The sequence below is a fragment of the Nostoc sp. ChiQUE01b genome, from assembly GCF_034531255.1.
Classification (GTDB): domain Bacteria; phylum Cyanobacteriota; class Cyanobacteriia; order Cyanobacteriales; family Nostocaceae; genus Nostoc.
The window spans coordinates 57,672-99,957 of the sequence record NZ_JAVRBM010000026.1 but is presented as its reverse complement, the minus strand read 5'-3'; the positions used below and the strand labels follow the sequence as shown (position 1 = coordinate 99,957).

The window sequence follows — 42,286 nt, the reverse complement described above, 5'->3', positions numbered from 1 at the left end:
GTTGACCTTCTGAGGGTGAAAGTTGACCTTCTGAAGCTGAACGTTGACCTTCTGAAGCTGAACGTTGACCTTCCGAAGCTGAACGTTGACCTTCCGAAGCTGAAAGTTGAGGTTTTAACTCTCCCCACTCCCCATTCCCCATTCCCCATTCCCCACTTCCTCCCAAAACCCTCCCCAACTCTTCCGCCCAGTTAGTATAAACCCGCATTACCACCGGCATATAATCTTGAACACCGATCGCTTTATTCTTTAAAGCTGGCACTAATCCCGCATTCACCAGGGAACTTTTGCCTACACCCGATTGCCCATGAATGACTATCAACTTATAATCAGGACGACCCATGCGTTCAATTAAACGTTCTATATCCAACAAGCGACCAGATGCAGCAATTTCTGGGGCAATATTTCCTTGGGGAGAGTTTGAGCGCAATGTCTCTACAAATGGCTGCTTTGTAGCTTCTAACCTACCCGCACCAATAAAAGCCCGCAAACCAAATTGCTGTTCAATGGAACGCTGTTGCTGTTTAGTTTTGTATGCTTTGAGATATTCTTTCCGCTCAAAATAAAGCTGCTGCAAAAACCTGAGAATATCCAAGTAAAGCCTGATATCTTCTAGGGGATTACCCACATCCCTAGCAGTTTCTAAACTGAGAGTTGCCTGTTGAATTTGACCTAAGTGGTATTGAGAACGACCTAAAATAAATTGATATAAGCTCAAGTCTTTTGATTTTAAAACCCTTTCGGGAATATCAGATAAAATCCCTGATATATTAGCTGATTCCAAATTGGGAATCGCAGTAAAAACTTCTAATGCTTGCTTAACTAACTGATTTGCTTTCACCCAGTTATTTTGAGCCAAAGCTACCTCAGCTAAAAAACCGTAATCTTTGGCTAATTCCCTTGGCTGTTTGTTATTTTGATGGATTACTAAAGCTTGTTTTGAAAGACTCTGCAATATTTCCCACTTTTTCAAGTCTCGTAAGATATTACCGAACTTAACTACTGCATTAGTAATTAAGTCTGGACTTGGAAACTGGTTAATAAAATTTATATACTCTTGAAGATAATGCCAAGTTGTCTGCCAATCTTGACAATTGATATCTTGATGCTTCAAAGCTTTGAGATAATAACAAAAGCTAATTTCCTCAATGACTTTTGCCTGTTTTTCTAAATTATGATTTTGCTGCCAGAGCTGATAAGCTTTGTGATAATGCTGTAGAGCCGAATCTTTTTGATTATTTATCTGTTTAATTAAACCTAATAAAGATTCTAAGTTAGCTTGAATATCTAAATTATAAATATCTGGCTTTTTAATTAAATCTCTTTGTGCTGCTTCTAACTCCTTTTCCAGCTTCAGATATACATTGACACTAAATTTTAAGTTATTACTAAACCATTGATTAGCTGTTTGGATAATAAAATCTACTAATTCTTGTGTTGATATATCAAAATTTCTCGTAGTTGCCCAACTTTCCAAATCTGGCGCCAGCTGTATTAGTTGCTTGTAGATTTCATCGTCAATCCACAACACTAAGGGAAAAGCAAAATTCTTGCGAAACTCTTCCCGCACCTGATTTGCAGAAGTTAACATCACAGACAAATTCTGCACTGATTCCAAACCCACAACCATCACACAGGCTGGTATTTCTTCGCCGAATTCTTCCTGAATCGCAGTATAAAGAGTCCTGTTCGATTGCTGCACCGCCAAGACACGAATTTCGACTTGACAAATTTCCTGCAATCTGGAGATTAAGCGATCGCGCAAACTAGCATAATTACACCGGGCCAAAATCAGCTTAAACTGTCCCACAGAGGACTCAATCGCCCAAGCTAATTGTTGCAGTCCCTTTTCATTTTCAGGTTGCTGTAAATCTGTCATACCAATTTGGAATTTTGGATTTTGGATTAAAAGAGCTAGGGTGAATAGCAGATGTCGGGTGTGTACCGCGAAGCATAGCACCCGAAACCGCGAATGGTGCTTTACGGAACCCGTAACACACCCTACCGTTAAGAAACGTTCAACTCTCTTGCTTCAGCCAAAACTGGATTAACATCAAACCAAGACTCGCCACCATCCCGATATTCAAAGACAAACCGACTGCGAATCAGTTTTTGATATCCGTGGTCATCACTCACCTTTTTCCTTTCCTTGACATGACGTAACAATTGCCACTCATCCTCAGAAATCGGTAACATGATTTCATTCCGCCGAGAACGAATCACTTGCTCTAAGGTTTCACGAGTTAGGGGAAGACTCATCTCTTCCATAATCCAGGTATTCAGCAGCCTCAGCACGTCGCGCACATGACCACCGCTCATTTGACATAACCGCTCTAGGCTCGCAGCATTATCAAAAATCTCGGTAACTTTACTTAAACGCTCCTCTGGTGTCATGTCAGGAAAAGCTCTTGCTAGTACCATCTGCTGCATGAGTGCCATTCCCTCTACATGAACACTGCCATCAGTCTTTTGTACAGGTACCATTGGTAACACCTTGGGATCTTCTGGGAAACGCTGAGTCAGCATTCCATAATCATTGGAAAACTTCAAAGCCAAGGGCATGGTGTAAAGTAGATGACAATTAAGCCTTGTCAAAAACTCACCTTGATCGACAAATAAATATTCCTGCTGCGGACGACCCCAAGGTTTGGCACGATTATCTATGCGGTCAAGATTATCGACAATTACCACCAGACCATTTTTACCCTGCTGTTTGAGTTTTGCGATCGCAGGTTCCAATAATTCTTGATTAATCGCTTCCAGCAGCTTAGTTTTTTGCGGTGCTAAATACTGATTGAGTTTTTCGCGCAGCGTTGGGTCATTTTTCATCTTCGCAGTGATTTCCCCAATGCCCACAGACAGAGAAAATTTTTCTTTATCTGTGGATAAACCGACATCCCCAACCATCGGAAGCTTAACTTTTCCCGCCGTCACCTCAGAGTTTAAGACCTTCCAAGCACCTTGCAGCAACTCATTAAACTTGTTGGGCGACTCTAGAGTAATTTTATCCAGACTTTGACTCACACGACGAGCGATCGCTAGCAGTACATCAGCAATATCGACATCAGTCATTTCCAAGTCATCACTGGACTCAAAATAGACGACATGAAAACCTAACTTTTCCAATTCTGCCTGTAACCGTAATAGTTCTGTCGATTTCCCACAACCAATATGCCCAGTAAATAAAGTGCAAGTGGGTTCATTCGGCTTAAAAAAAGTAATTTTCTGCTTCAGCTTGCCAAGAATATCACCACCTCGTACTGAGGAAAAATCTATATAATACTTACCATCAGAGCTATTGCTGACAAACAGAGTTCTGCTGGGATCGCTAGCTTGATAAAATTCCCGTAAATCTATGGACATAACCTGGTAGTGCAATAATCTGGTATTGTCTTAACATATCGCTGTGGAAAAGGATAAAGTTATTTACATTTTTGCATCTCAATATTTCGGAGAATTTTCGCTTTTGCTACCTCAAAGGCGATCAAATTACATCATGAATTCTCCGCGTGCCTCTGCGCTTACCTCTGCGTGCCTCTGCGTTTAAACTTGACCCCTCAATTCGCCACGATTTTCCCCAAAGCTGTAAGTAATATTAAGCGATCTCCAAAAACCCAGACTATTTTTTGATACTATTGAAGACCGGACTCCTTAAATATTGATTGACGTATGAGCAAAGGTACCCTGTTTGATAAAGTTTGGGACTTACACACCGTTGGTACACTTCCCTCAGGCCTGACGCAACTATTTATCGGGCTTCACCTAATTCATGAAGTCACTAGTCCCCAAGCCTTTGCTATGTTACGCGAAAGAGGTCTAAAAGTACTCTTTCCACAGCGTACCGTCGCTACAGTCGATCATATTGTGCCGACAGAAAACCAGGCGCGTCCCTTTGCCGATAGCTTGGCAGAGGAAATGATTCAGGCGCTCGAAAATAACTGTCAAGAAAATAACATAACTTTTTACAATATTGGCTCTGGTAGTCAGGGTATAGTTCACGTCATCGCTCCCGAACTTGGGCTGACCCAGCCAGGAATGACGATCGCTTGTGGAGATAGCCACACTTCCAGTCATGGAGCATTTGGTGCGATCGCATTTGGTATCGGTACTAGCCAAGTCCGGGATATTCTCGCTTCCCAAACTCTCGCTCTCTCCAAACTGAAAGTCCGCAAAATCGCAGTTTACGGCACTCTCAACCCAGGCGTTTACGCCAAAGATGTCATTTTGCATATCATCCGCACCCTTGGTGTGAAAGGTGGCGTGGGCTATGCTTACGAATTTGCAGGTCCGACATTCGAGCAAATGAACATGGAAGAGAGGATGACTGTCTGCAATATGGCGATCGAAGGCGGTGCGCGTTGCGGCTACGTCAATCCCGATCAAGTCACCTACGATTACCTCAAAGGCAGAGATTTTGCTCCCAAAGATGTAGATTGGGAGCAAGCAGTGGCTTGGTGGGAATCCATCAAGAGCGATGCTGATGCCCAGTACGATGATATAGTGCTATTCGACGCTGCCGAAATTCCTCCTACCGTCACTTGGGGGATTACTCCCGGTCAAGGTATCGGTGTCAACCAATCAGTGCCTCAACCGGAAGAACTGCTGGAAGAAGACCGATTTATTGCCGAAGAAGCTTACCGCTACATGGATTTATATCCTGGTCAACCGATCAAAGGCACTAAAATAGATGTCTGCTTTATTGGTAGTTGCACCAACGGCAGAATTAGTGATTTGCGAGAAGCTGCAAAAATCGCCAAAGGTCGCCACGTTGCAGAGGGAATCAAAGCCTTCGTTGTCCCTGGTTCGGAAAGGGTGAAGGAAGAGGCGGAAGCTGAAGGATTGGATAAAATCTTTCAGGAAGCCGGATTTGAGTGGCGCGAACCGGGATGTTCGATGTGCCTAGCCATGAACCCCGATAAGTTACAAGGAAGACAAATCAGCGCTTCTTCCTCCAACCGCAACTTTAAAGGAAGACAGGGTTCCTCTTCTGGTCGGACATTGTTAATGAGTCCGGCGATGGTCGTCACTGCTGCGATTAAAGGCGAAGTCTCTGATGTGCGTGAGTTGTTGTAATTTTGGGGATTGGGGATTGGGGACTGGGAATTTGAGCCTGAAGCTTGCACCTTTGAGCCTGAAGCTTGAGCCTTTGAACCTGAAAGTTGCACCTTTGAGCCTGAAGCTTTAAGTTCTAAGCCTCCCCAGTCCCCAATCCCCATTACCCCTTATCCCCAGAGGGGGCCCCACCATCCCCAGTCCCCAGTCCCTTTGTCATTGAAATAATAGATAAAATCTATGGTGAGTGAAGTTAAAACAGTTTCAGGGCGTGGTATACCCTTAGTGGGCAATGATATAGATACCGATCGCATCATTCCCGCGCGATATTTGAAAGCCGTTACCTTTGATGGGTTAGGCGAAGGTGTGTTTATCGATGACCGGACAGCACTTAAAGGTGAACATCCCTTTGACCAAGCCCAATACCAAGGTGCGAATATTTTATTAGTCAATCGTAATTTTGGCTGTGGTTCATCACGGGAACATGCACCCCAAGCGATCGCAAAATGGGGAATCCAAGCTTTAATCGGTGAAAGCTTCGCCGAAATCTTTTTTGGTAACTGTGTGGCAATGGGCATACCTTGTCTGACAGCCGATGCTGTTAGTGTTAAACAACTACAAGATTTAGTCGCTGCCAATCCCCAAGCCGCCGTCACAGTAAATCTGGAAACCTTGCAAGTGCAAATTGATGATTATATTGTTTCAGTTGCGATCGGTGAAGGTACAAGAAGCACATTTATTTCTGGAACTTGGGATGCTTGCGGTCAGTTAGTAGCTAACGCTGACCAAGTTCGAGCAACTGCCACTAAATTACCCTACGTCGGTTGGGGCAATTTAGCCGCGAGTTAATATTTCCTCGTTCCCTGGCTCTGCCGGGGAATGTTAATTTATAGATTTTACCTAAATTATTGAGCTAGAACTAACAATAGCCTGATCTATTTCAGATTTGGCATAGTAGACATATAGCTAAGTAATTCTAGACTATGCCATTAATAAACCCTCCTCTCACTAAAGAAGATTTCATTAACTCTCGCTGGCTAGAAGTGGTTAATAGCAGCGAAAGAAAAGAGTGTCTTACTTACAACAGAGTTTTCTGGAACAAGGCACAGGAAGCAAAAGAGGCAGGAAATGTCCGACAACAGACTGTCTTAGAAATTCTGGCGTTACTGACTGGTGCTGCAATCAAGCCAGAATCTACAGAGGAGTTTTTTGCTAAAGTTTTTCAAAATCTTACTGATGAACATTTAAATTTTCTTACTGAAATTGCTCCTGAACTATCAGATCCAGAACTTCAAGCACGAATTGCGGACATTCTCTGGGTCAAAAAGCGCAATTATCGGATGGCACAGTTAGCAGTTACAGCCTACTTACAATCGGCCATAGAATTAGAAGATCCTGAAAAGTGGAGTTGGTGTTTCGAGAGGATTGAACGGGCATTTCGGCTAGCACGCAAAATTAATTATCAAGCTGAAGTAGTTGTCGCACACATAGAGGCAGTCCTTGATCGCTATAAGGGAGAAGATCCACGTTGGTTGTCAGCGAAGCTAATGGAGCTTTTGCAAGAATACCGAATTGGCGACCCCACAAAATATGCTGCTCTTGCTGAAAAAGCTGCTACTTTGGCAGAATCAGTGCATGATTGGCGCAAAGCTAGAAACTACTGGGAAATTAAAGCAAAATGGCATCTTTTTGCAAAGAATGGAGAGAAAGAACGTACAGCACAGATGCTTGCTGCCGAAACCTACGTTAAAGAAGCTGAGGATGCTTTAAAAAGAACACCTCCAAGCTACCTAGTGGCATCACTTTGTATGCATAAAGCTGTTGAGGCTTTCAGAACTGTTCGAGGTACAAAGGAAGAAACTGCAACAGTAAAAGAAAGAGAAGCCGAGGTTCATAAACTTCTCATCAAGTATGGAGAAGAATCTCGAAAAGAGTTAATTGCTGTTTCTCGTCAGGTTAATGTTAATCCGGAGGTGATAGAGCAAGCTAAAGCTCATATTACAGGAAAAGAATTTCAGGATGCACTTTTTTCATTGGCTTTTTTGGGGACTTCACCGTTAGTTTCACATCTTCGACAGGAAGTGCAAAATATAACTCATCAGTATGTTACGTCTCATCATTTCCCAGTAGTTATGATCAATAATATGGGTAAGGTTGTAGCCCGACAATCTAGCTCAGTATTATCTAGTAACTCTGAAGAAGCTGAGAAAGCGATTCAGTTTGAGATGTACACAAACGCAGTATATTATCAAACTTTTCATGCTCAAACATCTATTGAACCAGCTAGATATCATATAAATCTGGAACACAGTGTACGACTTGAGGACTTACTTCCAATTGTTTCACATAGCCCCTTTGTACCTCCAGACCGAGAATACCAGTATGCAAAAGGGCTTTACGCTGGATTAATTGGAGATTTTTTCACATCTACTCATATTCTCATTCCTCAAATTGAGAATTCTATTCGCCACATACTTTGGCAGCAGCAGGGTGCAATATCTTCTAAACTCGAACATGGAATTCAGAATGAATATGATTTAAATCAGCTCCTTTACCGTCCAGAGATAACTGCGATTTTTGATGAGGACACACTATTTGATCTCAAGGGCTTACTGATTGAGCGTGCAGGTAGCAATTTAAGAAACCGCATGGCTCACGGGTTAATTAATGATAATGAATTCTCAAGTCCACTTATGTCCTACTTCTGGTGGGTTACATTGCGGTTGTGCTGTTTGCCAATCTTGATATATGAACAGCAGGTTGAAGAGTCCAATCCTTGGGTTAAGTTTGATGGTATTTTTAAAGATGACCCACTTTTTGATGATTTTGTAGAAGATATAGCTGCAAATCGACGTGAATTAGATGCAGAAGTTGCTGCTTATGAAGCTTCTTTAGAGGAGAATCAGTCAGCTTGAGCCAATATATCCTCGATACCGATCATGTTACTCTTTCTCAACATGGTAATTCTAAAATTCTACAACGCGCTCAAGCTGTCGGAAGTTCCAACATATTTATTACAACAGTCACACTAGAAGAACAGTTGAAAGGCAGACTAGCTTCTATCAGCAAATGTGCTACTAAACCAGAATTGTTAGCAGTTGCTCATCGAAATTTGCGAATAACCCAGATTTACTTTTGTAATATGAATTTGCTGGAGTTTGATGAGGCAGCATACAGTTGCTACCAAAGTTTGCGCCAGCAAAAAATCCAGATAGGTACACAAGACTTAAGAATTGCTGCGACCGCTCTGGCTAAGGGGGCAATTTTGGTTACGCGTAATCAAAGAGATTTTAGCAAAGTTCCTAATTTATGTCTTGAAGATTGGACTATGGATGGGTATTCCTAAAAACAGATGACACCAAATCCTGTGTTGAATGTAATGTCTATTACACTAAGTAAGATACTGATTGTACGTTTTGTCCTAACGCTTGAAATTCTTTTTTGGTATTGCTTTTAATCAGATTTAGCTCTTTTCATAAAAATGATTAGTAACTGTGCAATCAATACATATTAGTTGAGCAATATACTTAGCTATCAGGTGGTAAATTTAACAAATAGGTATTTAATCCTCGCAGATTATAAGCACTATTTTAAACTTTAACAAAAATAGTTCAAACAGTCGAAAGCTAGCTTGCAAAAGGCATTCACAAGCTATTCCCTCTTTTTAAAATGACGTGAAAAGGTCAGGTCTGTCTCTAAAACTCATAGTGAATAAATTTTACAAAAACCGATCTTCTGCATAAAAGAAGAACATATCTCTGATTAATACTTAGCAGCTAAAAACTATAAGTTTTGTAGTTCGTAGAGAGAAACTAGTACTTCCATACATTTCTTAAAAATGAAGTATTAGGAACTCATTGTTCACTTAGATAAATTAAGAATTAGGAGTATTTATCATGGCAGTAACTTGGATTCCTGGCCCAGGGCCGACTAATGGAGCAGATGTAGGTGTTAGTAATGCCGCTTCTGATAACTTCAATGGTTTGGGTGGAAATGACAGCCTTTATGGAAATGCTGGTAACGACCTGTTACAAGGTGGCGATGGTATCGACTATCTATCTGGTGGGGACGGAAACGATACCATAGTTGGAAATCGTGGAAACGACACCTTCATTGGTGGAAACGGCAACGATCGCCTGATCTGGAACAATGGTGATGGTAGCGACAGAATCAGTGGTAATGCTGGCTATGACGTGGTTGAGGTCAACGGCGCGGGTGTGGGAGACAACTTCCGCCTGCAACAAGATGCTCAAGGCAGAGCAATCTTTGATCGGCTGAACTTGGTTCCTTTCACTCTGACTGTAGACAGTGCAGAAAGGTTTGAAATCAATGGTGGGGGTGGTGATGACATCCTCGATGTCAACAACCTATCAGCAACTTCTGTAAATGCGGTATGGTTTACAGGTGGGGCTGGAAATGATGTGCTGGATGGTAGTGGTACAGCGACACCATTGAGAGCCTTTGGTGGAGAGGGTAATGACAGCTTGACAGGTGGTACTGGTAATGACAACCTCTATGGTGATACTGGTAACGACCTGTTACGAGGTGGCGATGGTATCGACTATCTATCTGGTGGGGACGGGAACGATATCATAGTTGGAAATCGTGGCAACGACACCTTCACTGGTGGATACGGCAACGATCGCCTGATCTGGAACAATGGTGATGGTAGCGACAGAATCAGTGGTAATGCTGGCTATGACGTGGTTGAGGTCAACGGCGCGGGTGTAGGAGATAACTTCCGCCTGCAACAAGATGCTCAAGGTAGAGCAATCTTTGATCGGCTGAACTTGGTTCCCTTCACTCTGACTGTAGATAGTGCAGAGAGGTTTGAAATCAATGGTGGGGGTGGTAATGACATCCTCGATGTCAATAACCTGTCAGGCACTTCTGTAAATGCGGTATGGTTCACAGGTGGGGCTGGCAATGACTTCCTCGATGGTAGTGGTACAGCGACACCTTTGAGAGCCTTTGGTGGTGAAGGTAATGACATTCTCTATGGTGGTGCTGGCAATGACTTACTCTATGGAGATGCTGGTAACGATATATTACGAGGTGGTAAAGGTAATGACATCCTGACTGGTGGTGCTGGTAGCGATCGCTTTGTATTCAACTCAGGTTTTGGGTACAATAGTGCCGATCTCGGTGTAGATAAAATTACTGACTTCAGTAGCTATAGCGATAAAATTGTCCTTGATAAGACAACTTTTACCGGACTTAATAATCCGTACCAAATTACGATAGTAGCTAATGATGCAGCAGCTGCAACTAGCTATGGACTCATTACTTACAGTCTTGGAACTGGCAACTTGTTCTTCAACCAAAACTTGACATCACCAGGCTTGGGGACAGGTAGTCTGTTTGCCAACATTGATAACGATAACAATCAATACACAGCCCCACCATTATTATCAGCTACAAACTTTGAGATAGTTGCGTAATACCAATTCTCTAAAATCAGGCAACAGATGTAATACAGGAAAGTCTTGCTGCATCTAAGTTTCTTAATTGCGAATTGCGAATTGCGAATTGCGAATTGGTATAAACATCTCTCAAAATCCTAGAAGCTAAGGCATGTCTGCAAGCTTGCAGCTATAGTAGTCCTAAATCATTCGTGAAAATTATATCTCTCTTTCTTCTTTCCTTTGCGTCCTTCTCTAACGAGACGCTACGCGAACGTGTAGCGTTCCGTAGAGAAGGTGGTTCGTTTTCTAATCTATATTTTTCACAATCTCATTTAGGATTGCTATAAATCTTAATTAGCAATCATCAATATTGCTAATTTGGGATCATTGAATCCTCCTCATAAGCTGAACCACATCTAGTTTGCATAATCTAAAATTGTACATTTATTGTAGGGTGGGCGTCTCGCCCGCCCAAGATACAGCAGTTTTCATTTGCATGAAGTACAAAGTTACGGGTTTGGAGGCAGAAGGCAGGAGGCAGGAGGGAAGAGGTAGAAACTCTTTATATCTAATAAATTAGTCCTGGATTTTGTACCTCACTTACTTGCAATCTGCTGTATGCAACTTAAATGTCCAACAGCTTACTTCAAGTACGAGGAGGATTATACAGCAGTTTTCTTTTGCATGAAGTATGAGGTTGCAGAGGCAGAAGATGGATGGATATTCTTAAAAATACAGGTTTATTGAACTACGAAAAAAAATTAATTAAAAGATGAAGTTTATTTAAATAGCCTTTCGTATAAAAGTTGAAACTTTTTGTAGTATAATAATAGTTAGAGTTTGTAAAACTAAGAAATCAATGAATATGCGTTTACCGATCATTATCAGTGCAACACTATTGCTATCTCTAGGTATGAACCTACCAGCTATATCCGAAACTACCGCGGATAAAGTACAATATCAAAGCCCAACGAATAATAACTTGAATTCCAGACGATTGAGATTTAATAAGCGTTTGTGGGAACGGGCAAATATTTATAACTATCGCATTACCGTTAGCAACAGTTGCTTCTGCATACCAGATGCTAGAGGCCCAGTAGTTATTCGAGTACGTAATGGTCAAACAATTTCAATCACTTCTGTAGCTACTGGTAAACCAGTTAATCCAGAATTTTTTCAAAAATATGACACAATTCCCGAACTCTTTAATGTGATTCAAGATGCTATCAACCGTAAGGCATACAACCTGGATGTAGAATATAATGCTAAACTTGGCTATCCAACTAAAATTAGTATCGATTACAATAGTCAAATAGCTGATGAAGAAATATTTTTGACAATTGAGAATTTTCAGGAACTTCAAACTAGACGCTAAACGGATTAATTGTGCTCAATCTCGACCGAAAATAGGGGTAAATTAGCAACTCGAAAGCGAGATTTAATACTTCAATTTACTCCAAAAAGCTAATAGCAATTCAATACACTTGGATGAATAGTTATTCGTCTAGATAATTGCTATTTCAAGACGCAATAAATCACGTCTCTACATCTGGGTTTTGTTGCTCATTCTGAACTAGAGCTGCCTTAAAAATAGGGACTGGGGACTGGGAAAGAGGTATTTTCATTGTTCCTTGTGAGCGCCACTCATGGAGTTTCTTGCAAAAGTCCCCTAGCACCCCTTCCTTAATCCCTAAGAGTCTGCGGGGAGGGGTTCTTTTTTTGATTTATGCAAGAAGTCTACTGTATAGGACAATACGGTTCAGATAAGCTTTTTTTTCTCCCCCTGCTTCCCCTGCATCCCCTGCTCCCCCTGCCTGCCTCAACGGATAAATTTCCTTAACTGAACCGTATTGCTGTATAGGACTATGATTTGATCGCGTGAAAAAACTCCGTACAACTCGAAAAGCCTTCAGCCCTATTCCCTACTCCCTACTCCCCATTACCCCTTATCCCCAGAGGGGGCCCCACCATCCCCAGCTACGTAGATAATTTCAGAAATCAAATATGATTCCTATATTGGATAACTATTAGCTTTTCATAAAAATTAACAATTAGATTAAGTTATATTGATTTTGTGCGAGTAATTCTCAATTATTCAACGAATTTGTTGTGTTTGAGGGCTTGACTAAAAACAGTCACTTCTGATAGGCTTAAATTACTCGATAAGATTAGAGCTTGCTGTGATAAAAGTAAGCTTCTTAATACCACACTAGAATTTAACTTTTTACAGATGGCTTAAAGTTATACACCCATTTGTGAAAATCATCATTAAGACTCATTTGACGCTCTTGCGTCTGCCCGTTAGATGCCACGGTGTTAATGTCATAGTATCGCATTTCACCCAAGGCACTACGAGCTTGAATGAGTTTTGTCCGCTCGATGCGACACTGTTCGTAGCTAGTCAGAGCTTCTTGCAGATTAGCTGAATCAGAAAAACACTCTCGTAGTTGGTATGCATCTTCAAAAGTGGTATTGGCTCCTTGTCCCATTGCAGGTGCCATTGGATGAGCCGCATCGCCTAAGAGAGTGACTCTGCCTTGACTCCATTGAGTTAACGGTGGGCGATGCCTACGGCGGGCTACGCCTACGCAAATCGGCCCTTCCCAAATTTCCGCGGCTGGTGTCCCTTCTACCACCGCCCGGAAGGATTCATCCCAGTCGGCTAATTCATGGAGAATACGAGACTTCACTTGATCAGCGCTGTGAGAAAGGGAGTACTCAGGCGAGAACTTCCGACTAATCCAACTGGTATAGCCGCCGCCCACATTCAGAAGGTACATAAACTGTTGATTGCCTTTGACAAAAACTAGTTCATAGTCATTAAATAGCTCGTGGCGATACTTAATGACGGCACGCCAACACATACTACCGATATAATTAGGTTTCCCCTCGCCAAATAAAGTTTCTCTGATCACAGAGTTAACGCCATCAGCCCCAATCAGCAAATCTGCATCTACTGATTTTTCGCCATCAAAATGAATTTCCACACCGTTTGCATCTTGCTCAAAGCCGATGCAGCGATGATTGAGATGAATGATATCAGATGGCAATTGAGAGGCTAAGACTTGCTGTAGACGATACCACCAAATAGTTAACAACGATTGTCCATATTGTTGCTCTAAATATTTAGTTGCGTTAGTTCGGATTGTCTCAGACTGAATATTCTTTAAAACCGTGTGGTGAACTTCGCATCCTGAACTTTTGAGGGTTTCGACAATTCCTGGTGCGATCGCATCTAGAAAATTCAAGCCATTCGGAGCTAGTCCTAGTCCAGTTCCCGCCGGACGAAATTCTTGGGCTTTTTCGTATACTTGAACCTCTATCCCTTGGCTTCTCAGTGCGATCGCAGCAGCCAAACCGCCTGGGCCAGCACCGACAATCGCAACTTTCTCTACTATAGGTTGGGATAATTTCTGAGTGAGATTTGCGTTCATATTATTAAGTCAGAATTCACTCTCGATTTATAAATGTCAGGAAGTCAACTTAGAACAACCGTAGACTTTTTATCGCTACTATAGTAAATGATGTAATTATTATCTACATGAGACATGGAAAAAAATTCCTTAGCTCTAATAACTTCAGATTCATTTACCCCAGAAACGAAAATATTCGGTTCAGAGGAAGTAGAATTATCACTAAATGTTAATAATATATCTTACTCCCTGAAGATAGAACCTCGTGTGACATTACTAGATGCACTTCGAGAAAAGCTAGGTTTGATGGGCACTAAAAAATCTTGCGATCGCGGTGAATGTGGTGCGTGTACTGTATTAGTTAATAATCGGCGAATTAACTCTTGTATGACTCTAGCAATCATGCACATCGGTACTGAAATCACCACAATTGAGGGATTAGCACAAGATGGTAAACTCCACCCCATGCAAACAGCCTTTATCACCCATGATGCTTTTCAATGTGGATACTGCACATCGGGTCAAATTGTATCAGCCGTAGGGATGATATTAGAAGAATCACCAAAATCTAAAATAGAAATTCGAGAAAAGATGAGTGGAAACCTTTGCCGTTGTGGAGCATATCCAAATATTATTGCGGCAATTCGGGATGTGCTAGAGGAAATGGAAGATGCAGCCATTTAGTTATGCTAAAGTTACTTCACAAGAGACTGCGATCGCCACAGTTGAGCAAGACAAAACTGCTGCATTTATTGCTGGTGGCACAGATTTACTGGGATTAATGAAAGATGGAGTCCAAACAGCGAATATATTAATTGATATTAATAGTTTGCCCTTAGCAAATGTTGAATCTCAATCTCAGGGAATCCGCATTGGTGCTATTTCTCGAATGAGCGATGTGGCTTTTCATCCGAAAATTCAAGAATGTTATCCCGTAATTAGCCAAGCTTTATTACAAAGCGCTTCACCGCAACTACGAAATATGGCAACAGTCGGCGGGAATTTACTGCAACGAGTCCGCTGTGGCTACTTTCGCGATCCGGTTTTTCCTTGTAATAAACGCACTCCCGGTATAGGTTGTTCGGCAATTACAGGTTACAATCGAATGCACGCTATTTTCGGGGCTAGTGAACATTGCATTGCCGTTCATCCTTCCGATTTAGCTGTAGCTTTGACGGCATTAGATGCAGTAATTTGCATCCAAGGAATAGAGAAAGCACGGCGAATTTCAATTCATGATTTTTATCTCTTACCAGGCGAAACACCAGCAAAAGAAACTCTATTACAGCCTGGAGAATTAATTGTTGCTATTGAAGTTCCAGATTTTGCATATAAGTCCTATTATTTAAAAGTAAGAGATCGAGCCTCTTACGAATTTGCTCTCGTTTCTGTAGCTGTTGTTTTAGATATAGAACAAGACACGATAAAATCAGCACGCATCGCTTTTGGGGGAGTAGCACCCAAACCTTGGCGTGCTTGGGAAGCTGAGGAATTTCTAAAAGGGAAAGCAATTAACGAAGATATCTTTACAGCCGCAGCAGAAGCAGCCGTCAAAGAAGCAAAACCGCAAACACACAATGAATTCAAAATTGAGTTAGTCAAACGCGCTTTGGTACGCGCACTCTCAGTTGTGGGACAAGGGGACAAGGAAGAGGAGTAATAATTAATTGATATGAATAAAATTATTGGGAAACCACTCGATCGCGTTGATGGCAGACTGAAAGTAACGGGAGAAGCACCTTACACAGCCGATGTGCCAATAGAGAATTTAACTTATGGAGTGATTTTTCAAAGCGCGATCGCCAGTGGTAAAATTATCCAAATAGACGCATCCGCAGCCGCAGTCGCCCCTGGTGTGCTAGATGTCGTTACTTACCAACAAACCCCATCTCTGGTAAAAATACCCTTCTTTGGCCCTCCACAACCTCAGTCAACTGAAAAAGACCATAACATTTACTACGATGGTCAACATCTGGGGATTGTAATTGCCCAAACTTTAGAAGAAGCCGAAACTGCTGCCTCTAGGATAAAAATTATCTACGAGGAAGCCATTCCGACAGTCACAATGGCACGTGTAGAAATATTTGAACCCGAATCAATATTTTTTGGCATGGTGCCAGCTAAAATCACCAGAGGGGATGTTGAATCGGGGAAAGGACAGGCAGATGTCTTAGTAGAGCAAGTTTATACCACGCCAATAGAACATCATAATCCCCTAGAACCTTCTGCAACGATCGCAATGTGGTCAGGGGATAATTTGACGCTGTATGAAACCACTCAAGGCGTTTCTGCAACCCAAAGCCGAATTGCATCTATTCTGAATATTCCCGAAGAAAATGTCCGCGTCATCTCCAAATATTTAGGCGGCGGATTTGGTTGTAAGGCACTGTTGCGATCGCATACTATTTTAGCAGCGATCGCAGCTCGTCAAGTAAAACGCCCTGTAAAAGTAGTGCTAACGCGATCGCAAATGTACACTGCTTGCGGCCACAGATCCGAAACTCAGCAGCAGCTAACGTTAGGTGCAACCAAAGAAGGTAAACTAACCCTGATCGAGCAAATTGGGACATCTTTAACTTCCCTGTTTGATGACTTTGCCGAACCAGTGGGTGCAGCAACAACAATGATGTACGCCTGTCCCAATTTGGAAATTAAATACTGTTTGGGACGCATCAACGCCGGCACACCAACCTTTATGCGAGGGCCAGGAGAAGCGCCGGGAATGTTTGCCTTAGAATCGGCAATGGATGAATTGGCATACACCTTAAATATCGACCCAATTGAACTAAGATTAAAAAATCATGCAGATATCGATCCGCATAAAGGATTACCTTGGTCAAGTAAATCTCTGAAAGAATGTTATCAAAAAGGGGCAGAAATTTTTGGTTGGTTACAACGCAATCCAGTTCCCCGTTCCATGCGAGATCATCATTTCCTGATTGGTTGGGGAATGGCAAGTGCGACATTTCCCACCAATGCTAGAACTGCATCAGTTAAGGTAGAAATTTTTGCCACTGGAGAAGTGAAAGTACAAAGTGGTACTCAAGACATCGGTACTGGTACTTATACAGTGATGACGCAGGTAGCTGCTGAAGTCTTGGGATTACCAGTGCAGTTTGAATTAGGTGATACTAATCTTCCTAAAGCCCCGATTACAGGGAACTCACTTACCGTTGCGAGTGTTTCCCCGGCGGTATATAAAGCAGCGATCGCGGCACGGGATAAGATAATTAAAATGGCGATCGCAGATGCAAATTCTCTGCTTTATGGTTTGCAAGCAGAAGATATTACCGTTGAGTCAGGGGAAATATTCTTAAAACAAGACCCATCGAAGCGAGACAGCTACACTGATATTCTGCGCCGTCATGGATTAGAAAGTTTAGAATTTACAGAGGAATCCTCACTCAACCCAGAAAGCCAACAATACGCCAAACACTCATTTGGGGCGATATTTGTCGAAGTTGCAGTTGATGAATTGTTAGGAGAAATCAAAGTTAGACGTTGCGTAGGCGTTTATGATGCAGGGCGAATTCTCAACTTCAAGACAGCACGGAGTCAAGTTATCGGCGGGATTACCTGGGGAATTGGGATGGCGCTGATGGAGAAAACTGTAATGGATGCTAATCACGGCAGAATAGTTGGTACTAACCTTTCCGATTACCTGATACCCGTTCATGCAGATATCCCCAATATGGAAGTGCAATTTATTGAAGAACACGATCCTTATGTGAATGCACTAGGAACCAAAAGCTTGGGGGAACTTCCGATTGTTGGGGTAGCGGCTGCTATATCTAATGCAGTTTATCATGCCACAGGTAAGCGGATTCGCAATCTGCCAATTACACCAGATAAGTTGCTGTGAGTAAATCTGTTTGTAGTAAAGTCGGCGGTTATAAACCATGTCTACACAAACAAAACCCACCTCCGTAGGTTTCAAACCCTCAATTTTTCTTAGAGGATGTTTGAAAAGTTTTCTTATCGGTAACAAAACATTCTAGATCCCCCTAAATCCCCCTTAAAAAGGGGGACTTTGATTCCGGTTCCCCCCTTTTTAAGGGGGGCTAGGGGGGATCAGTTAGTGCCTAACATCACAGCCAACCACTTTTCAAATAACCTTTTAGTCCACGGAGGCGGACTTTGCCTGTGTAGCCGCAAATTCCATTCGCCTTGGCTCTAAATTAACTTTAATTACGAATTACGAATTACGAATTACTTTAGCGTGCATCGCCAATCAACACAAATGGCGACCAATAAAAAGGATGGCGATGGTCTGCAATTAGCTTCAACTTCGCTTTTTGCAAAGCTTCCCCCTTGGTCATACCTAGCTTGAGATTCTGATAAAAATCAACCATCAATTCTTGAGTTGCTTCATCATCAACCGTCCACAAACTTGCCATCACAGCTTTAGCACCAGCCCGCTCAAATATATAAGCAACTCCTGCAATACCTTCACCATTATTAGTGTCTACAGCAGTTTGACAGGCACTAAGAGTAATCAATTGTGTGCCTTGTAAACCTAAAAGAGCAGCATTGGCAATGTCTAAGGGTTTGTCAGCAAATAGTAACGTATTATTTTTTAAATTGACTTTTTTGCAATCTTCAGTTTGAAAACAGCCGTGAGTTGCTAAGTGCAAAAAGGAAAAACGCAAAGCTTGGGATCTAAACTTTTCTAAGGTAGCTTCTTTATTAATATAAAATTCACTGTCTGGGAGTATTTCCTTAATATTTCTGACTTCTGCTTCTGCACCCGGGAGATTTTGCGGGTTACTGGTTACTGGATTACCAAATGCTAAAACAGCTTGTGTTTTGCGGGATACAGCATTTTGCACACCTGGAGATTTTAGGGAATTATTAGAAATGCGAGTGAGATAGTTGACAGGATATTTCTGGATCAGAAATTGGTTGGTTTTACTGTCGTAAAGAGTTTCAAAAGGTAAATGGCGCAGTTGATCAGTAGCAATAATACTCAGTTCTTTGGGGGATAAAGCCTTAATTTTGTTTTCTATAGGACGAATAAGAATATCATAAAGTTTGCCGCCAGTTTCAGTGTAGCTAGAATCACTGTCATCTTGTACCTCTTTCAAGTATTGAGTGATAAGTTTATTAAATTCAGTGGGGTCAATAGATTTTTTAATAACGCTCAACTCGCCTTTAGTGAAGATAAAAAAGGCAACATTATTGGGCATATCTCTTACATTAGTCAGCAAGACAGGTTGAACTACAACCGTTCCTGCGGGGATGGAAGATGTAAGGTTTTTAATATCTGCGGGTGTAGTTTCAAATAGTTCTGCTACTTCAGGGAAACGGCGAGAAATATTTTCAGTTTCTGAATAAACTTGAGCTTCTAATTGCCGAATTTGTTGGGGTAAGCTTTCGGAGCGATCGCTTTGCAGTTGTTGTCGCAGAGATTCCAATTGTTGATTTTTTTTACTCCAGTCATGAAGGGCTTTCTGTGCTTCTGGATTGGCAACTTTGGCATTAATCAGGCGAGTATAATCAGCAAGGTCGGCTGTAGTGAATAGGTTAACCCATTCAAAGGCTTGAGCGTATTTTTTTTGATCAATGAGGACATTGACTAAAGCAGTTGCATCGTTTTCTTGTAAAAACTTTTGGCGATTTTCCCGTTGTAAACCCCGGCGCATTTCTAAGCTTATTTGGAGAGATTGTTCTAAATTAGTAATAGCTTCAGTTGGTCGATTTGTACTTTGGAAGAGTCCACCAATATTGCCCAAAATGAGAGCTTCACCTGCCTTGTCGCCCACAGCCCGAATAAGGGGCAGAGCCTGGTTGTAAAATTCGAGTGCTTTTTGCTTTTCTCCTAAATCGTCGTAGACTAGACCGATGTTATTGAGTGTAGTCGCTTCACCTGAGCGATCACCCACAGCCCGCCAAAGGGGCAGAGCTTTGTTGTAAAATTCGAGTGCTTTTTGCTTTTCTCCTAAATCGTCGTAGACTTTACCAATGTTATTGAGTGTACGAGCTTCACCTGTGCGATCGCCCACAGCACGAATAAGGGGCAGAGCTTGGTTGTAAAAATCGAGTGCTTTTTGCTTTTCTCCTAAAGCGGAGTAGACTCCACCAATGTTATTGAGTGTAGTCGCTTCACCAGAGCGATCGCCCACAGCACGAATAAGGGGCAGAGCTTGGTTGTAAAAATTGAGTGCTTTTTGCTTTTCTCCTAATGCGTCGTAGTTAAAGCCAAGCCCAAGTAGTGCAGTTGCTTCCAGTTTTTGGTCTTTGAGTTCTCGTGCAATGGTTAGAACTTGTTGTAATATTTGTATTGCCTGTTGGTGTTCCTGCTGCTGTGTCAGTTTTATCCCTTGCTCTAACAGTCTTTCTGCTTCTTGCGCTTGGGAGTTTTGAGTTTGTCCCCAGGTGGGTTGAGCTATCAGCATCACTGTTATAGGCGTTAGACAAATACCCAAAGCCAAAAAACTGGTGAGAATTTTTTTCATATATTACAGATATAATCAGTTTTCATTGAGCATCAGGCGAAGCTGTAGTTAGGAATGTTGAAGCTGTGGTTACTAACGTTGAAGCAGCTATAACAAATACTTAAGCTGTTGTTAGAACAACTTAAGCGTTTGTTATTAATGCTGAAGCTGTTGTTACTAACGCTGATGTTACTATAAGAAATACTTAAGCTGTTGTTAAAACAACTGAATCGTTTGTTATCAATGTTGAAGCTGTAGTTATTAATGCTAAAGCTGTAGTTATTAATGCTAAAGCTGTAGTTATTAATGCTAAAGCTGTAGTTACTAACGTTGAAGCTGTAGTTACTAACGTTGAAGTGATCGTAAAGAACATGTTGCTCAAATAATTAACGATTAATAAGGTTTTGCCAGAATAGTGATTGTTCTTTGTTGCGAATTAAACTGGATTTCATCTACCACATATTGCCGATTTCTCGCCACTGACTGAATACCCTGCAACTGTGCTGTGGAAACTACAGGTGGTTTGAGCTTCACCACTGCTTGACCCTGAGTAGGATTTTTTACCGTAAAAGTATTTAGAGGTATACCACTCCAAGTTACTAGTTTACCTATAGGACGATCGCGCTCACCCCGGATAATTTGCCGCCCATTGCTTCTGTAAACTAACGCCCCATTCTTGAAGACTACTCTTTGAATTTGGCTCAGGGGAATTGTGGCAGTTTTATCACTACGCTGAATTGATAGTGCTTGCCCTTGTGCATCAATTCCTATTACTCGACCACTGCTTGACTCACCCCCTTTGAGCATGACCTCTGCTAACTCTGGTAATGCCACTGCAAGTTCTAATTCATCTGCATTGACTGGTGTCTGTGCCAACAAGAAATTTTCTCTCTTGATATCCTGTCCCATTACAGTTTTGATGTTTCCTGCGATCGCTGCTGCCATTACTAAGATTGCCACAACCCATCCCTGGAAAAAAGCTTTCATGGCTTTACAGTATATTTGACTATATTTAACTTTCTCATTAAACTTCCAAAGCATATATATAATTTTTGTAAAATCACAACAAGATCCCTGACTTCTTTAAGAAGCAAGGGATCTGAGCCTGAAGTTACGAGATTGTTTCCCTCATCTCCCATCTCCCCTATGACCCAAACCCCTAACCAGGAAACCAATATTTTAGGTAAATTCACAAGTGTAGTTGGCTTACTGGGTGCGGCGCTTTTCTTTGCAGGCTGGATTTACCGTTGGTCATACTTCTACTTTTTTCAGCTAGAAGTCAATACTCTCGACTTACCTGCACAGTCTTTTTTGATAGTTCCCCTGCAAATATTTCTGGGAGATGGTTGGGCAATATGCAAAACAGCGATCGCATTTTTTATCGCTGCGATCGCAATTCAGGCAACGTTATGGTTAATTAAAATCATCAGTGATACGGTAGTCTCTGCCAGCCAATTACTAGTTAGTCGCATCATCTCTGCAACTCAACACAAACGCTCATGGACAGCTAAACAGCTAAAGTCTCTAGCTGAATTTAGTTCTGGACAACTGCGTTCAGTTGATTTTCTGCGATCGCTAGTCAATGAGATAGTAATAGTATCCTGGGTATTAATTGTGATATTTTGGTTAGCTCGTTGGCAAGGCATTGCAGATGCACGACGAGACGCGGGTCAAAACTCCACTTTACCTGTTGTAGCGTTAATTACACCGGAAGAAAAGTTTGCTGTGGGGCGCAAACTTGATGATATATTTGCCGATCCATCTTTGAAAGGTTATCGCATAATTGGCGTTGGCGTAGCCCGCCGGAGGCATCGCGGTTTATTCGATGACTTGCGAGGTAGGGAAGATAATGATATCAGCAATCCAAAACAACCGAGAGTCTGGCGCTTACTCCTAGAACGTGGCGGCTGGATTTATTTATTTCGAGCATTGCCCCAAAATGCAAAATCTGATGAGCTACCGTCAGTTTTAGCTATTCAAGAAAGTGATAAGGGACATATCATCATTCGCAGTCCAGAACTTTCTAAAACTACTTCTCCTTGATATCTTAAATAAGTTATTGAGAAAAAAATATTTCTTCTTAGCCACCGTTTTATAATAACCCTTTACAGGATCTAATTTTAAATACTCCAGATTCAAAGGAAAAATTTGATGAACCAGTGGCAACGTACTCTTAAACTTAGGAGATATTTAACTCAATTAGTTTCCACTTGTATTGGCAGAGTAACTTTAAAATTCGCTCCCCTTCTCCCAAAATTGGGAGAAGGGGTTGGGAGATGAGGGCAAATTTTACATTTGTGCAACAAGTCTAATCAAGTTGAGTATTTACCATTAATTTCTATATAACCCTCTGAAAGATCGCAACCCCATACAGTTGCAGAAGCATCGCCAATATTAAGACTAACATGAATATCTACTTTATCTTTAGACATAATTTGCCGTAACTGTTCTAGATTTGCCTCAGTTAAGCTACTAGGATAAACTTTCACATTATCAAAACTAATAACAACTCTTTCTGGATTTATCTGCTGTTCGTTTTCACATTTGCCTATAGCCATAGCAACTCTTCCCCAATTCGGATCTGCTCCGTAAACAGCAGTTTTTACTAATGGTGAATTTACAATTGCTTTCGCTACTGTTTTAGCTTGTGCATAGTTAATCGCTGAATCTACAGTTACCTCAATTATCTTAGTAGCACCTTCTGCATCTCGTGCAATTTTCAGCACTAATTCCTGTGCAACTTCTTGCAATGCATTCTTCAAATCTGGTTCTGAAACTTCACCAGCTATTCCATTAGCAAGAATCACGGCAGAGTCACTAGTAGAAGTGTCAGTGTCTACACTCAGGCAATTAAAAGTTTTATCTATAGTAGAGCGAAAAATAGAACGAAGGTTATTTGCAGAAATTGCAGCGTCAGTAAAAAAGAAAGTTAGGAGTGTAGCCATATTAGGCTCAATCATGCCAACACCTTTGGCAATTCCTACTAGCTTGGCATTTCCTATTTGCCGTGTAGCTATTTTCGCTACTGTATCGGTGGTCATAATACCACGAGCAGCAGCATGAAAATCAGCATCAGTCAATTTTTTACCCAATCCTAATAAACCACCCCGGATTTTTTCAATCGGGTAACGTCTGCCAATTACACCTGTAGAAGCTATCACAATATTATGTGCAGCAATTCCAGTTTCAGTTGCAACTAATTGCAGAACCTCTTGGGCGTCAGCAATGCCAACAGAACCATTAGCTACATTTGCATTTTTAGATATAACGACAATTCCTTGTGCTTGTGAATCTTTTAAGTTATCACGACTAATAGTAACACTTGGCCCAGCAAAAAGACTTTGAGTGAACACTCCATCTGCAACACAAGGAACTGATGATTTAATAAATACAAAATCATCAGTTGTATCTCGTATTCCCAAATTAGTGATGAATGCACTAAAACCTTGAGGTGTGGAAGATATAGTTAATGACATTTTTTGATATTTAATAATTTGCTTTAATTATCTCATATCAAGTATGGTTAATTAATTAACATAAAATCTATTAATGCAGGTTGGGTTGGATGACAGTAAAACCCAACATGAAGAACAATCAAATTTATGAAGTTTTATAGCCGTAGTCATATAGGTTAGGACATAATGGCAAGCGTGAATGTCACAGTACACCTTTATTCCTTCTTAAGAGTCCCCATTACCCCTTATCCCCAAAGGGGGCCCCACCTTCCCTAGTCTCTACGAGTAATTCACTGAATCAAATCGGATTGCTATATAAATCAGTTAATGTAAGAGTGAATGTAGTCCATCCATTGCCACTTTCTACTTGAATGTTTCCTTGCAATTGTTCGACTAATTTCTGTACTATAGATAAACCTAATCCCGAACCACCTTGATTCCAGATATCTGCATTGGGGAGACGATAAAATTTATCAAATATCCGTGGTAACTCTGTTACCGGAATTTCTGCTGAATTACTGACAGTAATAATTGTTTTTGCAGGCGCTTCCGAGGAATTGTGACTTAGACTTAAGACAATTTCACCACCCGCAGGTGTGTACTTACAGGCATTATTGAGCAATTCTACTACGATGCGTTCCAAGCTAATGCCATCTGAGAATAGCGGCGGGAGATTTGCAGAAAGATTCGACTGTAGAGTTTGCTGATGTTCTTGAACACGAATTTGAAACGGCTCGATAACCCAAAGTAACCACTGTTGTAAGAGCAACGCATTAGGTGTAATAACTGGATAGGATGAGCTTTCTAGTTGTTGTAAGTCTAGTAGATCGTTAATTAATTCTAGTTCGCGATCGCACTCGCTTTCCATTAATCTTAGATAACGTTGAGCATCCTCAGTATTATTCGATAATTGTATCATTTGAATCATCATCTTGATATTACTCAGAGGCGATCGCAATTCGTGAGAAACTAAATTCAAAAAGTCATTTTTAAGTTGATTTATCTCTTCCCATTGCACCACAAGTTGTTCTTGCTCAATTTGCTTTTGACGCGCCTCAATGGCTCGTTTGCGCTCAGTAATATCTCGAAACACTAATACAGCGCCTGTAATCTTATCTTTGTCATCTTTAATCGGTGCAGCGCTGTCATCAATTGGTATTTCTGCACCATCTTTAGTAATCAAAATTGTTTCTGCGGGAAGATTAACGATAATACCATCTTGAAGAACTTTTATAATCGGACTTTCAATAGGGTTATGAGTTTCGCCATTAGCAATATTAAATACCTCTGAGGAATTTCTACCACAAGCTTCTTCCTGTTTCCATCCAGTCAGATTTTCCGCAACCGGATTCATAAAAGTAATTAAATCTTGTAAGTCGCTAGCAATCACACCATCGCTGATACTTTTTAAAAGTGCATCAAGCCATTTTTTATTAGCTTTTAATTGCCTTTCCAAACCATGTTTAGTCAAAGTTATTTCAATATTTGTTTGTAGTTCTCTTTCTTTAAAAGGTTTTATTAGGTAGCCAAACGGCTCAGTTATCTTAGCTCGTTCTAATGTGTTTTCATCTGCATAAGCAGTCAAATAAATTACTGGAATATCCAAACGCTTATAGATTTCTTCAGCAGCTTCTATCCCGTCCATTGACCCTTTAAGCTTGATATCCATCAGGACTAAATCTGGAGATATTTCTCTTGCTATATTAATCGCTTCTTCTCCTGAAGAAGCAATAGCAGACACTGTATAACCAAATTTATTAAGCCGATATTGTAAGTCTTTAGCAACAATAGCTTCATCTTCCACAACTAAAATTTTTGCCTTTGTCATCTTTGATTAATTGTGTATTTATGGTAAAGGAAATGTCACCTGAAACTTTACTCCAGTAGAGCCTGTAATCTTGATATTTCCTGCTAACTGATGGGTTAAGGCATCCACCAACTCCCATCCTAATGATGCAATTTTTTTAAAATCAAAGTTTGGTGGTAAGCCAATACCGTTATCACTAACTATCAACATTAAATTGTTATTAATTATTTTATTAATTTTAATATTGATTGCACCATTAATGCTTTTGGTAAATGCATATTTTAAGGAATTTGATACAAGCTCATGGATAATTAAGCTACAAGGAATTGCTGTATCTAAACCGAGGAAAATACAATCTTCGGTATTGATTGTCAAAGCGATCGCATCTTCATTGACTTCATAAGCAGTAAATAAACTGGCTACCAAATCTCTAATATATTCACCAAAATTAATCCTTGCTAAGTCTTGAGACTGATACAATTTTTCGTGTACGAGAGCCATTGATGCAATCCGCTGCTGGCTTTGTTGAAATATTACCAAATCTTCTTGGTCTTTGATATAGGCAGATTGCAGGTTTAGTAGACTAGAAATAACCTGTAAATTATTTTTGACCCGATGGTAAATTTCTTTTAATAATACCTCTTTTTCTAATAGTGATGCTTTAATTTGCTCCTCCCACTGCTTGCGTTCGCACTGCGCGGCTTTCCGTTCGTTAATGTCTTCGACCACAGAAATAAAATATTTTGGCTCCCCACTAGATTCGCGCATTAAAGACACAGTGAGATTAACCCAAACTATGGAATTATCTTTGCGGAAATAGCGCTTTTCCATCGAGTAAGTTTGAATATTATCTGCTAAAATCTGCTCAACATATTTCAGGTTAGTATTAAGATCGTCTGGGTGAGTAATATCTTGAAAAGTTAGCAACTGTAGTTCTTCGAGTGTGTAACCGAGAAGATCGCAAAGCTTCTGATTAACTAACAACCAGCTTCCATCGATTGCGACATGGGCAATGCCAACAGCAGCTTGATGGAATGCAGCCCGAAATCGCTGTTCGCTCTCTCGCAATGCTTCTTCTATTCGCTGGCGCTCAGTAATTTCTGTCTCTAGTGATTCATTGATTTTTGTTAACTCTGCTGTCCTTTCCTCAACCATGCTTTCTAATTGGTTAAGTAGGTTATTTAGTGTCTCCTCTACTTGCTTGCGATCGGTAATGTCAGTATGCGAACCTGCCATTCGTACTACATTACCATCATCATCCCACAGTGCTTGCCCTCGATCTGAAATCCATTTATAGGTGCCATCTTTACATAAAGCTCGATACTCGGTAATGTAAAACGGTGTTTTCTGAGCAAAGTGATCTTGAACCGCTTGTTTCACCCAGTCAAGATCGTTCGGATGCACTCGTGTCACGCATTCATCTAAATGGTTAGAAATTTCGTGGTCTTCATAACCGAGCATTTCTTTCCAGCGAGCTGAGAAGAAAACTTCATTGGTTTTAACATTCCAGTCCCAAATTCCATCATTATTGCCTCGCAAAGCTAATTGCCAGCGTTGTTCGCTTTCCCTCAACACCTCTTCAGTCCGTATGCGTTCAGCAATTTCCTTGGCTAATTGGTAGTTTGCAGCCTCTAGCTGGGCAGGACTCGGTAGAGTCAGTACCTGCGGCATTAATAGCACAAGCTCTATAGCCGTTAATACGGAGACAAAAGCGGTGATAGCTTTGAGTAACCCTGATAGCCAATAGGTAGGATACCAAAGCGTCCATATATTCATTAAATGAGTTGTGCCACAAGCAACGATGAATGTGCCAAACATTAGGAATATCCAGCCGAAAGGCATATCTCGCCGCTTACGAACAAAATAAACCAACATGACTGGAATTGAATAGTAAGCAAGTCCAGTTAACACATCTGAAATCAGATGCAACCACACCAATCCTGGTTTCCAGAGGTAGCAATGTCCGTGGGGAATAAACTCGCTAGTAGAGAAAAAATTATTTAAAAATTCCATTATAAAAACCTACACATTGCACAAGTCTTCACCAAAACCTGAAGTGCGAAAGAAGAGGTTTTTAACCTCAGACCTTTTATAGATGCGTATACGCCTAGAGAGTGGCTCTCAGATTCTAAAGGAGAACTACGTTTGGCATTCGTCAGAGTTTTACTGTACTAGTGTTAGGCTAAAATCGAGTAGTAGCTTGAGCTTCTATATTCTGTGTTCGTCATCTTCTCTAAGTTTTTTAATCTGACTAATATAAGATTTATTCAAATTAAAGTACCGCGATCGCTTTGGTTATTGTTACCGTATATCCTCTGAAATCAACCATTTACATATATAAAAACCTTCAAAAACCACAGTAATATTTCGGTTATATAATAATCTAATTTTAATCTAGCTGTATACGTGTATTTTCGGGCTACCTCACTAAAACAGTGCTGAGTGCCCAGTTATGAGTGCTGAGTAAAAAGTAAAATTAATTGCACTCAGCATACAGAACCCCAAGCCCCTAAATTTATTTATGAAAAAAATAAAAACATTTTTTAAGGGGACACGACATGGTGTGAAAAAGCGAAAAACGCGGTCTTGGGCAAAGCCCCAAGTGGAGCGATTTTTCAAGACAATATGTCCTTGTTTCAATCCCCTAGTTTTAACTATGGGGTTATACTCAGCACTCAGCACTCAGCACTACCTCACCTCAGTTTGGGTAGGTTAGCGCCCTAACGTGGCAACGGCGGATGAAACGGGAAGCTCGCGCTGTATGCTACGCATCAGCGTCGGGTACGTCACTGATGAGATGAGCGAAATAGGTGACTATGTTCGGGATGATATAAATGCGATCGCCCTGTTGTTGTTGAGAGTGCTGGACTAATTATATAAAGTGTAGTGCGAATTAGTTTTTCTTGATGAGTACAGTCTGCCATTTGATTCAGGGGGACAACCCTAATTTTTTCATCGGGCCATCCAATGCGAAAGCAAATAGCAATCAGGGTTTCGGCTGGATAGTGTTCGAGTAGTTTAGCTTGGGCATTTTCGACGTGACGCGCACTTAAATATAGGCAGAGGCTAGCCTGATGTGCTGCCATAGAGGCTAATTCTTCGGCAGGGGGGACTTCTGTACGTCCACTAATACGTGTCAAAATAATGGTTTGAACTAAACCAGGGACAGTCAGTTCTACTTTGAGTTTGGCAGCAGCAGCTTGAAAGGCGCTGATCCCAGGTATGACTTCAAAAGGAATATTTTCCTCTCTTAGGAGATGCATCTGCTCGTGGATGGCACTGTAGAGACTAGGATCGCCAGAATGGAGACGGACTAGAGATTTGTGCTGCGATCGCACTCTATCGATCATAATCGCCAAAATTTCTTCTAAAGTCTGATTCGCAGTTCTAATTATCTCGGCATCTTTTCGGCAAAGTTCTAAAATTTGTTCGGGTACTAAAGAATCAGCAAATAAAATCACATCAGCAACAGCCAGTAATTTTTGCGCCTTCACCGTTAATAAGTCAGGATCTCCAGGGCCTGCTCCGACAATATACACAGATGGTTCTACAGCATCTAGTGTTTTTTTATAACTTAGGCTTTCTGTATATTCACTTTTAGAAGAACACACGGCAATCCCTCAAAAATTTTTTTGGTATTTTCTCAGTATCTTTCCGGATTTACTCTCTTCCCCTAGTAGAGAGTAATGGTAGATGCACCCTGGTTAAGCCCTAGAGAATACTCTGGGGCATTTTTTATTTTTATTTTTTGGACATTGGGCATGGGGCAAAACAGTGCTGAGTGCTGAGTGCTGAGTGAAGAGTTAGGAGTTAAGAGTTAGGAGTTATAAGAATTTTCCTCCTGCTCCCCTGCCCCCCTGCTCCCCGTGCTTCCTCATCCCCCCCTCTCCCCATTTCCCTTAAGAGTAGGAACTACATCGGGTAAAGGGCGTTTGAGTAAGTAAAGCCAAGCTAATCCAACTAATCCTAATAGAATTCCTAAACTACTGACTACTTGTGCCATCCGTAATGGCCCCAGCATCAAGCTATCAGTGCGAAAGCCTTCAATCCACAAGCGTCCTAAGCTGTAGGCTGGCCAGTAAATTAGAAACAGTGTGCCTACCTTCAAACGTGGTTTACCAGACAAAGACCGGAAAAACAACGTTATTAGTAGCGCAAAAACCATTAAATCCCACAAAGATTCGTAGAGGAAGGTGGGATGAAAGTAGTCGAAACTAACATATTCTAAAGGACGATGGTCTGCTGGAATATAGAGCTTCCAAGGTAAATTAGTAGGATCGCCAAAAGCTTCAGAATTAAAGAAATTGCCCCAACGTCCGATCGCCTGCCCTAAAATCAGCGAAGGTGCTACTAAATCTGCCAGTTGCCAGAAAGAAACCTGCTTGATTCTGGCAAAGATTAACGCAGCCACAACGCCACCAAGAATCGCTCCATGAATGGCAATACCTCCTTCCCAGATCGCAAAAATTTTTCCTGGAGTTGGGGCATATTTTGACCATTCAAAAAAAACGTAATATAATCGTGCGCCAGGAATTGCCCCAATCAACAACCAAAAGAACAAATCGCCTAGCAACTCAGGATTAACGTTACGGCGCTTTGCCAAATTCTGGGAAAGGATGACGCCAATTAACACTGCTGTGGCAATTAACAAGCCGTACCAACGAATACTTAGTGGCCCTATTTTCACCAGAATCGGTCCTGGAGAAGTAAATTGAAACGCCAAGGGCAAAGTGGGAAAATCCAGTGCCATGAAAAATTACCTAGAAAAGTTCGTTAACTACCCGCGCACTTTGCTAAGTACGGAGTTTCTGGTGTCTCGAATACTGGAACTATACTTGAATCTCCACAATGTTGTGGTGAAGTAGGTAAAAATCCAGTATTCAAATTTAGCAGTCTAGTGCAGTGTGGTGGAAATAACTATGCAGTCAACAATAACGTAAAGGCTTATGCTATAAGCTTTCTTTCCTCCTGCCTTGAAAGTGCTGTTAGCGGAAGCGGGGCGTTTAGCCCGTGCTGAGTCACCGAAGTTTGGATGCCTACGGCGGGCTTCGCCAACGGAGGAAGCCTCCGCTCCAACTTCTCGCTGAGTGCTGAGTAAAAATACTAGTTCCTAGCTCCCTGCCTCTTGCCTCCTGCCTCTTGCACTAGTTGCTAACGCTTAGTTGAGCATAACTTGTACCAGTGAACTACCGAACACCCATCTGAGTTACAGATAGGGTGTAGGCTTCCGGCGTCATTGGCAGATGCCCCTTTTCCTTTCAGATAGGTGGTCTGACTCCGCCTCGGCACGGCAAGAACGGGGTTCCCTCCGTCCATAGATAATATCCGAATTCCTTCATTTCTGATGTTCAGTGTTGCATTACCATCACGGTCATGATGAGTTTTGCACGATGGGCAGTCCCATTCACGAATATCGAGCGTTAACTCATCAAGAACATAACCACAGCATGAACACGTTTTAGAACTGGGGAAAAATCTTCCAATTTTCAAAAGTTGTCCCGCCATTCATCCCGACACCAAGCTTTCAGCTATGGTGCGGGGCTTCTGTCGGTTCAAGCTAAAACAATTGAGTTTACCATCCTTACCGAGAACGCAAGATGGTAGATTTGAGTAAGTTAAACAAAATGGTTTCAATATAATCACCTAAACAACTTTGATATATTTAAAATTGTGATTGCTATTTATCCTGGTAGCTTCGACCCCATTACCTTGGGACACCTCGATCTCATAGAGCGCGGTAGTCGGCTGTTTGAGCGGGTGATTGTCGCTGTACTACGGAACCCTAACAAGATGCCACTTTTTAGTGTGGAGCAACGGCTAGATCAGATCCGTCTTTCTACAGAACATCTACCTAATGTAGAAGTAGACAGCTTTGATGGTCTTACCGTCAATTATGCTCAAATGCAACAAGCACAAGTTTTGATCCGGGGTTTACGGGCTGTGTCAGATTTTGAAGTGGAACTGCAAATGGCTCACACCAATAAAACTCTTTCTACCCAAATAGAAACAGTTTTTCTCGCAACCTCAAATGAGTATAGTTTTTTAAGTAGTAGTGTGGTAAAAGAGATTGCAAGGTTTGGTGGCTCTATCGATCATCTCGTTCCCCCACACATTGCCCTAGATATATACCAATGCTACAATCAGAAATCTCCAATGTTGAACCCAATCTCAACGGAAGCAATCCCCCCTCTCAAGAATATCTCGGCGGAGAGGGAAGCATAGATATTCAGCAGGAACTCAACCGCCTAGAGGAAATGGTTCTCTCTAGTCTCAGGATTCCGCTGACGGGACGCACACTCATAGATGAAGAAAAGCTGCTAGATCAGCTTGATTACATCCGCCTTGCTTTACCATCCCTTTTTCAAGAAGCAGCAGCAGTTCTCAACCAAAAGGACGAAATTCTGCTGGAGGCGGAAGAGTATGGACAGCAGGTTGTTGAGGCTGCACAAGCAAAAAGAGCGCAAATTTTAGCTGAAAGCGATATTATTCACCAGGCACAACAAGAAGCTGAACAACTGCGGCGACAAGTGCAACACGAGTGTGAGGGAATAATGCAAGAAACCCTCGCCGAGATTGAGCGCAAGCGGTATGCTTGTCAGCAAGAGTTAGAGCTGATGCGACAAACTGCGATCGCTCATGCTCAAGAAATTGAAGATGGTGCTGATGCTTATGCCGATGGCATTTTGGGAAATATCGAGCAGGATCTTAAAGAGATGTTGCGAGTTATCACCAACGGACGGCAACAATTGCAAATTGATAACCTCACTCAGCGCAATTCACCTCCTGGCAAAAAAAGATAGAGGTTATAACCAGAGATGAGGAAAAATTATCGGTTGGGTTTTGCTATTGCTTAACCCAACAATTTTTATAAATAAAGACCTTTGGTTTTCTATACCTAACTGGTAATAGGTTTAAAATTTTGGCTTGTAATTAAACAGGATTTTTAATAGATGCTTACTTTCGCTCAAGTTAACTTTGGAGCAAATTCAGCTAGTATACTGGGACTTATTTATTTGCTTTTAGGAGTAGTTTATTTAATTTTTATGGTATTTTGGCTGGTCAAACGCGGAGCAAGACTTACGAGTTGGGCTTTAGCACTTTATATTATCCAAGCGATATTTACGCCAATTATAATGCTATTGTGCGGATTTATTTTGGTTTTTCAAGGCTGGCGGTTAGATCCAATTCTTCAATTTGGGCAACTTTTATTGAGCTTATTAACTATTTACCTACTTATCAAAGATATTGTAATTAATGCAATTTACAGAAATAGATGATTTTAACATTGAGAGAATTTAATTAATAACATTGGTATTGAAAAATCATAAAAATGGGTACTGGGTAATGAAAAAAGTACCTAATCTCCAATATGCTTCACTGTGATCGCGATTGGTTAATTCGTTTTTGTAATTCGGCTTCAATTTCTTCATCTGTGCTGCAAAACACTTTTGGACGTTACTCTAATCTATCCATGAGAATGTGGAAAGCTTCTACATCTTTGAGAGACTAGCGAACCCAGTCCCGTAACTCTTCATCAGTCATCGCTTGGTAGTTAGAATCTGTCATAGCAATATTACCGTGTAAAGGTTTGTAAATGATTACCGTAGTCCCCGGAACTAAAACTGAATAGTTAATAGGTACGTGGTTTTACTACCCGCAAGATCATTCATTAAAGGAGCACTATAATGAGTACTTTCGGTTCGATATTTGTCGCTCAGGACAATAATTTTACTGTTGTTGATGGCGGATGGACTAGCTTTGACCTATATCCGCGTCAGCTTGGTGATATCAACGGCGATGGTCGCGATGATATTGTCGGTTTTGGAAATAGTAATGTCTACGCCGCTCTAGGTCAAAGCAATGGCACTTTTGGTCCGATATTTGTTGCTCAAAGCGATAATTTTACTGTGGTTGATGGCGGATGGACTAGCTTTGACCTATATCCACGTCAGCTTGGTGATGTAAACGGCGATGGTCGCGATGATATTGTCGGTTTTGGAAATAGTGATGTCTACGTCTCTCTAGGTAGAAGCAATGGCACTTTCGGGCCGATATTTGTTGCTCAGGACAATAATTTTACTGTGGTTGATGGCGGATGGACTAGCTTTAACCAATATCCGCGTCAGCTTGGTGATGTTAACGGCGATGGTCGCGCTGATATTGTCGGTTTTGGAAATAGTGATGTCTACGTCGCTCTAGGTCAAAGTGATGGCACTTTCGGTTCGATATTTGTCGCTCAGGACAATAATTTTTCTGTGGTTGATGGCGGATGGACTAGCTTTGACCTATATCCACGTCAGCTTGGTGATGTCAACGGCGATGGTCGTGATGATATCGTCGGTTTTGGAAGTGATAATGTCTACGTCGCTCTAGGTCAAAGTGATGGCACTTTCGGTTCGATATTTGTTGCTCAGGACAATAATTTTTCTGTGGTTGATGGCGGATGGACTAGCTTTAACCAATATCCGCGTCAGCTTGCTGATATCAACGGCGATGGTCTCGATGATATCGTCGGTTTTGGAAATAGTGATGTCTACGCCGCTCTAGGCCAAACCAATGGTACTTTCGGTCCGATATTTGTCGCTCAAAGCGATAATTTTTCTGTGGTTGATGGCGGATGGACTAGCTTTAACCAATATCCGCGTCAACTTGGCGATATCAACGGCGATGGTCGCAATGATATTGTTGGTTTTGGAAATGCTGATGTCTATGTCGCTCTAGCTTAATAGTTTGTTTGTCATTGCCTCCAATGTCACCTCCCTGTTAGAGGATGTTTGTAAAGTCTAATTTATTACTAGCCTTAGCGATTATAAATCGGGCGCCAGTTGCTTACGGGGGAAACCCCCTTCTCTACGAGACGCTACGCGAACGTTTGTGTAGCAGCGATTTATATTCGCCCAATACTTTTTAAACATCCTCTTAGGGTAGATTTCTAGGTTCTATCGCTTCCCTGATGCTAAACTGACTTACGCTATTATTAAATACCAAGTTGGAAAACTGCAAAATTCTTTCTTTATAAGAAAAACAGCTTTAAAAAGCATGGATTTAATATTAGGAACCATAAAGGGAGCGATAGAGCCTATTTCTATCTGTTGGCTTTTGATTTCCTCTCAGCAGATGATTACAAAGTATATGTAAAATCTTTCACCAGCATACCCGGAACTAAACTACCTCCCAGTTGGCGACTTTCATAAGTTCCTACTTCGGGAATGAATTCTTGAAAAGTGGTCAAATCTACTAAGTTTTCTCCCCAGAAGCGATAAAGACTTTCATCAAAACGTAAGTTTTCAATGGGAGCACTAATTTCTCCATTTTCTACCCAAAAACAAGCATAACGAGTCATACCTGTGATTCTACCAGTGTGGCGATCGCTCCAATTCAAGTAATGCAAATTAGATACATATAATCCGGTATCTAAACTCGGAAGAATCTGCTCAAATACTAGATTTCCAGTACTCACTTCTGGCGCTCGTAAAGTCTCTGAACCATTAGCGCCGTTGGCAATTTTTTGATATTCCTTAGCAGTTCGAGAATTCACTAGAGTATTTACCAAATATCCTTTTTCTATTACAGGTAACTCCGGTGCTGCCATTTCTCCCAATTCATTAAATCGCGGCACTAATCCTCGCTGAAAATTTTCTTTCAAACTAAATCTTAGAGAAAGTTGTTTTTCTTGACGCGATAAAGCAGCTAAAGCACTGTTTCCTTGTTGGATATCAGCTTCGCTTACCGCTCCCCAAGAAAGCATTACTAATAAATCTGCAACAGCAGCAGGTGCAAAATAAGTTTTGTATTGTCCCCGTGGTAATTCTTTGGCTGGGCGAGAAAGCAATTCGAGTTGCTTTTTGGCTTCGTTAATTTTGGCTATATATGCAGATTCATTCCAATCACTCCCAGCAAACGTACCCTTAACTGCTTGTCCAGATGAGGAAAATAAAGAATAATCTAAGGTAAAAGAATCAGTAGCAAACCAGTGTTTTTGACCACTAGAATCACCATAAGCTTTAATTACTATTCCCCCTGCATATATCCCTGTAAAATCCAATTCAGCAACTAGTTCTAACACAGTTGGAACTACTGCCTCAGCCGCCAACAAATTCCCAGAATGTATTTCTCTACTGATATTATTTCCTGATGGCAAAACTAGATATGGATCGATGGGTAGTAGAATAAGTTCGTTACGTAGTTCTTGCAAAGCAGTATATGCTAACTGCCAGTCTACCTCCCAATTTCCAGTAAAAGGAAACTGCCGAACACTGTTGCGCTGATATTGCATCAAAGTCAGTTCTATCCAACCATCAGCAACACAACCAGTTTGTCGCACTTTCGCATGATTGAAACGAGTAAATTGACTTATTTCACTGCTAAGTCTCACAGTGAATTGTTCATCTTCTACTTTTTTGATCAGCAGACTTTCAATCAGTCGATTAAAGCTGACTTCTAATGCAGATAATTCCTCAATTTTCATAGATATTAAATTATTCATAGAGAATGGGGGAGAAAGTTAGGAGTTAGGAGTTAGGAGTTAGGAGTTAGGGGTTAGGAGTTGGGAGTTTTTTTTAATTCAAAACTCCTAAGTAGCTAGACGTAAATAAATTAAAGTTTGTAGTAAGGATCTTAGTCCTAATAATTTTTGTTTTAAGCAATGAATCGCTCACTACTAACTAAAATTTTCTGTTTAATAATACCTACCTATTTAAGTACCATCTCTTCACTCCTAACTCTTCATTTTTAACTCCTAACTCTTCACTCCTAACTCCTAACTCTTTCAACTTCCTCCACCAAAAACTTCGACATTAGCAAATACACAGATCGGTGAACCGTGTCCTACCCAAATGGCCTGATTTGGTTCTCCTTTGCCACAATAAGGAGTACCATACATTTGCCAGTTTGTGGCATCTCCGACTTTAATTAAACTATGCCAAAATTCTGGTGTTGTGGCGCGGTAGTTGGGATTACGGAGGGTTTTAGTAAGTTTACCGTTTTCAATTAATTTAGCGTACTCACAACCAAATTGGAATTTGTAGCGGCGATCGTCAATTGACCAAGAACGGTTAGATTCCATGTAAACGCCGTGTTCTATCCCGCCGATAATGTCTTCAAAAGTGCCGTTTAAAGGCTCTAAATTCAAGTTACCCATGCGATCGATCGCTGGTCGATTCCATGAGGAAGCACGGGCACAGGCAACTCCTGGTACATCGGCTCTTACTTGACTCTCTAGACTGCCTAAACCCCGTTGGAGTACTCCTTCTTTAACCAAATATTCCTTTGTTGCTACAGCACCCGTATCATCAAAGCCATAGCTGGCAAATTCACCAGGCACGGTGGGATCAAAGGTAATATTCATCAATGGCGAACCATATACTAGGTTGCCAAAATCACTTTTATTAACAAAGCTGCCCCCAGCATAGTTACGCTCATCTCCCAAAATTCGGTCAATTTCTAGGGGATGTCCAACACTTTCATGGATTTGCAGCATCATTTGATCTGAGGCTAAAACTAAATTGGTACGAGTGGTTGGGCATTCCTCTGCTGTCAAAAGTTCTATTGCTTGTTCCCCTATTTGCCGCACTCGATGCCATAAGTTTTCTTGTTTTAAGAGTTCGAGTCCGCCTTGGTAACAGTTTGCTTGTGAGCCGTTGTTGCTGCGCTGCTGTACAACGGCTCCATCTTGAGCAGTGGCTCCGTAGTTAGTGCCTATAGATAGTATTTTTTGATAGACTTCTGAGCCATTGCTGCTAACAAACCAAGATTCTCTCTCAGTGGTGCTGGCGCTGGCTATGGTTTGCACAATTTTGTCGTCAACTTTCAGCGTTTGGCAAATACGAACCAGTAAATCATTGATTTCTCCTGGACTCAGAGCATCTAATGGCTCAAGAAATGGAGATTTATATTCACCAACGACTTTGGGGCGCTCACTTTCACGGAAGGGATGTATCCACCATTCACTGGCTGCTAGTGCCTGTTTATAGGCTGTTTCGGCAGCAGTTTGTAGGGAAGACAATTCTAGAGAGTTAGTAGCTGCATAACCCAGACAGCCATTGACTAAAACTTCCAGCATGGCTCCGGTAGTGAAGGATTTGCCGTTTAGTTGGGGTAAGGCGTCACGGACTAAACGGGTAGTAGAAGTCTCCTTTACGGCTCTAATACCGATCCAATCAGCGGGAATATCGAAACTAGCGATCGCTTTTTTAAGTTCAGACCACATAATTTTGGGGAATGGGGAGTGGGGAATGGGGAGTGGGGAATGGGGAATGGGGAGTGGGGAATGGGGAATTTTCCCCCTACTTCCCACTCCCTACTCCCTACTCCCCACTCTCCCTAATTCCGATGCCAGCGCGTGCCATCACGGCTATCAATTAGCGTAATACCTTGTGCTTGAAGTTCGTCACGAATGCGATCGCTTTCGGCAAAATTCTTGGCAATACGTGCTTCTTGCCTTTGCTGAATTCGTGCCTCAATTTCCGCATCGCTTAAACCATTACTCTTGTCCGGTTCCGCTTCTATTTTGGCTTCTAAACCCAAAACTCCAGCTAATGTAACAAGAGTTTGCCATTGACGCTTTAACTCATCAGGGGAAGTTTCAGTTTTACCTTCATGCACAATAATATTTCCCTCACGGCGCAGTTCTTTAGCTAATTCAAACAGCACTGTTAATCCACCAGGAAAATTAAAGTCGTTATTCACAGTTTCTTGGAAGCGTTCAACAATCTCAGGGAGTGGGGAAGGTGGGGCCCCCTCTGGGGATAAGGGGTAATGGGGAATAGGGAATGGGGAATAGGAATTAGTATTATTTCCTTCCTCACTCCCCACTCCCCACTCACCACTCCCTACTTCCCAGCCTAGTTTTTTACCGTATTGGTAGCCGAAGAGTAACCCTTCTTTAATGGTGTGCCAACCGTTAGTTGCTGCGGCGATCGCTTCGTCGGTAAAATCAATTGGTGTACGATATTGAGCGGTCAGTACAAACAACCGTACTGCCATCGGGTCAACTCCTCGATCTAGTAAGTCTCGAATAGTGGTAAAGTTGCCCAAAGATTTGGACATTTTTTCACCATCTACCTTCACCATGCCGTTATGCAGCCAGTAACGCGCCAGGGGTTTTCCTGTCACAGCCTCAGATTGGGCAATTTCGTTTTCGTGGTGGGGAAAAATTAAGTCGGCACCACCAGCATGAATATCTATGGTATCACCCAAGCGATCGCGTACCATTGCCGAGCATTCTATATGCCACCCTGGACGACCTGCACCCCAAGGTGAGTCCCAAGCAGGTTCTCCTGGTCTGGCTGCTTTCCACAAAGCAAAATCAAAGGGGTCTTTCTTTTTCTGGTATTCTGGATCTTCGACGTTGACGCGATCGCTTTTCCCCGCTTGCATATCTTCTAACTTGCGTCCCGAAAGCTTGCCATACTCAGAAAACTGCCGCACTGCATAATACACATCGCCGTCAGCAGGGTAGGCAAAACCTTTATTTTCCAACTCATGAATTAACCGCAAAATGCCATTCATCGTGTGGGTAGCACGGGGATACTCATCGGCTTCTTTGATTCCTAGCCGTGCCATATCCTCAAAATATGCTTTGATAAAGCGATCGGCTATAGCTTCCATTGAGGAATGTTCAAGACAGGCTCGATTGAGAATCTTGTCATCAATATCAGTAAAATTTTGGATATATCGGACTTCATAGCCGATAAACTGGAGGTATCGGCGGATTACATCCCAAACGATGCAAGCTCTAGCATGACCCAAATGGCAGTAATCGTATACCGTCACACCGCAGTAATACATCTTAACCTTGCCTGTTTCGACTGTTTCAAACGGTTCTTGACGACGGGTGAGGGTATTGTAAAGGGTTAGGGTCATAACAGAGTAATGCTGAAATAGAGAGATACGTAATAATAGGGTAAAGCAGCTGGGATGACAGTCCAGCATCCCTATGCTAGTACGTCACGGCGGAAATCAACATACTTTGGACAAAATCTCGAAAGCCAAGAAATCAAGGGTTTTTGACTTTTGAGAGCCAGTTGCTTCTCCCTTGGCGCTAGCCTCTCCCTTTGGGAGAAGGGGAGACGCTGCGCGAACAACGCGGGGAACCCGCGCAACGCACTGGCTCCTTTTGACTTTTGACTTCCGCGTAGCGACGCTAGTGTTTTCTGGACTATCTGCGCTACATTACTATTTTTTGACTATTTGATTAACAGCGCTATGCAATCAGCAGTTACACCCGAATTTTCCGCAATGGATACGCCCAAACAAGGAATGCCAGTAACAATTATTACGGGTTTCCTCGGTAGTGGCAAGACGACTTTACTCAATCATATCCTCAACAACCAACAGGGTTTAAAAACCGCTGTTCTCGTAAATGAATTTGGCGAAATTGGCATCGATAACGAGCTAATTGTTTCCACTGGTGAGAACATGGTGGAGCTAAATAATGGTTGTATCTGCTGCACTATTAATAATGATTTAGTAGATGCAGTTTACAAAGTTTTAGAACGCCAAGAAAATCTAGATTATCTAGTCGTGGAAACAACTGGATTGGCAGATCCGCTACCAGTGGCTTTAACATTTCTGGGCACAGAATTGCGGGATTTAACCCGCTTAGATTCGATTATTACCGTGGTAGACGCGGCGAATTACAGCTTAGATTTATTTAACTCTGAGGCAGCATACAGCCAAATTGCTTATGGCGATGTAATTGTGCTGAACAAGGCAGATTTGGTTGATGAAGCCACTTTGAACGAGTTAGAAAGAAAAATTAACGAAGTTAAGGAAGGAGCAAGAATTATTCGCGCGACGCGATCGCAAGTGCCACTTCCTTTAATTCTCAGTGTTGGTCTGTTTGAGTCTGATAAATATTTTGACACAGTGGTGGATGAACACGACCATCACGATCATCACGACCATGACCATGACCACTCAACATGCGGTCACGATCATCACGACCATGACCATGACCATCACGATCATCACCATCATTCTGACCATTTAGAAAATGATGGTTTTACTTCCATATCTTTCCAAAGTGACAAGCCTTTTTCTATTAGGAAGTTTCAGTATTTCTTAGATAACCAGCTACCCTCAAATATCTTCCGAGCGAAGGGCATTATGTGGTTTGATGAAAGTCCGAAGCGTCATATTTTCCACCTTTGCGGTAAACGCTTCACCTTGGATGATGATGAATGGAAAGGTCAATTGAAAAACCAACTAGTGCTGATTGGTCAAAATTTGGATCGTGAGGCTTTAATCAGTCAACTCGAAAACTGCATTTGTCTACCTTCTACTAGTCGCGGTAAAGGGTTTGGGAAATAAAAGTTAGGAGTAGAGACGCGATTAATCACGTCTCTACAGGAGTCTACTCGTTCCCAGGTGGAACCTGGGAATGCATTCTTAATGGCTCTGCCATCGATTTTGAGCAATGGAAAATGAGAGAATAGCCAGTGTTTCGCCAATAATGACGTTAGCGAGTCCGCAAGCGTCATTACGAATTAGTTAAAATGCGCGTTGTTATCCAGCGAGTCAAATCATCTCAAGTTACAGTGAATGGTGAAATTATCAGTAAAATTGGGCGGGGGCTAAATTTGCTCGTAGGTATAGCCAATACCGATACTGATGCTGAAATTGACTGGATGGTGCGTAAGTGCTTAGAGTTGCGGCTGTTTCCTGACGAAGGAGGAGACGACCGTTGGCAAAAATCTATACAAGAAATTGGCGGCGATTTGTTAGTAGTCAGTCAGTTTACACTTTACGGTGACTGTCGCAAAGGTCGCCGTCCTTCTTTTGACCGTTCAGCCGCTCCCCAATTAGCAGCAGATTTGTATAATCGTTTTGTTACCAAATTAAGAGCTAGCGGGTTGCAGGTGGAAACGGGTCAATTTGGTGCAATGATGCAAGTTACAATTGAAAACGATGGCCCCGTAACTTTGTTACTTGAAAAAGAAGCAATTTAAGTATATACACTAAAAAAATGAATAACAGTAGCCTCTAGACCGTGGTGTTCTAATTGATGAGAGAATATTAAATTAACCATCACCAAAGTTTAAATTCATTCATCATGGCGAAAATCCAGTTTTCTAGAGGTTTTGACGAAGAGGTAATTCCAGATGTGCGTCTGACGCGATCGCGTACTGGGGACAGTGGTACAGCGACGTTTATTTTTACGAATCCGAAAATTTTAGATCAAAGTACCACCGAAGATATTACCGGGATGTACTTGATTGACGAAGAAGGCGAAATAATTACCCGTGAAGTTAAGGCTAAATTTATTAACGGGAAACCGGAAGAATTAGAAGCACTTTACGTGATGAAATCTGCCCAAGAATGGGATCGCTTTATGCGCTTCATGGAGCGGTATGCTGAAGAAAACGATCTGGGACTGAGCAAAAATGAGGCATAGGACATAGGGCATAGGGCATGGGGCATCGGTAATTGTCAGCAAGAGGACAAGGGGCAGTTCTTGCAGGGGGGAGAACCCCATACATAAATGCAGTTGCTCACTTGCGGACGTATTATTTCTCTCTACGAGACGCACTCGCGTTCGCGCTGCGCGTCTCGAAATAAATGTTTTTATTTTGAGCATAAATAAATTTACTTGCTCTATATCCCTTTTGGCAGGGGAATCCTAGAATCTTTCTCCTCTGCTCCCAGCTAAGAGCTCCCCTGCTTCTTCGGTCAAACGATTTTGGATTTTAGATTTACGATAGCGAAGCGTTAGCGAGTC

At 41.7% G+C, this 42,286-nt stretch carries 30 protein-coding genes and 3 pseudogenes; 17 read left to right on the top strand and 16 right to left on the bottom strand.

The annotated features are described in order from the left end of the window. Both RMY63_RS18640 and RMY63_RS18635 read right to left on the bottom strand, forming a co-directional pair. Positions 1-1,879: pseudogene (locus RMY63_RS18640) on the bottom strand (ribosome assembly protein 4); the annotation flags it as partial. A 128-nt stretch (positions 1,880-2,007) separates the two neighbouring features. Then, a complete protein-coding gene (locus RMY63_RS18635; protein WP_322730124.1) occupies positions 2,008-3,363 on the bottom strand; it encodes a P-loop NTPase fold protein in 1,356 nt (451 codons plus the stop codon). Between the two features lie 306 nt (positions 3,364-3,669). Here RMY63_RS18635 and leuC point away from each other — a divergent pair, with 306 nt between their 5' ends. The 6 genes from leuC (at position 3,670) to RMY63_RS18605 (ending at position 11,832) form a co-directional block, all read left to right on the top strand. After that, positions 3,670-5,073, top strand: a complete 1,404-nt coding sequence (gene leuC, locus RMY63_RS18630) for a 3-isopropylmalate dehydratase large subunit (RefSeq protein ID WP_322730123.1) — start codon at positions 3,670-3,672, stop codon at positions 5,071-5,073. A 219-nt stretch (positions 5,074-5,292) separates the two neighbouring features. Continuing rightward, on the top strand, positions 5,293-5,901 hold the full coding sequence (gene leuD, locus RMY63_RS18625; protein WP_322730122.1) for a 3-isopropylmalate dehydratase small subunit: 609 nt from the start codon (positions 5,293-5,295) through the stop codon (positions 5,899-5,901). 134 nt (positions 5,902-6,035) lie between these two features. After that, the gene (locus RMY63_RS18620; RefSeq protein ID WP_322730121.1) at positions 6,036-7,967 is read left to right on the top strand and encodes a DUF4209 domain-containing protein; all 1,932 of its coding nucleotides are present in this window, start codon (positions 6,036-6,038) and stop codon (positions 7,965-7,967) included. After that, entirely contained in the window at positions 7,964-8,398 is a 435-nt protein-coding gene (locus RMY63_RS18615) for a type II toxin-antitoxin system VapC family toxin (protein ID WP_322730120.1), read from the top strand. The genes RMY63_RS18620 and RMY63_RS18615 overlap by 4 nt, the downstream gene beginning before the upstream one ends. A gap of 550 nt (positions 8,399-8,948) precedes the next feature. After that, positions 8,949-10,493 carry a calcium-binding protein gene (locus RMY63_RS18610; RefSeq protein ID WP_322730119.1) on the top strand — a complete coding sequence of 515 codons (1,545 nt, stop codon included), beginning with the start codon at positions 8,949-8,951 and terminating at the stop codon, positions 10,491-10,493. Positions 10,494-11,322: 829 nt separating this feature from the next. After that, positions 11,323-11,832, top strand: coding sequence for a DUF6174 domain-containing protein (locus RMY63_RS18605; protein WP_322730118.1), 510 nt, complete (start codon positions 11,323-11,325; stop codon positions 11,830-11,832). An 841-nt stretch (positions 11,833-12,673) separates the two neighbouring features. Here the strand turns inward: RMY63_RS18605 and RMY63_RS18600 are convergent. Continuing rightward, on the bottom strand, positions 12,674-13,891 hold the full coding sequence (locus RMY63_RS18600; RefSeq protein ID WP_322730117.1) for an NAD(P)/FAD-dependent oxidoreductase: 1,218 nt from the start codon (positions 13,889-13,891) through the stop codon (positions 12,674-12,676). Positions 13,892-14,005: 114 nt separating this feature from the next. Here RMY63_RS18600 and RMY63_RS18595 point away from each other — a divergent pair, with 114 nt between their 5' ends. The 3 genes from RMY63_RS18595 to RMY63_RS18585 are packed head-to-tail and all read left to right on the top strand — an operon-like array spanning position 14,006 to position 17,732. Beyond that, positions 14,006-14,554: a (2Fe-2S)-binding protein gene (locus RMY63_RS18595; RefSeq protein WP_322730116.1), complete on the top strand. Its 549-nt coding sequence runs from the start codon at positions 14,006-14,008 to the stop codon at positions 14,552-14,554. Then, entirely contained in the window at positions 14,541-15,530 is a 990-nt protein-coding gene (locus tag RMY63_RS18590) for a xanthine dehydrogenase family protein subunit M (RefSeq protein ID WP_322730115.1), read from the top strand. The genes RMY63_RS18595 and RMY63_RS18590 overlap by 14 nt, the downstream gene beginning before the upstream one ends. A 12-nt stretch (positions 15,531-15,542) precedes the next feature. Continuing rightward, positions 15,543-17,732: a xanthine dehydrogenase family protein molybdopterin-binding subunit gene (locus RMY63_RS18585; protein WP_322730114.1), complete on the top strand. Its 2,190-nt coding sequence runs from the start codon at positions 15,543-15,545 to the stop codon at positions 17,730-17,732. Between the two features lie 352 nt (positions 17,733-18,084). Here RMY63_RS18585 and RMY63_RS18580 read toward each other — a convergent pair whose 3' ends face one another. Both RMY63_RS18580 and RMY63_RS18575 read right to left on the bottom strand, forming a co-directional pair. Further along, complete coding sequence (locus tag RMY63_RS18580) at positions 18,085-20,325, bottom strand: CHAT domain-containing tetratricopeptide repeat protein (RefSeq protein WP_322730113.1); 2,241 nt, start codon at positions 20,323-20,325, stop codon at positions 18,085-18,087. A gap of 372 nt (positions 20,326-20,697) precedes the next feature. Then, entirely contained in the window at positions 20,698-21,291 is a 594-nt protein-coding gene (locus RMY63_RS18575; protein WP_322730112.1) for a hypothetical protein, read from the bottom strand. Between the two features lie 159 nt (positions 21,292-21,450). Between RMY63_RS18575 and RMY63_RS18570 the strand changes: the two genes are divergently transcribed. Further along, complete coding sequence (locus RMY63_RS18570) at positions 21,451-22,347, top strand: hypothetical protein (RefSeq protein WP_322730111.1); 897 nt, start codon at positions 21,451-21,453, stop codon at positions 22,345-22,347. Positions 22,348-22,616: 269 nt separating this feature from the next. Here RMY63_RS18570 and argJ read toward each other — a convergent pair whose 3' ends face one another. From argJ to RMY63_RS18540, 8 genes and pseudogenes are all read right to left on the bottom strand, one after another. Continuing rightward, positions 22,617-23,780: a bifunctional glutamate N-acetyltransferase/amino-acid acetyltransferase ArgJ gene (gene argJ, locus RMY63_RS18565; RefSeq protein WP_322730110.1), complete on the bottom strand. Its 1,164-nt coding sequence runs from the start codon at positions 23,778-23,780 to the stop codon at positions 22,617-22,619. 277 nt (positions 23,781-24,057) lie between these two features. Beyond that, entirely contained in the window at positions 24,058-25,587 is a 1,530-nt protein-coding gene (locus RMY63_RS18560) for a response regulator (protein WP_322730109.1), read from the bottom strand. A gap of 18 nt (positions 25,588-25,605) precedes the next feature. Beyond that, positions 25,606-26,295: a sensor histidine kinase gene (locus tag RMY63_RS41835; protein WP_416212532.1), complete on the bottom strand. Its 690-nt coding sequence runs from the start codon at positions 26,293-26,295 to the stop codon at positions 25,606-25,608. Continuing rightward, a pseudogene (locus tag RMY63_RS41830) lies at positions 26,272-26,619 on the bottom strand (PAS domain S-box protein); the annotation flags it as partial. The pseudogene RMY63_RS41830 and the gene RMY63_RS41835, both read right to left, overlap by 24 nt. Positions 26,620-26,703: 84 nt before the next feature. Beyond that, positions 26,704-27,201: pseudogene (locus tag RMY63_RS41825) on the bottom strand (PAS domain-containing protein); the annotation flags it as partial. Positions 27,202-28,352: 1,151 nt separating this feature from the next. Next, positions 28,353-29,177, bottom strand: coding sequence for a precorrin-4 C(11)-methyltransferase (gene cobM / locus RMY63_RS18550; RefSeq protein ID WP_322730107.1), 825 nt, complete (start codon positions 29,175-29,177; stop codon positions 28,353-28,355). A 263-nt stretch (positions 29,178-29,440) separates the two neighbouring features. Beyond that, positions 29,441-30,316 (bottom strand): prolipoprotein diacylglyceryl transferase, encoded by an 876-nt coding sequence (lgt, locus tag RMY63_RS18545; RefSeq protein WP_322730106.1) that lies wholly within the window; start codon positions 30,314-30,316, stop codon positions 29,441-29,443. A gap of 401 nt (positions 30,317-30,717) precedes the next feature. After that, positions 30,718-31,071 carry a zinc ribbon domain-containing protein gene (locus RMY63_RS18540; RefSeq protein ID WP_322730105.1) on the bottom strand — a complete coding sequence of 118 codons (354 nt, stop codon included), beginning with the start codon at positions 31,069-31,071 and terminating at the stop codon, positions 30,718-30,720. A 165-nt stretch (positions 31,072-31,236) separates the two neighbouring features. Between RMY63_RS18540 and coaD the strand changes: the two genes are divergently transcribed. From coaD to RMY63_RS18520, 4 genes are all read left to right on the top strand, one after another. Then, a complete protein-coding gene (gene coaD / locus RMY63_RS18535) occupies positions 31,237-31,788 on the top strand; it encodes a pantetheine-phosphate adenylyltransferase (protein ID WP_322730104.1) in 552 nt (183 codons plus the stop codon). Further along, on the top strand, positions 31,698-32,366 hold the full coding sequence (locus RMY63_RS18530; protein ID WP_322730103.1) for a DivIVA domain-containing protein: 669 nt from the start codon (positions 31,698-31,700) through the stop codon (positions 32,364-32,366). Before coaD ends, RMY63_RS18530 begins: the two co-directional genes overlap by 91 nt. Before the next feature lie 150 nt (positions 32,367-32,516). Beyond that, positions 32,517-32,843, top strand: coding sequence for a Ycf66 family protein (locus RMY63_RS18525; protein WP_322730102.1), 327 nt, complete (start codon positions 32,517-32,519; stop codon positions 32,841-32,843). Positions 32,844-33,251: 408 nt separating this feature from the next. After that, on the top strand, positions 33,252-34,292 hold the full coding sequence (locus tag RMY63_RS18520) for a VCBS repeat-containing protein (protein ID WP_322730101.1): 1,041 nt from the start codon (positions 33,252-33,254) through the stop codon (positions 34,290-34,292). A gap of 395 nt (positions 34,293-34,687) precedes the next feature. Here RMY63_RS18520 and RMY63_RS18515 read toward each other — a convergent pair whose 3' ends face one another. From RMY63_RS18515 to cysS, 3 genes are all read right to left on the bottom strand, one after another. Further along, positions 34,688-36,034, bottom strand: a complete 1,347-nt coding sequence (locus tag RMY63_RS18515; protein WP_322730100.1) for a TldD/PmbA family protein — start codon at positions 36,032-36,034, stop codon at positions 34,688-34,690. A gap of 300 nt (positions 36,035-36,334) precedes the next feature. Beyond that, positions 36,335-37,774, bottom strand: a complete 1,440-nt coding sequence (locus RMY63_RS18510) for a TldD/PmbA family protein (RefSeq protein ID WP_322730099.1) — start codon at positions 37,772-37,774, stop codon at positions 36,335-36,337. Positions 37,775-37,887: 113 nt separating this feature from the next. After that, positions 37,888-39,429, bottom strand: a complete 1,542-nt coding sequence (cysS, locus tag RMY63_RS18505) for a cysteine--tRNA ligase (RefSeq protein WP_322730098.1) — start codon at positions 39,427-39,429, stop codon at positions 37,888-37,890. A 342-nt stretch (positions 39,430-39,771) separates the two neighbouring features. Between cysS and RMY63_RS18500 the strand changes: the two genes are divergently transcribed. The 3 genes from RMY63_RS18500 (at position 39,772) to psb28 (ending at position 41,962) form a co-directional block, all read left to right on the top strand. Further along, complete coding sequence (locus tag RMY63_RS18500) at positions 39,772-40,878, top strand: GTP-binding protein (protein WP_322730097.1); 1,107 nt, start codon at positions 39,772-39,774, stop codon at positions 40,876-40,878. A 185-nt stretch (positions 40,879-41,063) separates the two neighbouring features. Continuing rightward, complete coding sequence (gene dtd / locus RMY63_RS18495; protein ID WP_322730096.1) at positions 41,064-41,516, top strand: D-aminoacyl-tRNA deacylase; 453 nt, start codon at positions 41,064-41,066, stop codon at positions 41,514-41,516. A gap of 104 nt (positions 41,517-41,620) precedes the next feature. Next, positions 41,621-41,962, top strand: a complete 342-nt coding sequence (psb28, locus tag RMY63_RS18490) for a photosystem II reaction center protein Psb28 (RefSeq protein ID WP_322730095.1) — start codon at positions 41,621-41,623, stop codon at positions 41,960-41,962. The last annotated feature ends 324 nt before the right edge of the window (positions 41,963-42,286 follow it).

Coding starts and splice junctions, on each gene's coding strand:
- RMY63_RS18590 (WP_322730115.1), top strand. CDS start 14,541: ATGCAGCCATTTAGTTATGCTAAAGTTACTTCACAAGAGACTGCGATC.
- RMY63_RS18585 (WP_322730114.1), top strand. CDS start 15,543: ATGAATAAAATTATTGGGAAACCACTCGATCGCGTTGATGGCAGACTG.
- cysS (WP_322730098.1), bottom strand. CDS start 39,429: ATGACCCTAACCCTTTACAATACCCTCACCCGTCGTCAAGAACCGTTT.
- dtd (WP_322730096.1), top strand. CDS start 41,064: ATGCGCGTTGTTATCCAGCGAGTCAAATCATCTCAAGTTACAGTGAAT.
- RMY63_RS18510 (WP_322730099.1), bottom strand. CDS start 37,774: ATGTGGTCTGAACTTAAAAAAGCGATCGCTAGTTTCGATATTCCCGCT.
- leuC (WP_322730123.1), top strand. CDS start 3,670: ATGAGCAAAGGTACCCTGTTTGATAAAGTTTGGGACTTACACACCGTT.
- lgt (WP_322730106.1), bottom strand. CDS start 30,316: ATGGCACTGGATTTTCCCACTTTGCCCTTGGCGTTTCAATTTACTTCT.
- RMY63_RS18605 (WP_322730118.1), top strand. CDS start 11,323: ATGCGTTTACCGATCATTATCAGTGCAACACTATTGCTATCTCTAGGT.
- psb28 (WP_322730095.1), top strand. CDS start 41,621: ATGGCGAAAATCCAGTTTTCTAGAGGTTTTGACGAAGAGGTAATTCCA.
- RMY63_RS18540 (WP_322730105.1), bottom strand. CDS start 31,071: ATGGCGGGACAACTTTTGAAAATTGGAAGATTTTTCCCCAGTTCTAAA.
- RMY63_RS18530 (WP_322730103.1), top strand. CDS start 31,698: ATGCTACAATCAGAAATCTCCAATGTTGAACCCAATCTCAACGGAAGC.
- RMY63_RS18520 (WP_322730101.1), top strand. CDS start 33,252: ATGAGTACTTTCGGTTCGATATTTGTCGCTCAGGACAATAATTTTACT.
- RMY63_RS18575 (WP_322730112.1), bottom strand. CDS start 21,291: ATGAAAGCTTTTTTCCAGGGATGGGTTGTGGCAATCTTAGTAATGGCA.
- RMY63_RS18580 (WP_322730113.1), bottom strand. CDS start 20,325: ATGAAAAAAATTCTCACCAGTTTTTTGGCTTTGGGTATTTGTCTAACG.
- RMY63_RS18560 (WP_322730109.1), bottom strand. CDS start 25,587: ATGACAAAGGCAAAAATTTTAGTTGTGGAAGATGAAGCTATTGTTGCT.
- RMY63_RS18620 (WP_322730121.1), top strand. CDS start 6,036: ATGCCATTAATAAACCCTCCTCTCACTAAAGAAGATTTCATTAACTCT.
- leuD (WP_322730122.1), top strand. CDS start 5,293: ATGGTGAGTGAAGTTAAAACAGTTTCAGGGCGTGGTATACCCTTAGTG.
- RMY63_RS18570 (WP_322730111.1), top strand. CDS start 21,451: ATGACCCAAACCCCTAACCAGGAAACCAATATTTTAGGTAAATTCACA.
- RMY63_RS18500 (WP_322730097.1), top strand. CDS start 39,772: ATGCAATCAGCAGTTACACCCGAATTTTCCGCAATGGATACGCCCAAA.
- RMY63_RS18635 (WP_322730124.1), bottom strand. CDS start 3,363: ATGTCCATAGATTTACGGGAATTTTATCAAGCTAGCGATCCCAGCAGA.
- argJ (WP_322730110.1), bottom strand. CDS start 23,780: ATGTCATTAACTATATCTTCCACACCTCAAGGTTTTAGTGCATTCATC.
- RMY63_RS18600 (WP_322730117.1), bottom strand. CDS start 13,891: ATGAACGCAAATCTCACTCAGAAATTATCCCAACCTATAGTAGAGAAA.
- RMY63_RS18610 (WP_322730119.1), top strand. CDS start 8,949: ATGGCAGTAACTTGGATTCCTGGCCCAGGGCCGACTAATGGAGCAGAT.
- RMY63_RS18515 (WP_322730100.1), bottom strand. CDS start 36,034: ATGAAAATTGAGGAATTATCTGCATTAGAAGTCAGCTTTAATCGACTG.
- RMY63_RS18525 (WP_322730102.1), top strand. CDS start 32,517: ATGCTTACTTTCGCTCAAGTTAACTTTGGAGCAAATTCAGCTAGTATA.
- RMY63_RS18595 (WP_322730116.1), top strand. CDS start 14,006: ATGGAAAAAAATTCCTTAGCTCTAATAACTTCAGATTCATTTACCCCA.